This window comes from Streptomyces sp. cmx-18-6 (assembly GCF_046548915.1).
Taxonomy (GTDB): Bacteria; Actinomycetota; Actinomycetes; order Streptomycetales; family Streptomycetaceae; genus Streptomyces.
In genome coordinates this window covers 56439-112011 of record NZ_JAEBEP010000012.1, presented here as the reverse complement: position 1 = coordinate 112011, position 55573 = coordinate 56439, and the positions used below count along the sequence as shown (strand labels likewise).

The window sequence follows — 55573 nt, the reverse complement described above, 5'->3', positions numbered from 1 at the left end:
ACCTCGGCGATCGGGCTCACCGGCGTCACGCCGGAGGAGGGCAAGGTGCTGCTGGACCATCTGCTCCGGCACGCCTCGTCGCCGGACTACACCATCCGCTTCGGCTGGAGCCCCGGCGACTTCGTGCTGTGGGACAACCAGGCGACCTGGCACTACGCCGTGGACGACTACGGCGACGGCGCCCGCGTCTACCGCAAGGTGATCGGCGTGGAGCACCCCGAGGCCAGGGCGCGCGCCTTCTGACGCCCTGCTCATACGGTGAAGGGGTCGACGACCCCCTTCACCGCCTCCGGCTCCCGCCGCTCGCCGGGCGACGGGAGCCGGAGGCCGAGGCGCTCGTTCAGCCGGCGATTCCCCCCAGTTCCGCGTCGGGCGGCAGCACCCGGACGAGCTTGCGGTTGACGAACTCCCGCATCCCGAGCTTCGAGAGCTCCCGGCCGTAGCCGGAGCGCTTGATCCCGCCGAACGGCAGGTCGGCCCGGGTCGAGGTCGGGTGGTTCACCCAGACCATGCCGGTCTCCACCCGCTCGGCCACCCGGCGGCCCCGTTCCACGTCCGAGCAGAAGACGGATCCGCCCAGGCCGTACTGGCTGTCGTTGGCGAGCGCGACCGCCTCCTCCTCGTCCTCCACCCGGTAGATCACCGCGGCGGGGCCGAACAGCTCCTCCGCGTACGCCCGCATGCCGGGCTTCACTCCGGCGAGGATCGTCGGTTCGACGAAGGCCCCGGTCCGGTCGATCCGGTCGCCGCCGATCAGCAGCTCGGCCCCTTGGTCCACCGTCTCGCGGATCTGCTCGACCAGGTCCGAGGCCGCCTGCTCGGACGAGAGCGGCCCGAGCGTCGTCCCCTCGTCGGACGGATCGCCGGCCTCCAGCGCCGCGAAGCCCCGGCGCATCCCCTCGACGAAGTCGTCGTACACGTCCGCCAGCACGATGAACCGCTTGGACGCCACGCAGCTCTGCCCGGTGTTGGCCATCCGGCCGGCCACCGCCGCGCCGACCGTACGCTCCAGGCCCTCGCCGTCGAGCACGATGAACACGTCGCTGCCGCCCAGCTCCAGCAGGCTGGGCTTCATGTTGCGCCCGGCCCGTTCGGCGACCTGGGCCCCCGCCCGTTCGCTGCCCGTCAGCGACGCCCCCTTCACCACGGGGCTGTCGATGATGCGTGAGATCTCGTCATGGCTCACGAACAGATTCGTGTAGACGCCCTCGGGAGCACCCGCCTCCCGGAACAGCGCCTCCAGGGCGAGCGCGGACTGCGGACAGATGCCGGCGTGCTTGACCAGGACGGTGTTGCCCAGGACCAGGTTGGGGCCCGCGAAGCGCACCACCTGGTAGAGCGGGAAGTTCCACGGCATGACGCCGAGCAGGACGCCGAGCGGCTCGCTGACGAGATACGCCTCGCCCTCCTCGACGTCGAGCGGCTCGCGGGCCGCGAAACCGGGCCCGTGCTCCGCGTAGTACGCGAGGATCGACGCGGCGAGATCCACCTCTCCCCGCGCCTCGGAGATGAGCTTGCCCATCTCCAGGGTGATCAGCCGCGCCAGGGTCTCCTTGCGCTCCTTCATCAGCTCCGCGACGCGCCCGACCAGTGCGGCGCGGTCCTCGACGGCTCGCTTCCGCCACGCGCCGAAGGCGTCGTCCGCGGTCTCCAGAACCGCGTCCACCTCCGCGCCCTCGATGGTCGGGAACTCCGCGAGGGTCTCCCCGGTGTACGGATTGACGGTGGCGAACGAACTCTTGCGCTGCTCTGACATGGAATCTCCAGGACGACAGGTGCCACACGGGGCGGAACGTTGCGCTCCGCCTCCTGCGGGGTACCCGGCTCAGCCAGCAGAAAACAGGCCATATGCGTTTATATGATTAAGCACTGCCGGTGACCTGACGGATCACGGGAGGGGGAGGTTGACGAGCCGGAGATACCGCTCCCAGTCCCAGAGGGCTCCGGGATCGGTGTGGTCACTGCCCGGCACCTCGTGATGGCCGACGACGTGCGACCGGTCCTTGGGTATGCCGTGGCGTTCGCAGATGTCCGCGGTGAGCCGCGCCGAGCGCAGATACATCACGTCGGTGAAGTACTCCGGACGGTCCACCCACCCCTCGTGCTCGATGCCGATGCTGCGGGTGTTGAAGTCCCAGGCGCCCGCGTGCCACGCGATGTCCTGTTCCCGTACGCACTGGGCGACATGGCCGTCCCCGGAGCGCACCACGTAGTGGGCGGACACCCGCTTGGCCGGATTCTGGAAGATGCCGATCGTCGGGGTGAACATCTGCTGGGCGACATGGACGACGACGCGATCGATCCGGCGCTCGGAAGGGTGCGAGGGGACCGTGTAGTTCGCCGCGTCGGCCGGCGCCCAGAGCGCCGCCGGATAGTCCGCGACGGCGGCCGGATCCGCCACCGCCCGGGCCGGAGCGGGAACCACCGCGGCCGCCGCGGTGACGGCGGCGGCCTGGAGGAGCCTTCTGCGGTGCATCGTGCTCCTGCGGAGTCGGGGCCGGGGTGAGAGGCGGGCCGGGGCAGGGCCGCCCTACGGCGGTCGCGTACGGCCGAGGGCGGGCCGAGCCCGTCTCCCGCTGATGACGAGCGGAAGAAGGCTCCGGTTCCCGCCCGTTGCCGCCGGAACCCCGTGCGCCGGCCCCGCCGACGGGCCTCAGCTACCGGCCGAGGCCCCCGCGAGCACCCCCGCCAGCGCGCTCGCCGGATCGTCGTCCGCAGGCCCCGCGGGCGTCCAGCGGCCCCGCTCCTTGCGGTACGGCCACCACCGGCCGTCGCGGTCGTACCGGAGCTGTACGTCCGCGCCCGCCACGGTCCAGCGGGCCCGCCCCGCCCGCAACGGCGGCCGCTCGCCCTCCTCCCACGCCGACGCCAGCCGGGCGCGAGCCCGTGCCAGGGACTCCGGGTCCGGGTCCCACACCTCGTCCAGCACCGCCAGTGCGGCGACCCCTCCGTAGCGCCAGGCGCGCACCGCGGCCTCCAGCTCGGCGCGCGGCCGGCCGGAGCCCGTGGCCAGCCGCGCCGCGATCGACGGCTCGGGGCGGGCGTCGGCGGCCAGCCGCACCGCGTCCTGCTCCGCCGTCAGCCCCACCGCGACCGGCTGCCGTTCATGCCCCGGCGCCAGCGCCTCCACCAGCATCCGATGGGCCCGTACGGCGCTGTCGGCGGCCAGGACCTCCAACGCCGCCGGGTCGAGGCCGGGCGGCGGGCCCGCCTCCGTGTCGAGCGACGGCGGCAGTCCCGGTCCCTCGGGCGCCGCCGGGGGAGCGGGGAGCGGCGGCAGGATCGACCCACCGGCGAACGCCTCACCGGCCGGAACCCCGTACCCCTCCCGATCCCCGCCCTCCGGCGCGTCGCCGCCCTTCGCACCCCGCACCGCACGGGCGGCGCTGCGCACCTGGAGCTCGTCCAGCAGCCGCCGCTCGCCGCGCCCCCGCATCAGCAGCAGCACGAACGGGTCCTCGTCCAGCAGCCGCGCCACCTGATAGCACAGGGCCCCCGAGTGCGGGCAGTGGTCCCAGGTCCCGCACGTGCACTCCGGCTCCAGATCACCGATGCCGGGCAGCAGATCCACCCCGGCGCCCGCCGCGTCCTCCACCAGAAGCGGCGGCATCTCCCGGTCCAGCAGCGCCGCGATGTGCCCGGCCCGGTCCACCGCCATGCCGAGGAAGTGGTCCCACGCCTCGTCGCTCAACTCCTGGAGCAGCACATCGCTCCGGTGGTCCGTGCCGTCCCGGTCCCGTACGACGGCCGTGATCCGGCCGGGGCGCACGGAGACCGCCCCGACACCGCCCTCCCGGGCCAGCCGCCGCCCCTTCTTGAGCTGCTGACCGTCCAGGGCGGTGTCCTCCAGCGCCTTGAGCCACGCCCGGCCCCACCAGGACACGGCGAAACCCCGGCCCGGCGGGGGCGGCAGCGGCGCGAACGTACGCTCCGCCCCACTGCCGGCGTCCGTCCCGCACTCGTGATCGAAGTCGTCGTCGCTCATCGTGCGCCCCCTCGCAGCATGACCAGATCGGCCAGTTCCGCATCGGTCAGTTCGGTCAGTGCGGCCTCCCCGGAGCCGAGCACCGCGTCCGCGAGCCCCTGCTTGCGGGCGAGCATCTCCGCGATCCGGTCCTCGATCGTGCCCTCGGCGATCAGCCGGTGCACCTGCACGGGCTGGGTCTGCCCGATCCGGTACGCCCGGTCCGTCGCCTGCGCCTCGACCGCCGGGTTCCACCAGCGGTCGAAGTGCACGACATGACCGGCCCGGGTGAGGTTGAGCCCGGTGCCCGCCGCCTTCAGGGACAGCAGGAACACCGGGGCCTCGCCCGCCTGGAAGCGGTTCACCATCTCCTCGCGGCGCGCCACCGGCGTACCGCCGTGCAGGAACTGCGTACGCACCCCGCGCGCCGCCAGATGCTCCTCCAGCAGCCGGGCCATCCGCACGTACTGCGTGAACACCAGGACGGAGCCCTCCTCCGCCAGGATCGTGTCCAGGAGCTCGTCCAGCAGCTCGACCTTCCCCGAGCGGCCCGCGATCCTCGGCCGCTCCTCCTTCAGGTACTGCGCCGGGTGGTTGCAGATCTGCTTCAGCGCCGTCAGCAGCTTCATCACCAGCCCCCGCCGCTCGAACCCGTCCGCGCCGGCGATCTCGGCCAGCGTCTCGCGGACCACCGCCTCGTACAGCCCGGTCTGCTCGGTCGTCAGCGACACCGCCCGGTCGGTCTCCGTCTTCGGCGGCAGCTCCGGCGCGATCCCCGGATCGGACTTGCGGCGGCGCAGCAGGAACGGGCGCACCAGGGCCGCGAGCCGCTCGGCGGCCTCCGGGTCGTTGCCGCCCTCGACGGCCGCGGCGTACCGGCTGCGGAAGGTCCCGAGCCGGCCCAGCAGCCCGGGCGTCGTCCAGTCCAGGATCGCCCACAGCTCGGAGAGGTTGTTCTCCACCGGGGTGCCGGTCAGCGCGACGCGGGCCCGGGCGCCGATGGTGCGCAACTGCTTGGCCGTCGCCGCATGCGGGTTCTTGACGTGCTGCGCCTCGTCGGTGACGACCATGCCCCAGGACGCGGCGGCCAGTCGGGCGGCGTCCAGACGCATCGTGCCGTACGTCGTGAGGACGAACTCGCCGTCCACCAGGCCCTCCAGGGAACGCGCCGTGCCGTGGAAGCGGCGTACGGGAGTGCCCGGGGCGAACTTCTCGATCTCCCGCTGCCAGTTGCCCATCAAGGAGGTCGGGCAGATCACCAGCGTCGGGCCGGCCGCGTCCGGGTCGCTCTGCCGGTGCAGATGCAGGGCGATGAGCGTGATCGTCTTGCCCAGGCCCATGTCGTCGGCGAGGCAGGCGCCGAGGCCGAGCGAGGTCATGGTGTTCAGCCAGTTCAGACCGCGCAGCTGATAGTCCCGCAGCGTCGCGGTGAGCGCCTCCGGCTGCTCGATCGACTGCTGAGCCGCGGACTCCGGATCGGCCAGCCGCTTGCGCAACCGCTCCAGCCGGCCCGTCGCCGCCACCTCGATGCGGCGTCCGTCCACCTCGGTGGAGCCGGTCAGCGCCGCGCCCAGCGCGTCGATGGGCGTGACCTTGTGGTCCTGGGCCAGCCGCGCCCGGCGCGCCTCCTCCGGGTCGATGAGGACCCACTGGTCGCGCAGCCGCACGATCGGCCTGCTGGACTCCGCGAGCCGGTCCAGCTCCTCGCGGCTCAGCTTCCGGTCGCCGAGCGCGAACGACCAGTCGAACGCGAGCAGGGCGTCGGCGGAAAGGAACGAGGGTGCGCCGGCGGCGGCCCGCCCCCGACTGCCGTCACCGTCCGCGCCCTCTTCATCCCCACTGGCACCGTGCTCGTCTGCCGGGCCGATCACCGCGCGTGCGGTCAGCTTCCCGACCAGTTGCCGGGGCCAGTGCACCTGCACGCCTGTGGCGGCCAGGGCGCGCGAGGCGGGCCCCAGCAGCTCGGCGATCTCCTCGTCGGCCGGCTCCACCGCGTCCGGTACGGCGGCGGACAGCAGCGGCGCCAGCGGCGGCCAGGCACGGGCGGCGCGGCGCAGGGCGAGGAGGGCGTCCATCCGGGCCCCCGGCCCGAACGCCGTGGCGTTGCGCGTGCCGCCCGCCCAGACCTCGGCCGCGTCGGCGACCAGGGAGGGGTCGCTGACGCTGTGGATCTGGAGCACAGCGCGGAACGAGGGGCCCGCGGCGTCATAAGAAGTGTCCTGGCGAGGAGCGGTGCCGTAAGAAGTGTCCTCGCGAGGGGCGTTGCCGTAAGAAGTCCCCTGGTGAGGAAGGTCCTTGTAAGGAGGGCCTTCGTCGCCCGGCGAGGCCGCCCCGATGACCTCGATACGCAAGGAGAGCCGGACGCCCGCGTCGTGACCGGCCGCCACATCGGCGGCCCAGGCCCGCCCCTCGGGCAGCCGCTGCGGTTCCCGGGCGGCGAACGCCGGACCCGCGGCGGCGAACCCGGCGGCGGGCGTCCGGGGCAGCTCGTCGGCCACCGCGTCGAGGAACGCCCGCAGCAGCCGTTCCGGCTCGGGCAGCAGCAGCGGCCCGCCCGCCTCCGCACCGGTCTCCAGCGGTGTCGCGTGCGCGGCCGGCGGCATCGACGCGGCGAGCTCCCGGACCCGTTCCAGGTCCTCGGCGGCCAGCGGCCCGACCCGCCAGGCGTCATGGCCGGCGGGGCTCAGCCCGGGCAGCAGGAGCCCGCGGGCCACGAACTGAAGGGCCAGCAGCGCGGCGGCCCCCCAGAAGGCGGTCGCGGGAGAGGCCGGCCCGCCGGCCCGTGCCCGCGTCAGCACCGGCAGGGCGTCCCGTACGGGAAGGTGCAGCGCGGGTACGGCACGGTGCTGGAGGCCGGGGTCGACGACGATGAGCTCCGACGAGGCCCCGAGGCCCTCGGGAGGGGTGCTACCGTCCGGATTCCAGAAGGCGATCAGGCCGGTACGGGCCGGATCTGCGGGGATGAAGACTGCGGAGCAGCGGGACAGTTCGGAGATCTCGGAAGGCGTTGCCGCAGGGTGCCGTTGCACAGCGATGCAGATTCCTCAAACTTGACTAGTGGGTCAGGGTCGCCGAGGGTACCCCACTCCCTGCCGCGCCGTGCCGATGCACACCGTGATCCACCTCACTCATCGCCGCCCCCGGTGTCGAGGGTGCAGCCAGCACCACCATGGGGCGCTGGGGCCTTCCCCCGCAGGAGCGGGGTGGTGGCGTCATGGTCCCCGGGAGCCTCCGCTCCGTACGTTCTATGAGGTCAGCGCCGCTATGTTCCAGAGACCGGAGACTTCATGCCCCAGGCGACAGCCACCGTTGCGGATCCCGCCGGTGACAGCGGTTCGAAGCGTCCCGGCTCCCCGGCCCCCGGGAGTGATTTCGCCCCGCTGCTCCGTGCCGTCAGGGGGCAGGGCCTCCTGGAACACCGACCCGGACGGTACGCGATCAGCATCGCGGCCAACCTGGTGGCCCTGGGCGCGGTGATCGCCGCGTTCGTCCTGCTGGGAGACACCTGGTGGAGTTTGTTCCTGGCCCTTCCGCTGGCGGTCCTGTGGACCCGGACGGCCTTCGTCGCCCATGACGCGGGCCACTCCCAGATATCCGGCCACCGCACGGTCGGCAGGCTGATCGGCCTGGTGCACGCCAATCTGCTCCTCGGCATGAACGAAGCCTGGTGGAACGACAAGCACGTACGGCACCACGCCAACCCCAACCACGTCGACAAGGACCCCGACGTCGGCGTCGGCGCCCTGGTCTGGACGCAGAAGCAGGCGGCCCAGCGGGAGGGATTCGCCCGCTGGCTGACCCGCAACCAGGCCCGCCTGTTCTTCCCGATGCTGCTGCTCGAAGGCATCGCGCTGAAGATCTACGGATTCCAGTTCCTGCGCCGCCAGCCGGCCGGGGAGCGGGTCCTCTCGGCCCTGCTGATGACCGCGCATCTCGCCCTGTACGCGACTCTGCTGTCGGCCGTCCTCTCCCCGGGCAAGGCCGTCGTCTTCGCTCTGGTGCTGCACGCGCTGTTCGGACTCCACCTGGGACTGGCCTTCGCCCCGAACCACAAGGGCATGGAGATGCCCGACCCGGACGGGGACCGCTGGGGCCACCTCCAGCGCCAGGTCCTGACCTCGCGCAATGTGCGCGGCACGCTGCTCACCGACTGGTTTCTCGGCGGCCTGAACTACCAGATCGAGCACCACCTCTTCCCGAGCATGCCGCGCCCCCACCTGCGGCTGGCGCAGCCCCTGGTCAAGGCGCACTGCCGGAGCATCGGGATGCCGTACGCGGAAACCGGACTCGTCGAGTCCTACCGGCAGGCGCTGGCCCACATGCACGAGGTCGGCGAGCCGCTGCGAGGCGAGCCGCCGCGATGAGGGGCGACACGAGGAGCGGCGCGGGGAACATCACGGGGAACGTAAGGGCGCGCAGGCGCGTTGACGGAACAGGAGCGGCGCCGGCCGCGAAGGAGGCGTGGACCATGTCGAACGGTGCGAAGGTCGCTGTCGCGGGAGTGGTGGCGGCAGCCGTCCTATGGCCCCTGATCGGATTCTGGTGGGCGCTGCTGGTGGTGATCGGCGTCCCCGCCGCGGGCTACCTGCTGCTGGACCCGTCCCAGCGGCGCAGGCTCCGCAGGATCAACCGCAGGCAGATCGGCCGCTGAGCCGGACGCGGCGACCACCGGGCCCCGGCCTGCACCGGGACCCGGACGGCGCTCTGCGTTCTCCGCGCCGCGGTCCCGGTCTCCCCGTCACGCCGGACGCGCGGCGAGAGCGTCCAGCGCCTTCAGCAGGCCCGGCAGGTGCTGCCCGCGTCCCACGGGCAGCACCTCGCCCGGCTCCTCGTCCAGCAGGATGAACGCGATGTCGTCGGTCCTGGCGACCATCGACCACCCCGGTCCGTCGACACGCAGAGTGCGTGCGTCGGCGGACGCGAAGGCGGACCGGATCCGGCCGGGCGGCGGGGGAGCCGCCGTCGTATAGGCGAGAGCCTCCGACAGAGCCCGCCGTACGCCGGGGTGCCGGCCACCGTCCCCCGCCAGGTCGGCGGCGACTGCTCCACCGTCCCCCGGCTCGGCCGTCCCCTCCGTGTCCCCGGGGCCCTCCCCGCCCGGCCGGACGAACTCCGCGTCGTCGATCTGCTCCCGCCACAGCGCCCACTGCCCCGCGATCTCGTCGGCCCCCAGCCGCCGCTGCGCGGGACCCCAGACGCCGGTGTCCGGAGGCGTCAACGGGGCAGGGCCGACCCCGTCCGTCCGCGGGTCGTGCGGGGCGGGCACACCGGGCGCCGCGACCGCCACGGCGAGCGGCCAGCCGGGCAGCGCGCACAGCACGGTGCGGTCGTCGGGCGAGAGGTCGTGCTCCATGCCGCAGTCCCACGCGGCGATGGCCACCGCCACCAGGGAGACGTCCTCGACCACCACGGTCCACCGGGCCCCGTCGCCGTCCTGCCCGAGGACGAGGCCGTAGCCCTCCTCGTACGGTTCGAGGGACAGCGCAGCGCACGCGGCCGCGTAGTCGTCACCCAGCACGCTCGGGAACCGTCCGGGAGTCAGCAGCACCGCGGTCAGCACAAGCAGCGCGTCGTCGTCGGCGTCCGCACCGGCCACAGTGTCCTCCTCGCCCCGTATCCCTCTATCGCTCAGCCACCCGTCGCGTCGCCCGGGCCCGCCTCGCTTCTTCCGTCGGCGCACCTTAACTACTCGGTAACCCTGTCGTCGAGGCCCTGACAAGCACGCTCGAACGGGATTCGTACGGGTGTGGGGAAGGCGCACGGGCAGGTCCGGGGCGGCTCCTGGACTGCCCGGAAGGCCCGGGACCCAGGAGGCGATCCGCGTAAGGTTGGGCCTCCGCACGAGCAAGGGGAGAGCATGGTGACGCGGTACGACCGGCTGAAGGAGATTCAGCGACTCGACCCGGAGCGGGACTTCTTGGAGATCTACCGCCTCACCGTCACCTACGAGTTCCCCTGGGACATCACCCGCGCGCTCGAACTGGCCCTGTACCGCACGTATGCCGTGCCCAGCATCGGACGACTCCTCGACGAGACGGCACAGTTGACGGAGCGTTCGCAGAAGCGGTACGACGACACCGCGCTGCTCCTCGACACCGTGGTGGAGCACGGATTCGACACCGAGGAGGGGCGCACGGCCGTCCGCCGCATCAACCAGATGCACCGCAGTTACGACATCAGCGACGACGACATGCGCTACGTCCTGTGCACCTTTGTGGTCACCCCGAAGCGCTGGCTTGACGACTTCGGCTGGCGTCGGCTCTCCGACCACGAACTGCGGGCCTTCGCCGCCTACTACCGCACCCTGGGCGCGCGGATGGGGATCAAGGACGTCCCCCGGACCTACGAGGACTTCGAGCGCACCCTCGACACCTATGAGCGCGAGCACTTCGGCTGGGACGAGGGAGCCCGCCGGGTCTCCGACGCCACCCTGGCGCTCATGGGGTCCTGGTACCCGGCCCCGCTGGCCCCCGTGGTGCGCGGGGCGAGCCTCGCACTCCTGGACGACTCGCTGCTGAGGGCGTTCCGGTACGAGCGCCCGGGACCGGTGGCCCGTGGGCTGACCCGGGGCGCGCTCCGGCTGCGGGCCCGCGCCGTCCGGCTCCTGCCGCCCCGGCGCAAGCCGCACTACGCGCGCCAGAACCCGGAGATCAAGGGCTACCCGGACGGTTACGAGATCGCCGCACTCGGTACGTTCCCCACCCCGGGCGTCCGCGGCTGCCCGGTCCCCGGCCACGGGCGGCCTTCACGGACGCCCGCCGAGTGATTCCGGGGCGGTCTGCGGCCACCTGAGCCCGCCCCCCGCCTCCTCGGCCCCCGTTCGTCAGGGGCGGCGTACGGCGAGGGCGAGGAAGCGGTCGTCCTCGTCGGTGTAGGAGTCCAGCCGCCATCCGGAACCGGCCAACAGCGCCCGCAGCCTGGGTTCCGCCCGAAGATCGTCGTCGGTGATGACGCGCCCCTGCCGGGCGGCCAACGCGGCCCGGCCGATCGGGTGGAACAGGGCCAGCATCCCGCCCGGCCGCACCACCCGGGCGAGCTCCGCCAGATCGGCCCCGGGCCGGGCCAGATGCGAGATCAGCCCGGCCCCGAACACGGCGTCCAGCGCCCCCTCGCGCAACGGCAGCCGCGAGACGTCGGCGCGGAGGAGCAGCGTCCCGCCGGCGTCCCGCCCCGCCCGCACCGCTGCCTCCAGCATGGCCGGGGTGAGGTCGGCGCCCAGCACCGTACCGCGCGGACCGACGACCGCACGCAGGGCCGGGAGCGCGCGCCCGGTGCCGCAACCCGCGTCGAGGACGGCGTCCCCGGGCCGCAGCCCGAGCAGACCGGCCGCGGCGGCGTACGCCGGGCCGTCGTCGGGGAACCGGCTGTCCCAGTCGGCCGCGCGCGGGGTGAAGAAGTCCAGGACATGGGCGCGGTGATGAGCGTGTGCGGGGTCATCGGTCATGCGGACATGATCGCGCAGCCGACGTCGGAACGTCATGCTGGGGACCGGCGTCGAAGACGTGACGCCGGGGAGCCCGCTGTCGGAACGCAACGCCGGGGAGCCGCCGGTTCGGGCCCCGACGCCCCCTGCCTCCGGGGCGGGGTCGCCGGGCGCCCCGGAGGCGTCCTGATCAGACGTTGACGCCGTAGTCGGACGCGATGCCGGCGAGCCCGGAGGCGTACCCCTGACCGACAGCGCGGAACTTCCACTCCGCGCCGTGCCGGTACAGCTCGCCGAAGACCATCGCGGTCTCGGTGGAGGCGTCCTCGCTCAGGTCGTAGCGGGCCAGCTCCACCCCGTTCGCCCGGTTCACCACGCGGATGAACGCGTTGCGCACCTGGCCGAAGCTCTGGCCCCGGCTCTGGGCGTCATGGATCGAGACCGGGAACACGATCTTCGCGACCTCGACGGGGACCGACGCGAGGTCGACCTCGACCGACTCGTCGTCCCCCTCGCCCTCGCCCGTCAGGTTGTCACCGGTGTGACGGACGGAGCCATCGGGGCTGTTGAGATTGTTGTAGAAGACGAAGTGGGCGTCGGAGAGGACCTTGCCCGCCTCGGAGCACAGCAGCGCACTGGCATCCAGATCGTGATCGGCTCCGGTCGTGGTCCGGACGTCCCATCCGAGGCCGACCGTGACGGCGGTCAGGCCGGGGGCCTCCTTCGACAGGGAGACGTTGCCGCCCTTCGCCAGGCTCACACCCATGTACTTCCTCCAGTGTTCTGTCTGTGTTCCGTCGGTCCGCATGTGTGATCGATCGGACGATCCCTTGATCCTGCGATCCGTGCTGTGTCGCTGTCACTACATGTGGCCGCTACTGATACGAACGCTCCGCGCGGCCCGCGGGGTTCCCGGATTGCGCAAGCCGTGAAATGAACGCTCGCGCAAGCCCTGAAAATGAACCGCGGCCGAGTGCCGGTCCGGGGGGCCGGGCACAGGGGGAGACGTCAGCGGGTCTCGTCGTCCTTCATGGCCTTTGCCTCGCTCTTGAGGATGCGCATCGACTTCCCCAGGGCGCGGGCGGTGTCCGGCAGCTTCTTCGAACCGAAGAGCACGACCACCACGACGGCCAGGATCAACAGGTGCCAGGGCTCCAGGCCGTTGCGCAACATTCTGGTCCCGCCCTTCTCTCCGTCCACGCGACAACAGTTGCCGCTTTGCGCAACTGTACAACTGTCGCGAGCGGGCCGGACGGCCGCCCCCTCAGCGCCCGGCACCGGCCTTTCGCAAGCGCCCGGCGTCGGCCTCACGCATCCCCTGCTCGCTCTCGGCACCGGCCGGATGACGCCGTTCGTAACGCCTCCGGGCCGCGCTCAGTCCCACCGCGTACAGGCCCAGCACCGAGCCGAGCAGCAGGTAGTAGAGAGGCGGCAGGGCGCTCATTCCCAGCAACGGCCCCACCGGGGTCAGCGGGAGCAGGACGCCGACCGCCGCGAGCCCGGCCGCCGCCGCCCGCAACGGCCCCCCGGCCCGCCGCTCGGCGGCGCTGCGACCGGTCCGCAGCAGGACCATCACCAGGGCCTGGGTCAACAGGTTCTCGGTGAACCACCCGGCGTGGAACGCCGCTTCCCCGTCCGCCCCCGCGTTGTGGAGGGCCAGGGCGAGCACCCCGAAGGTGGCGAGGTCGGCGGCGGCGTTGAGCAGCCCGAAACCGGTGATGAAGCGCAGGAAGTCACGCGAGCGCAGCACGGTCGGCCGCCGCCGGGCCGAGGCCGCCGGCCGGTCGAACGCGAAGGCCAGCTGCGCCGCGTCGAAGCACAGATTCTGCACCAGCACCTGCGCCGGAAGCATGGGAAGGAAGGGCAGCATCAGCCCGGCCGTCAGCATGGCGATGACGTTGCCCAGGTTGGAGGAGAGGGTGATGCGCAGGTAGGTGGCGATGTTGCCGCCGCTGTGCCGCCCCGCCAGCACCGCCCGGTCGATCGCGGTCAGGTCCTTCTCCGCCAGGACCACATCGGCCGCCTCGCGGGCCACATCGACGGCGTTGCGCGGACAGATGCCCACGTCGGCGGCGTGCAGGGCGGGCAGATCGTTGACGCCGTCCCCGAGGAACCCCGTCGTGCGACCGCCGGCGCGCAGGGCCGAGACGATTCGCGCCTTGTGCTCCGGCGTACAGCGCGCGAACACGGTCGTACGGTCCGCGACCCGCGCCAGTTCCGCGTCCGACAGCGTGTCCACCACGTCGGCCGTCACCACACCGCCGAACCCGTCCGCCGCGTCGACGCGCAGCCCGAGGTCCTCGCAGGCGCGGGCCGCCGTGCCCGGATGGTCGCCGGTCAGCACCTTGACGGCCACTCCCCGCCGGGCCAGCACACCGAGGGCGTCGGCGGCACTCGGCGCGGGAACGTCCCGCAGGGCGACCAGGCCCAGAAAGGTGAGACCACGCTCGTCCGCCGGGGTGTACGCGCCGGCGCGGGCGGGCCGCTCCGCACGTGCCACGGCCAGCAGGCGCAGCCCCGACTCCGCCTTCCGGTCCGCGAGGGCGAGCAGCCGCTCCCGCTCGCCCTCCTCCAGCGCGCACCGGTCGAGCACCGCCTCGACGGCCCCCTTGGTCGCCAACGTGTGGACGCCGAGCCGGCCGGGCGACCGGACCACGGCGGTCGCCACCCGCCGCACCGGATCGAAGGGCAGCGCAGCCACACCCTCGTACACCCCGAAGGCCCCGCGGTGTTCCGCCTCATCGGCGGCGTCCAGCACCGCTTCGTCGAGGGCGTCGGGCGCGGGCAGCTCGGCCAGCTGGAGGCTCCACAGAGCGTTGAGAGCGGCCCAGTGCAGCACATCGGGGTCGGGCAGGTCCGATCCGTCGATCGCCTCCTCCACGACGGGCCGGTCCTCGGTCAGCGTGCCCGTCTTGTCCAGGCACAGCACGTCGACGGCCCCCAGGTCGTGCAGGGCCGGCAGCCGCTTGACGATGACTCCGCTGGTACGGGCGAGCCGCGCCGCACCCCGCGCGAGCGCCGTCGTGACGATGACGGGCAGCATCTCGGGGGTGAGCCCCACGGCGACGGCGACAGCGAACGGCAGCGTCTCCAGGCCCCGGCCGCGCAGCGCCGCGTTGGCCATCAGCACCAGCGGCGGGGTCAGCAGCATGAACCGGATCAGCGTCCACGAGATGCCCCGCACCGAACGGTCGAAGGCGCTGGCGCCCCGCTGCCGGTCCCAACCGTCCTGGGCGGTCGCGAACCGGGTCGACCCGCCGGTCGCGACGATCACCGCCGTACCGCTGCCGGACGCCACACTGCTGCCCTGGAAGCACAGCTGAGGCCGCGCGAACGGCCCGGCGTCGCGGAGCGCGGGGTCCGGGACGTCGAGAGGGTGCTTTCCCATCGGGGCCGACTCCCCGGTCAGGGCCGACTGATGCACCGTGAGCCCGGCGGCGCGCAGCACCTGCACATCGGCGGGTACGAGGTCGCCCGGACCCAGCCGGATCACATCGCCGGGCACCAGATCGGCCACCGGCACTTCCCGCTCCCGGGGCGGGGCGCCGGCCGAGGGGCGGCGCACCACGGTCGCCGTGGTCGCGACCAGTTCCCTGAGCGCCGCTGTCGAACGGTCGGCGCGGTGCTCCTCGGTCGATCGCAGCAGGCAGCTGACCGCGACGAGGGCCAGGATCACGCAGGCCGTGCCCCACGCGAAGACGACGGCGGAGACCAGCCCCAGACAGAGCAGTACGGAGGTGAAAGGGTCACGGAGACTGCGGACGAAGCGCCGGGGCCGCGCGACCGGCCGCCAGGCGGGCAGGACGTTCTCACCGAACCGGCCGAGCCGCTCCTCGGCCTCCGCCTCCACCAGCCCGCGCGGCCCGCTGTCCAGCGAACGCAGGACCTGAAGGGAGGTGGGCGGCGGCGGTGGAGCCGGTGTCTGCGGGGAGGCCGGTGCCTGTGGCGCCTGCGGGGTAAGAGGACCCGCGCCGGGGACGGACGTGCCGGTGGTGGGCGTACGGGGGGCGGTACGGCCGGATCCCGCGGCTGCGTTGCCCTCAGGCACCGAGTTCACGCAGGCGTACGGGCTCCCGGACCGGCAGCCCGGCCCGCTCGGCGAGCTGGCCCACCATGAGTCGGACGACCGTCACCACGTCGGGGTCGTCGACCAGATAGACCTGCCGCCGGCCCTCACGGCGCGACCGCACGAGACCGGCCAGCTTGAGTTTCGTCAGATGCTGGCTGACCGACGGGAGCGTCCCGCCCACCCGCTCGGCGAGGCCCGTCACATCGCTCTCTCCCTGTGCCAGCGCCCACACGATGTGCAGCCTCGCCGGTGTCGCCAGAAGTCCGAAAGCGGCCGCGGCCTCGGCCAGCACCTCGGCCGGCGGATCCTGGAAGCCGCCGCCGGTAGCTGTCGACACTCTTGTCTCTCCCGTCCATGGGCCGCCCGGGTGGGCCCGTCAGCACTGTGGTCACCCTGATCCGGAGGAAACCAGTGTAGGGGCCACGGCCAACCGGCCCGGGAGCCGAGACCCGCACGCGCCGAACACCGGGGGACCGGACGGAGGACGCAAAGGGAGGGTGACGAGAAGAAACAGAAGACGCGGACTACACGGACGGGGACGGATGGGAAGACCGCCTCCACCGCAGCGATGGATTTCGGCCGTATTACCGTCCACTTGCCGTCCGCTCCGGTCTGTCGCCCGATCCGTACGGGCGAGAAGTCCGGAGCGGACGCACACCGCCCGGCTCCCCGACCCCATGGGCCGATCCTCGGGCGGCTGTACGCGTGGCCGGTCAGTCGGCCATGTCGGCCAGAGCGATCACCTTGTCGATCCGCACCCGCACCACCAGTTCACCGGGTACGCCGTTACGCCGCCCGAATTCCTCGGCAGCCTCGGCTCCGACGTAGCGCTCGGCGATCGACGTCGCCCAACGCAGCAGCTCCCCGGGGTCCTCGCTCAGCTCCGCATGCCCCTGGACCACGGCGAACGCGTACGGCGGCCGATCGTCGTCGACGCACACGGAGACCCGTCCGTCGCGTTCCAGGTTCCGCCCCTTCACGCTCCTGCCGCCGGTGTTGAACACCAGTGAGTCGCCGTCGAGCAGGAACCAGACGGGAGCGATGTGCGGGCTGCCGTCCGCCCGCACGGTCGAGACTTTCGCGGTGCGGGTCCCCTCGGAGAGGAACGCCCGCCATTCTTCCTCGGTCATGTGGTGTGCCATGCGCCCATCCTGGGCCCGATGTCCGCATGGCGCGAAGCGGAGCCCCGGGCGTCGAGGGGCGCTTGCCCGGACGGAGAGGGTGCGCAAGGCTTACGCGCGTAGCGGGGTACGGGGAACGAAGGCACGGGGAGGACGAGCGGATGGCGCTTGACCGGGGACTTGACTGGCTCCTAGACGATCTCACCAGCAGGGTGCGAAACATACGGCACGCCTTGGTGCTGTCGAACGACGGCCTGGTCACCGGGGCCAGCACCGGGCTGGCCCGGGAGGACGCCGAGCACCTGGCCGCGGTCTCCTCCGGCCTGCACAGCCTGGCGCGGGGTTCGGGCCGGCACTTCCGGGCCGGCCGGGCCCGCCAGACGATGGTCGAGTTCGACGAGGCGTTGCTCTTCGTGACCGCCGCGGGCGACGGCAGCTGTCTGTCCGTGCTGACCGCCGCCGAAGCCGATGTGGGCCAGGTGGCCTACGAGATGACCCTGCTCGTCAACCGGGTCGGCGAGCACCTCGGCGTCTCCGCACGCCAAGGCGGCTTGGACGACCCGCAGGGGCTCGGACCCGCCTGACCTGCGCTTACGGCCGCCCGGAGAAAGTTATCCACAGGCCGCGCCGAGGGTGACCCTGTCGAGCTACCGTGATCACGGAGAGTATTCGTCGCTCACGGGGGATGACAGTCATGACGGTCAAGGAAGCAGTACGTACACACGCGGGCGGTGCGCGCACCCGGGCCGGGCGCGGGGCCCACAGCGAAGACGTGGAGCGCGGCGGTGCGCACGCCTCGCCCGACACTCCGGCGGCCACCACCGCCGGTCGCGCCGCACAGGAACTGGGGCTGCGGCGCGGAGAGTTCGAGCTCGCCGTGCATCTCGGGCTGATCGCCGTCACGGCCGGGCCCGGCGGCGGGCGGCCGCGGGTGCCCGAGCAGGAGATCACGCGCCTGCGGGAGCAGCCGGGATTCCCCGACGGCCTGGCGGAGCGCGTCCGCACGGTCGGCACGTCGGAGGGCGCGGCCCTGCTCGGCATCGTTCCCGCGCGGTTCACCCGGCTGGCCCGGGCGGGCTGTGTCTCGCCGGTCACGTTCTATCTCAATCGGTATCGCGCGGTGGTCTGGCTCTATCTCGCCGACGAGCTGGCCGCCTTCGCGACGGAGGAGCCCGGACTGCTCGCCGGCCCCATCCCCGCGGAGATGCGCACGATCTTGGAAGCGGGAGGCGACCGGCGGGCGCGCAACTGGCGGTCCCAGCGCATCCACCGACTGCTGAACCGCACAAGGGACCCCTGGGCCCGGGCGGCGGTGGAAGCGTCCGCACTGGACTCCGCGCACCTGGCGGAGGTGGTGGACGACCCCTATGAACGCGCCTATCTCGTACGGGTCAGGCCGGAGCCCGTCTTCGGCCGCCCCGGCTCCGTGGCCGCCAGAGAGACCATGGGGGAGCTGATGCTGGCGGACGACCCCGACGAGATCCTGTGGCGGCGGCTCAATCTGACCCTGGAGCTGGACCGCGCCCGGGAGGAACGGCCCGCCCCGCGACCCGGGGACGACCCCGGGGCCGGGGTGGGGCCCGAGGCTGAACGCCCCGCCCCGCGCCCGGCGGCGGCACAGCCTCCACCGGCCGCTTCGCCACCGGGCCCCAGGGAGGCGCGGTCCGGCGTACGGGAGACGAGCGGGAGAGGGCTGCTGGCCAGGCTGCGGTGGCGGCGGCGGTGCGAAGAGGCGTAGTCGTGCGCGGACGGGTATCCGGGCCCGGCATCATGGTCGCATGTTGATCAGGGAAGCAACCCGCGAGGACTGGCACGCCATCTGGCCGTTCTTCCACACGATCGTCGCCGCCGGCGAGACGCTCACCTACCCGCCCGACCTCGGAAAGGAGGACGCCCAGGAGTGGTGGTACGTCGCCGCGCCGAACCGTGTGGTCGTCGCCGTCGACGACCGGGGAACGATCCTCGGCACCGCGAAGATGAACCGGAACCACATGGGCAACGGCTCCCACATAGCCAGCGCCACGTACATGGTCGACCCCGCCCACTCCGGGAAGGGCGTGGGGCGTGCCCTGTGCGAGTACTCGGTCGACTGGGCCCGCGACGCCGGCTTCCGGGCGATGCAGTTCAACGCGGTGGTCGAGACGAACACCCACGCGGTCAGGTTGTACGAGTCCATCGGCTTCAAGGTGATCGGGACCCTGCCGGAGGGCTTCAACCACCCGGCCGAGGGCTATGTGGGCCTGCACATCATGCACAAGTCGCTCTGACCTTGTGTGAAGTGGCAAGGGCACGGCAGCAGTTGTCTCGCCTGCGGATGTACGGGGCGGCTGCGTCGCCCCGGAGCAATGGCAGTACTGTGCGCCCCATCGCCATTGGGGCGATGAGATTTAGCTGGAGGAAGTACCCATGACCATACCCAGGAGATCGTGGCGTGCCGCGGGAACACTTGTGGCCGCTGCGGTCGTCGGTCTGACCGGAGGCGTCATATCCGCCGGTCCGGCGGCGGCTCACACCCCCACCTGGGCCGTGACCTGCTCCGAGGTGACTGTTGACCTCAAGTACTACACGCCGGGCGTCCCCAACACGGTGACCGTCACGGTGGACGGCAAGGACCTGTTGCCGACCGAGACGTTCGACAAGGAGTTCAACAGGAAGCTGACGCTTCCCGAGCACTCCGAGCCGGTGACGGTCCGACTGGTCGTCAAGGACGGCAACAAGAACGACAAGTACTCGTACGAGGGCGAGAAGACGGCCGACGTGTGCAAGGGGAAGCCCACCCCCACGCCGACCGAGACGGAGCCGACTCCCACCCCGACCGAGACCGAGCCGACTCCCACGCCGACCGAGTCGACGCCGTCCGAGACGCCGGGCACGCAGACGCCCGAGCCGAGCGACACCCCCAGCGGGGAGCCTTCGGAGTCCGCGCCCGCCGTGCCGGCCCCGAGCCCCACCACGCCTCCCCTGGCCGAGACCGGTTCGTCGTCCGCCACGCCGGTCATAGGCGGCGCCGCTGTCGCGGTCCTGCTCGCCGGTGGCGGCATCCTGTGGGCCGTCCGTAAGAGGCGCGCCACCCAGAGCTGACGCCCGTGCACCCGGCGCCCTCCCCGTCACGCGGTGAGCGGCGCCGGGTCGCCGAAGGTGTCGGAGCCGCCGGTCGAGGGGCGTGCCGCTTCGCTCACGCGAGGCGGCACGCCCCTCATCGCTCCCCGGCGGACGGGCCCAGCTGCGCTGCGGGCGGGCCCTGCTCCCGGGCGGGCCTGCTCCGCTGCCGGCGGGGCCTACCTAACCCCCGGCGGGCGGGCCCAGCTTCGCTGCGGGCGAGGGGGATGGAGATGCGGTGGTGGGCGGGGGAGCGGGGCCGATCTCGCACCAGACGGCCTTGCCCTCGCCGCGCGGCTCGATGCCCCAACGGGCGGCGACCGCGTCGAGCAGGAGCAGTCCCCGGCCCGAGGTCGAGGTCTCGCCGGGCGTACGCCGCCGGGGCCAGGCACTCGACCGGTCCTGGACCGAGAGCCGGATCCGCCGCACCGGTTCCGGCAGCACCTCCAGGGTCAGCACCGCCCCGCCCTCGGTGTGCAGCAGCACGTTCACCAGCAGCTCACCCGTGACCAGTTCGGCGTCGTCGGCGAAGTCGGCCATGTCCCAGTCGGCGAGCGCCTGCCGTACGATCGCGCGGGCGTCCGAAAGGCCCTCCGGGTCCGCCTGGTGGATGTACTGATGCAGCCGGGGCGCGTGCGAGGACCCCACGTCCGGGCTGCGCCGCAGCACCAGGAGCGCCACGTCGTCCCCCGACCCCCACCGCTCCCACAGCCGGTCGGAGAGATGGTCCGCCAGCGCCTCGGCCCCCGCCGGCCCGGCGCTCACCTCGTTGCGCAGCGCCTCCACCCCCGTGTCGAGGTCGGCGCCCGGCTCCTCCACCAGGCCGTCCGTGTACAGGACGAACGTCTCACCGGGGACCAGATCCAGCCGGGTCTCCGGGTACTCCTCGTCCCCGAACTCCGTGGAGATGCCCAGCGGCAGGCCCCCGCGCACCTGCGGGCTCCCGACCCGCCCGTCGGCGTGGCGGATGAGCGGCCCGAGGTGTCCGGCGCGGACCACGCGCGCCGCGCCGGTCGCCAGGTCGACCTGGGCGTAGGTGCAGGTCGCGAAGCGGTCGGTGTCCAGTTCGGACAGAAAGCGCGAAGCCCGCGCCAGCACCGTCGCCGGAGGATGCCCCTCGGCGGCGTACGCGCGCAGGGCGATGCGCAACTGGCCCATGATCGCGGCGGCATGGGTGTCGTGCCCCTGGACGTCCCCCACGACCAGCCCGTAACGGTTCTTGGGCAGCGAGATCACGTCGTACCAGTCGCCGCCGACCTGCCGACCGGTCCACGCCGCGTGGTAGCGCACCGCGATCTCGCCGCCCTCGATGTCCTGTATGCGCGGCGGAAGCATCGCGGACTGGAGCTGGGTGGCGAACTCCCGCTCCTCGTCGAAGAGCATGGCCCGCTGGAGCGACTGGGCCACGATGGCCGCGAGCCCCAGGCACAGGATCCGCTCATCGGCGTTGAAGACCGTGCGCTCCCGGTAGAAGAGGGCGAGCCCGCCGAGCGACCGGGCCTGGGCCACCAGCGGCAGATAGGCCGCGGCCCGGAACCTGAGCCTGCCCAGGGACGGCTCCAGCACCGGGTACCGCCGGGCGAGTGCGGCGAGGGAGGTGATGAAGCGCGGCCGCCCGCTGCGGATGGCGTCGGCCAGGGGCAGATCGCGGTCCAGATCCCCGGACCCGAATCCGTCGAGCGCCTCCAGCGACTCGCCGCTCAGCGCCACGATGTTCAGCGAGGAACTCTCCACGAGCCCCAGCGCCAGCCCGTCCGCCCCCAGCCTCGCCAGCCCGCCCGGACCGGTGAGCGCGGCCGTCACATCGTCGACGGTCACCGCCCGCGACATCGCGCTCGTGGTGCGCTCGACGATGTTGGTCTGGCGCTGCCGGCGCTTTTCCAGATCGAGCACGAAGGCCGAATGGGTGACTTCCGCCGTCGCATCACGGACGACCCCCACGATCCGGTGGGCCTTTCCGTCCTTCGACCGGAGGATCCGGGCCTGGACGTGGGTCCACTGGGTCGTCCCGTCATCCAGCGGGATCCGGAAATGGACGCTGTAGGAGTTGCTGCCGCCGGTGATGGCCTCGTCGATGGTCACGTCCAGCCGAGCCCGCTCGGCCGGCTCCAGCCGCTCCATCAGCGCGCCCGGGCGTGCGTCGTACGTCGCCGGGTCCACGCCGAAGACCGCGAGCCCCGCGTCGTCGACGTCCAGGGTCCGGGCATCGAGGTCCCACTCGAAGCTGCCGGTCCGGTTCATCGCGAGCCGTTCCGTCGGCCCGATCTCACCGTTGCTCCTCCGGTCGATCCGGCGGAGCGGAGCGGCCTCGGCGTCCTGCCGCCGTTCGTGGTCGGTCATGCATGCTCCGGAGGTCGTCCGGCGAGGCGCGGCGACGCGCCCCCTGGGACTCAATTGTCGAGCCGCTTCCCCTGTAGTGCCACAGCGGCTGTAGTGCCACGGCGGCCAGGAACCGACACACTCGCGCGACCCGCGACCCGCGACCCGCGACCCGCGACCCGCGACCCGCGACCCGCGACCCGCGACCCGCGACCCGCGACCCGCGACCCGCGACCCGCGACCCGCGACCCGCGACCCGCCTCCGGCCCGCGTGCCATGCCCACCGCCTCGGCCCCGCGTCCCGCCGCCCCTCTGTCCGGCGCACGACCCGGGGGTCGCAGAATGGCGGGGACGGCCCGTCCGGCCACGGCGGACAGCCCGTACCAGGTCTCCACCGCGCCCGGTGAGCGGAGCGCACACACGAACGGAGCGCGCACATGAACGACGACGACCGGCCCGTCCTGCTGGAGGCCCGAGGGCGCTCCCTTCACATCACCCTGAACCGCCCCCGCGCCATCAACGCCCTCACCCACACCATGGTGCGGCTCCTGGACGAGGCGCTCGCCGGTGCGGAGCGGGACGAGGCGGTCACCTCGGTGGTGCTGTCCGGCGCGGGCGAACGCGGCCTGTGCGCGGGCGGCGACATCCGCGCGCTCCACGACGACACCCGCGCCGGGGGCCGGGACTCGCTGGAGTTCTGGCGCGACGAATACCGCCTCAACGCCCGTATCGCCCGGTTCCCCAAGCCGTACGTGGCCCTCATGGACGGCATCGTGATGGGCGGGGGAGTCGGTGTGTCGGCCCACGGCTCCGTCCGGGTCGTCACGGAACGCTCACGCGTGGCCATGCCCGAGACCGGGATCGGCTTCGTGCCCGATGTCGGCGGCACCCGCCTGCTGGCCCGTGCTCCGGGCGAACTGGGCACCCATCTGGCGCTCACCGGTCGCGCAGTCGGGGCGGCCGACGCCCTCCTGTGCGGTCTCGCCGACCATCACGTACCCGCGCGCCGCCTGCCGGAGCTCACCGCCGCCCTGGCCGCCTCGGAGACCGCCGAGGACGCGAGGCGGTCGGTACGCGGCTTCGCCGAGGAGCCGCCCGCCGGTGAGCTGGCCGCGCAGCGCGACTGGATCGACGCCTGCTACGCCGTGGACACCGTCGAGGAGATCGTCCGACGACTCCGGGACAGCGCCGCCCCCGCAGCGGCCCGGGCGGCGTCCGAACTCTCCGCCCGGTCGCCCGTGGCGCTCAAGGTCACGCTCGCGGCCGTCCGCCGGGCCGCCCGGCTCGGCAGCCTGGAGGCCGTCCTCGACCAGGAGTATCGCGTCTCCAGCCGTGTACGCGAGGAACCCGACTTCGTGGAGGGCGTACGCGCCCGGATCATCGACAAGGACGGCAGTCCGCAGTGGAAACCGGCCACCCTCGCCGAGGTGGACGACCGCACGGTCGCCCGCTTCTTCGCCCCCCTCGGACCGGGCGAGCGGGAACTCGGCCTCGCCCCCGACCCCGACGCGGCGACCTGACGCGGTGACCTGAGGCCGGCGATCTCCGGCCGGCGACGTGAAGCCGGTCGGCTCGCAGCTGGTCGACCGGTGATCGTCGACCGGTGGTCGGCGGCCTGTGGTCACCGGCGGGACGACCTGGGACCGAGCGCCCGCAACCGACTCCTCCCGTCTACCTGTCGTCGCCGGACAGGCTCGGCTGCAACTCCCGTACGAGAGTGAAGAGCCTGTCCTCGTTCCCCGTCAGCCCCGCGCCGCGCAGGGCCCGGTCGGCCTCCCGCATCGGTGAGGCCAGCAGCGGCAGATACAGGGGTGCGTCCTCCGGGTCCGAGAGCACGGCCCGGGTGGCCTCCAGCAGGCGGACGTACGCCTGCGCCGCAGCGAGCTCGTCTTTGTCCATCTCAGCGTCTCCTGGTCAGATGTGTCGGACCGTCAAGCATCTCCCACGGGTCTGACAACGCCGCCCTGAGCCCGCTACCGCACGCCGGGAACTCCCGCCGGTGGCTCAACCTCCAGATACCGCCGCCTGCGGGGACCCCGGTAGAGCAACACCGTCCACCCGAGCCGCCGCAACGCGTCGGCGCAACCGGCCAGCGCCTCCTCCTCGTGGTGAGCGGCGCCGCTGCCGGGCGGCCCGGTCCATTCGATCCGGACCGACCCCGCCGACTCGCCGTCCCGCACGCGGTAACCGGCCGACACCCGGCGCCCCGCAGCGTCGACGGCGGACGGAACCGCGCCCGAGCTCTCCAGGGCCAACGAGACGGCCCGTACCGGCCGGTGCAGCTCCCACGGGGCCGGCACGGCCTCCGGATCGTCGCGCCCGACGTTGGTCAGGCGGCGGATCTGCAGCAGCCCCTCGAAGGCGGTCCGCACCGAAGCGGCACGCGCCTCGGCGCTCCCGGTGAGCGGCGGCCCGTCCCCGGTCGCGGGCTCGAACCCGGCGCTGTCCACGGTGCCCATGCATCCCCCCGCGCTCGGATCCTGCGTACGCGCCCAGTCTGCACCGACGCGGTGACACTCCCCGGCGATGAGATCTGCTCTCCGGAGCCCGGCACCGCCCGAGAGCGGTCCGGCAGCCGTCCGAGAGCCGTCCGGCAGCCCAGGGGCCTCCCTACACTGCTCCCCGGAGGTCCTCCTCCACGGCAGCCTTGAGGCGCTTGAGGGTGGTCCGGATGTTGCCGCGCTGGAACTGCGCGAAGGTCTTGCCGCGCGTCGCGACCCGGTCGAAGCCATGGGCCAGGAAGTCCGGCCAGGAGCGCCGGTCGTCCGTCCAGGTCTCGGTCACCAGGGTCCCGCCGTCCACCGCTTCGAAGCGGTACTCCCAGGTGGCGATCGGCCCGGGAAGCCGCGGCTTGCGGACGCCGATCGCATGGACCCGGAAGGCGAAGCGCTCACCCGGGTCGGCGGCCGTCACCGTGCACCGGGTCGTCCAGCTCACCGCGCCGCGCTTGTTCCGGCCCTCGAAGACCATGCCGACGTACGCGCCGCGCCGCTCGCCCCGCACGGTCGCCCCCCGGTTCTCGGGGCTCCACCGGCCCATGGCGGTGGGGTCGCTGAGCCGGTCGTACACCTGCGCCGGAGGCGCGTCGATCACGATGCTGTCCGCTACGGACATGGTGCGGGCCATGGTGCAACTCCTCGTCCACGGTCGTCGTCGGACCACGTCCGGGGCCGGACGGACCGTGACGGCGACATCCCGGGCCCACACCTTACTCACGAGTAGCCCACGGGTGGGGGCGGGAAGCGTCCCGGTGTTTGAGCAATACGCCAGGCCCCGGCGATCGCTGACCACGGCCAGGCCCCCGTGCGGCAGCACCCCGGCCAGGCCCGACGCCGCTCACCACAGCCGCGCCCCGGAGCGGCGGCCCCACGCCGAGCGCCCCCGCGCCGAGCGCCCCCGCGCCGCTCACCGCGTCCGGCGCTCCCGCCGGCTCGCCGCCCGTACCCGGACCTCGGCCGGCAGGCCGCGTACGCCCGCGCAGTCACGCGCGTCCGCGACCACCCCCACGCCGACCCGGCGCACCACCTCAGAGGGTCGGGCCTCGGGCTCGACGACCAGCGTCACCGACGCCCGCAACGGCCGTCCCGCCAGGCGCACCCGGGCGCGCGCCACACCCTCGACCGACGCAGCCTGCGAGGCCATCGCCCGCTCCCACGTCCGCCGCCGCAGCACGAGGCCGGGACCCCGCAGACCGACCCACCGGGGCCCGGACGTCGACACCTGGGCGGCGAACCACCGGACGAGCAGCGCCAGTACGAGGGTGAGCGCCACGATCACGACAGGCGTCCACCAGGCGTTCTCCCGCAGCCGGGCCAACCCGCCGCGGTCCAGCAGCACCCCATCGGCCGCGCGCCCGGACCACCAGCCGGGCACCGCACGCCCCACCCGGCCCAGCCCCGAACCGTCGCCCACGGCCAGCAGACCTCCGCCGACCAGCAGGACGAGGCCGACCGTCCCGAGCAGCGCCCGGTTCACCGCACCACGCCCGATCACCGCCACGCTCCGCACACCCTCTCGCCGCCCTCCGCCACACCGCTCACACCTCTCCGCCGTCCCGAGGCCCGCTCCGAGGCTCGGGGGCGGACGCGTCCGGTCGTCCCTCCGCCGGCAGCTCGTCCGGCTCCGGGGGCTGCCCGCCAGGTTCGCGCCCCACCCGGACCCGCAGTGCGGGCGTACGGGCCAGCCCCAGCTCCAGCAGACTCGCGCCCAGCACCCGGACCAACTCGGCGTGCACCCGCTCCGGGTCGCCGTATCCCATACCGGCCCGCACCTCCGCCCGCCGGACACGCACCCGCACCCGCGCCCGGAGGATGCCGGGAACGCCGAGGGCGCGCTCCCGGAGGATCCGGGCCGCCGCCGTACGGTCCACGGTCGCGCGCACCGCGCTGGCCGGCGCCGCCATGGGCAACCGCCGCCGAAGTCCCGGCAGCAGCGCGCTCCCCAGCAGCCAGAGGCCCGCGAGGGCGGCGACCGCCCCGCCGAGCCGCACCACGGGGTCCGCCGGTCCGTGGGTCGCCGCCCGGTCGAGCACCGCCATACGCCAGCCGGCGGGGGCGTCGCCGAAGCGGACCGCGACCACATCGACCAGCAGCAGCCCGCACGCCACGGCCCCCGCAGCGGCCAGGACCGCTGCCGGGACACGCCGTTGGGCCCTGATCCGGGGGGCGGGGCAGCCCTTGGCGGCGTCGTCCGAGACCCGGGGGCCGGGGCAGTCTTTGGCGGCAGCGTCCGATCCGGGCACCGCCTCCCCGACTTCCGGGGGCGGCGGAGACGCACCGACCGTCAGCGCGTCGACCCGCACCTCGGCCCGCGGCACGGCCAGACCCGTCAGGGCCGCGGTCCGGGCCGTGGCCCGCTCCCGGATCCGCCGCGCGGTCTCGTCGGCCCGCACCGGATAGGGCAGCCGCACACCCACCGTGATCGTCGCGGAGGCCCCGCGCACGGCGGCCGAACCCCGCAGCACCGCCCCGCCGTCCGGCAACGCCTCGGCGGCGGCCCGCTCGGCGATCCGCCGGACCGCCCGGGGGGCCACGGTCGTCGTGCCACGCCCGGCGGCGGGAACCGTCACGACCGCCTCCCCGCCAGCGAGTCAAGGAGCTCCCGCAGACCGGTGCCCCGGTCCACCAGATGCCCGGCCAGCCAGCCCAGCGCGCCGAGCGCGGCGACCACGAGGAACGCCCCGAACCCGCCGAACCAGCCCGCGAACCCCAGCGCCATGCCCGCCGCCGCGCCCACCGTGCCCCGGCCCGGCACACCGTCCACCGGGCCGGGACCGTCCACCCCGCGTGTCACGCCGTCACGCCACGCGGGTCTCGGCCGGAGCGGCCTCGGCGTCGTCCTCGGGCAGGTGCACGTCGTTCACCGTCACGTTGACCTCGACGACCTCCAGGCCCGTCGTCCGCTCCACCGCCGCGATGACGTTCTCGCGGACGTCGTGCGCCACATCGGTGATCGCGACGCCGTACTCGACGACGAGATCCAGGTCGATGGCCGTCTGCCGCTCGCCCACCTCGACCTTGACGCCCCGTCCGACGTTCGGCCGGCCGCCCGGAACCCGGTCGCGCACCGCGCCGATGGTGCGGGAGAGGCCGCCGCCCATGTCGTAGACGCCCGGGATCTCCCGGGCCGCCATCCCCGCGATCTTCACGACGACGGTGTCGGCGATCGAGGTCCGGCCCCGCGTCGCCGCGGGCTCGGACGCGCCGGTGGCCCCGCTGCCCACGGTCGTCGTACCGCCGACGCCACCGGACCGCTGCTGCCCGCCCGCGCCGGAACCCGTCGCCGCGCCCGACTTGGCGGTGGGAATGACACCGGCTGTCTGAGTGGTGGTCATGGAAACTCCTCGCATCTCGCTCGGCTCGTATCGCCTGACATCTCGTTGGACACGCTGTCCGCCGATTCGTCACGCGGGTTCCCGAAAACTTTTCGCCGATCCCCGATCCCCGATCCGAGATCCCGATCCCCGATCCGAGATCCCCGGGCGGAGATCGGGGCACACCAGTGCGTGACGTTCCGCGGTCCGAGGTGTCCAACCGAGAAGTCCGAGAAGTCCGAGAGGACCGAGAGGGTGTCGTGGAACCGACTGAGGGAGGGGCTGGTCCGTGCCCGGCGACGGGAATCAGATGACGGAACGGGCGCCGGAGGGCGTCAGGGCCGACGAAGCGCTGCTGGTCGTACGGGCCGGGGAGGGCGACGAGGAGGCGTTCGAGGTGCTGGTGCGGCGGCACAGCCCCGCCATGCTGCAACTCGCGACGCGGTTCCTGGGGGAACGGGCGGATGCGGAGGACGCCGTTCAGGACGCCTTCGTCAGCGCCTGGCGCAAACTCCCGGAGTTCCGCCGGGACGCCTCCTTCCACACATGGCTCTACCGCATCGTCACCAACCGCTGTCTGAACCGGCTCAGATCCCGCCGACCGGCGGCGGACCTCGACTCGATCCCCGAGCAGGCGGCCCCCGAACACCAGGCGTCGCCCGTCCGCGCCGTCGAGTCGCGGGCAGCGGCCGACGCGCTGTCCGGGGCGATGGCGGGCCTCTCGCCCGAACAACGTGTCTGCTGGGTGCTCCGCGAGATGCAGGGGCTGTCGTACGAGAGCATCGCGGACACGGTCGGAATCAGTCTGCAGGCGGTCCGCGGCCGGGTCTTCCGCGCCCGCCGCCACCTGACGGAGGCGATGAGCGCATGGCGATGAGCGCCAACCCCGACCGGCCGGACGAAAGCCGGTACGAAGAGGAGGAACGGCTCGCCTGCGGGCGTCTGCTGACGGACGTCTGGGACGCGTGGGACGCCGGGGGCAGCGGCGGAACGGACCGGGACCCGCATCTGGGAGCCTGCCCGCACTGCGCGTCGGCCCTGGCCGACCTGGCCGGTCTGAGCGATGCCGTACGCCGTACCTGCGCCGAGGAGCCCGGGGTGCCGGAGGCGACCTCGGCCGCGGTCACGGCCCGCGTGATGGACCTCGTCCGGCTCGAACTGCGCCCCGGGCGTCCGATTCCCCTCGGGGAGCCCGATGAGGACCACTGGATCGTCGAGGCGGCGGCCGCGCGGCTGCTGCGGGCCGCGGTCGACGCGCTGCCCGGGGTACGGGCCGGGAGCTGCCGGATCGCGCCGCTCGACCCGGCGGACCCGGCGGGCCCCGTGCACGTACGCGTCGAGGTCGTGGCGAACCTGACCCGGCCCCTGCCGGACCTGGCGGACGCCGTGCGCGCCCGGATCGCCGAGGCCGCCGACCAGGACATCGGCATCCGCCTCGGCGCGGCCGACGTGCTGGTCGTGGACATCCTGGACGACGACGACAACGACGACCATGACAACAACAACGACGACGATCACGACAACAACAACCACGACAACTACGGCGACGGCTCGGAAGGAGCAGCCCGATGACTCCGGACACTCTCCGCGACCGGCTGGCGGTCGCGGCGGCCGAGGCCGCTCAGGGCGTACCGGGCGTGGCCTTCCTGCGCCCCGGCGTCGTGGACCTCCTGCGGACGCGGATCGCCGACCGGGCCCCGCGACTCGCTCAGGGGCCCGGCGCGCGGGCGCAGGGGGTGCGGGTGCGTTGGGACGAGGCCGCCGACTCCTGGCACATCGACATCCGCCTCGTCCTCCACCGTGGGCGCCGCGCCCTCGACGTCACCCGGGCCGTGCGCGCCGCGACGCTGCTCGCGGTCCGCACCGAGCCGCCGGCCTCCGTCTCGGTGCGGGTGACGGTGACGGGGACGGTCTGAACGCCCGGCTTCACCGCGGGCCGGCCGACGGGGCCGAAGGCCACCCCGGCCGGGCCGTCCGGGACCGCGTCCCGGACGACCCGACCGGGGCCGTCGCGCGGGTCAGGCGCGCCACTCCGCCGTACGCTCGGGGGACGCGTCCGCCAGCGCCTTCACGATGGCGTCCGCGTCGCCCCGGTTGCCGTACACCGGAGTCCCGGGCTGCTGACGCCACGACTCGTCCAGGCCGCCGGTGTCGACCGTGTCAAAGCCCAGTTCGTCGATCAGATCGCGCACGGCCTGCTTGGCCGCCGGGTCGTCCCCGGCGACCGGCAGCGCCTGCCGGCCGGGGCTGCCGTGCGGACGGCCCCGGTCCAGGATGTCCTGCGCGTACGTCCCGTTGAACGCCTTGACCACGGGGTGGCCGATCTGCTGCTCGGTCCACCGGCTCTCCAGTAGACCGTCCTCGATGGCGGCGATCCGGCCGTCGCGCTGCTGCGGGTAGTAGTTCCCGGTGTCGATGACCACGGCGCCCTCCGCCGCCCCGTCCAGGAACCCCTTGGGCAGGTCGGGCACGGCCTTGAGCGGGACGGTCACGACGACGATCCGGGCCTCCCGAGCCGCCTCGGACGCCGCGACCGGAGTGGCTCCGGTCTCCTCGGCCAGTTCGGTCAGGGTCTGGGGACCACGGGAGTTGGCGACCGACACCTCATGTCCGAGCGCGGTCAGACGCCGAGTCAGATTGCCGCCGATGTTGCCCGCGCCGATAATGCCGATCTTCATGGATCCGACCTTCCGATGCCTGCTGGGTGGGGAAGAAGTGGTTCTGCCGCTTCACCAACTCCGCTCCCCGGTGAGCTATTCCGCACCGGCGGACGGAATGACGGTTCACCGGGCCGGGCTTTGCCGGAGCAGTCCCGCACCACCGGTCCGGTGTAGGCCATCTGAGTGTCCTTGCCGGGCGCTCGCGCGGGACGGGGAAGGATGTCCCACCGGACCGATCGTCGCGGGTCCATCCTGGTCGCCGAGTCCACACGGGCCGTTGACCGAAGGAGCGTCGCAGTGACGACGAGGGGCATCTCGCAACCGGTGGAGACCGATGCAGCCGAAGAGGACGAACTGCCGGTACGACTCAGGGAGCCGGGCAACGTCGTCATCAAGTGGCTGACCACCACGGACCACAAGACGATCGGCACGCTCTACCTCGTCACCTCCTTCGCGTTCTTCTGCGTGGGAGGACTGCTGGCCCTGGTGATGCGCGCCGAACTGGCTCGCCCCGGTATCCAGTTGATTTCGAACGAACAATTTAATCAAGCGTTCACGATGCACGGCACGATCATGCTGCTGATGTTCGCGACGCCGCTGTTCGTCGGATTCGCGAACTGGATCATGCCGCTCCAGATCGGCGCGCCGGATGTGGCGTTCCCGCGGCTGAACATGTTCTCGTACTGGCTGTACCTCTTCGGCTCGCTGATCGCGGTGGCCGGCTTCCTCACCCCGCAGGGAGCCGCCGACTTCGGCTGGTTCGCCTACGCGCCGCTGAACGACGCCGTCCGCTCGCCGGGCATCGGCGCCGACATGTGGATCATGGGTCTGGCCTTCTCCGGCTTCGGCACGATCCTCGGCTCGGTCAACTTCATCACCACGATCATCTGCATGCGTGCCCCCGGCATGACGATGTTCCGCATGCCGATTTTCACCTGGAACGTCCTGCTGACCGGTGTCCTGGTCCTGCTGGCCTTCCCGGTTCTGGCCGCCGCTCTGCTGGCCCTGGAGGCGGACCGGAAGTTCGGCGCCCATATCTTCGACGCGGCCAACGGGGGAGCGCTGCTGTGGCAGCACCTCTTCTGGTTCTTCGGCCATCCCGAGGTGTACATCATCGCCCTGCCGTTCTTCGGCATCGTCACCGAGATCTTCCCGGTCTTCAGCCGCAAACCGGTCTTCGGCTATATCGGCCTGGTCGCCGCCACCATCGCCATCGCGGGACTCTCCGCGACCGTATGGGCCCACCACATGTTCGTCACCGGCGCTGTACTGCTGCCGTTCTTCTCCTTCATGACGTTCCTCATCGCGGTGCCGACCGGGGTGAAGTTCTTCAACTGGATCGGCACGATGTGGAAGGGATCCATTTCCCTCGAAACGCCGATGCTCTGGTCGGTCGGATTCCTGGTCACCTTCCTCTTCGGCGGTCTGACCGGCATCATCCTCGCCTCGCCGCCGCTGGACTTCCACGTCTCGGACTCGTATTTCGTCGTCGCGCACTTCCATTACGTGGTGTTCGGCACCGTGGTCTTCGCGATGTTCGCCGGATTCCACTTCTGGTGGCCGAAGTTCACCGGAAAGATGCTGGACGAGCGGCTCGGAAAGGTCACCTTCTGGACGCTGTTCGTGGGCTTCCACGGGACGTTCCTGGTGCAGCACTGGCTCGGCGCCGAGGGAATGCCCCGTCGTTACGCGGACTATCTCGCGGCGGACGGATTCACCGCGCTGAACACGATCTCGACGATTTCCTCCTTCCTGCTCGGCCTCTCCCTCCTGCCGTTCTTCTACAACATCTGGAAGACCGCCAGGTACGGCAGGAAGATCTACGAGGACGACCCGTGGGGCTACGGCCGTTCGCTGGAATGGGCGACCTCCTGCCCGCCGCCCCGGCACAACTTCGTCACCCTGCCGCGAATCCGCTCCGAATCCCCGGCGTTCGACCTGCACCACCCGTCGCTGCGGGCCCTCGACGACGTCGCCAACCGGCCCTCCACCTCCGTCACGGTGGCGCCCGGGGACACCCAGGAGTGAGATCCGCCCGACCCGGCCCGGACGGCCCGACGAGAGGAGGAGGCGTGAAACCGGACAAGGAGAGCGCCCGCGGTCTGGCCCAACTGGAGGGCTATCTGCTGTGGAACGCCGAGGTGGAGAGGGCGCGGGCGCAGGCGCGGCGCTTCACCGACGAACTGCCCTGGCTCACCACCGCCCAGCGCGAGGATGTGGAGCGCGCCTACCTCGCCGACCGGGTCTCCGTCACCCGCGAATCGCTCATCCGCGTCCGCGACCGGGCGGTCGAACTGCGCGGCGAGTACACCGAGCGCTACGAGCGCCTCCGGGCCCGCTGCGTAGCCCTCGCGGTGGTGGCGGTGGGCGCGGTCACCGGCATCGGCACGTCGCTGACACTGCTGCTGCGCTGAACGGGACGCCGCGCTGCCGCGCCGAGCCGGGCGAGACCCGGCGCGGCGCAGCAATGCCGTACAGGACAGGACGGAACAGGGTCGGACGGCACAGAACGGGACGGCACAGGGCAGGACTGAGCGAGACAGGGCGGAGAAACCGCCCGGAAGTCACCCCTGACACCCCGGGGATCACCCCCAAACGCTCAGCGGGCGCCGAACTTCTGCGTCCACACCGGCCCGCCGCCTGAGTCCTGCTTGCCGATGCCCATCTCCTTGAAGGAGCAGTTCAGGATGTTCGCGCGGTGCCCGGGACTGTTCATCCACGCCTGCATCACATCGGCCGGGGTCCGCTGCCCCTTGGCGATGTTCTCGCCGTACGTGCTCCACCGGTAGCCGGCCGCGGTGATCCGGTCGCCCGGGTCGGTGCCGTCCGGCGAGGTGTGCGCGAAGTAGTCCCGCGCCGCCATGTCGGCGGAGTGCCGCTGTGCCGCCGTCGCCAGCAGGTCGTTGGAGGTCACCGGGCCGCAGCCCTCCTTCGCCCGTTCGGCGTTGACGATCTGGAGGACCTCGCCGCTCGTCGAGGCCGGGGGAGCGGGCGCGGGCGGCGGCTTCGGGGCCGGGGCCGCCGAGCTCGGTGCGGGGGGCCGGGTGCTCTTCGTCGGTGTGGCCCTGGCCGTACGCGAAGGACTCGGCGACGGCGACGCCGATGCGCTGGGTGAGGGGGAAGCGGAGGCGGACGAGGCCGAGGCGGATGGCGACAGTGTCGCCGGTTTGCGCGAGGGGGTGGCCGCCGTGGGCAGGGCCGAGCTCTCGGTCGGGACCGCCGCGGTCACCGTCGTCGCGTCGCGGTCCTCGTCGTCGGTGTAGAGGTGCACCGCCGCGCCGCCGGTACCGAGTGCGGCGATGGCGATCACGGCGGCCACGGCCGAGTTGCGACGGCGTCGCCGTGCCTGACCGCGCCTGCGCTCGGCCCGCCCGGCCCCGGCGAGCTCCCCGGTCCCGGACGACCCCGCGAGGTGCGCGGCGGTCGGCAGCAGCTCGGTGGCCGCCCCGCCCGCGGTCGCGGCCACCGGGACCAGTGCGAGCCCCACCAGCAGGCCCTCCGCCGGCACCAGCGCCGACCCGTGCCCCGAGCAGACCGTGCACTCGCGGGCATGACGGGCCAGCCGCTTCCGCCACAGGGCGGACGGCACCCCGTCCCAGCCGGCGACGATGTCCTCCAGCAGCACGCACGGCGGATCCGCCGCGAGCGCGCCCACCACGACCCGGGCCGCCTCCAACTGCGCCTTCATCCGCTGGACGCGTACGGCGGTGTGCTGGGGGGAGAGCTCGAGAGCCGCGGAGACCTCGGCCCGCGACAGCTGACCCGCGGTCTCCAGCCACCACAGCGACAGCAGCGCACGGTCGTCCTCGTCCAGCCAGCGCGTCGCCTCCGCCACCTGCCGCCGCTGGCCGGTCAGCCCGAGCCGCAGGATCGTCAGCTCGACGAAGTCGGCGCGCGGATCGGGCAGGTCGTAGGCGTCGTCCAGCCGGTCGGCTGACACGGCCCCCGACTGGCCCTCGCGCCAGTGGCGGCGGATCTCGTTCATGGCTATCGCCACCAGCCAGGAACGGAATCTCTCCGGATCGCGGAGCTCGGGCAGGCTGCGCAGCATGCGCAGCACCGTCTCCTGCACCACGTCGTCGACGTCCGCGTGCCCGTTCAACGCCCGGCCGACGACGTTGTACAGCAACGGCAGATACGACGCGACCAGCCGGTCCTTGGCCTCCTGGTCGCCGCTCCGCGCCGCCGCGATCAAGGCCGTCCCGTGATCCTTGCCCATGCTGTACTCACTCTTCCGGGGTCCGGTGCTGTCACTTCCCACACTCGGGAGATGCGGGGCGGCGGGGACGATAACAATAATCCGATGAGCATCCCGGATTTCTTCCGGTGTCTTCCGCCACCCGGCCCCCGGCCGGCGCGCACGGTCATGCCGCGCGACGCACCCCCGACGCGCACGGCCGCGCCCGCGGGTGGACCCGCGACGCGCTCGGTCCGTGCCACGAGATGCCTCTCGTGGCACGGACCGAACGCGTGCGAACAGCGGGGCGGCCGGTCACCGGCGGCCTCGTTCAGGAGTGCGGCCGCCCGTCCTGGTCCCGCTCCGAGCCGAACTGCTGCCTGAGCTTGTCCTGGGCGGTGTCGACCTGACCGCTGTACTTGCCCTTGGTCCGGTCGTCGACCATGTCTCCGGCCTTGTCGATGCCCTTGCCTGCCTGGTCCTCGTGACCCTTGAGCATCTTCTTGATCTTGTCCAGTGCGGACATGCCTGATCCTCCTCGCCTCTGCGCCCCCACCCATCAAGGGTCACCGGACCCGGCCCGGCCCGCATCCCGGACCCACCGGCCGTGCCGGGCCGGGAGGCTTCCGCCCCGGCGTCCGGACCACGGCCAGGACCCCCGCAGGACCCCGGCAGGAGTCCGCCAGGTGGACCGGAAGTGTGAAGCGGCGTCGGCTGGGCAGATACCGGTCACCTGGAGGAGGTGGTGGCCATGGGCCGCATCCGCATCGTCGTCCGTCGTCCCCCGCCCCCGTCCGGGCCGCCCCCGCTCGACCTGCGCACCCCCTCCGGGCGGCCGCTGCCCTACTGACCGCCCGGCGGCCCGTCGTCGTAGCGCGCAGACGCCGGCCCCGACAGCGGGGCGAGCTGTTCCACCAGCCCCTCCAGCTCCTCGACCGCGTGCTCCGTCTCCCGGCGGATGTTCTGGTGCTCGGCGACGATCGCCCCGAGCAGCAGCGCCGTGAGCGCCACGCACCCGTTGAGCATGGTGAGGTTGGCCATGATCTCCATCAGCGTGTGGCCCGCGAACGGCCCCAGGGCGTCCGTCCCGGCGATGATCGCCAGCACGGACACCACCAGGGCGCACGGCGCGCTGCCGGGCAGCTGGAACCGGAGCGCAGCCCAGATGATCACCGGAAAGACCAGGTAGATCATGGACAGCGAGCTCCGCGTGGAGACGAGCCCCGCCACGACCACGGTGACCGCGAGGAGCGACGCCTCCGGCCACCGTCCGGTCAGCCGGAACGACCGCACCCGGCCCAGCACCAGCAGTACGGGCGTGACCACGAGCACCCCCATGGCGTCCCCCGCCCACCACGACGACCAGACCAGCCAGAACCGCCCCGGGGGCACCTTGCCGTCGAGCAGCAGCGTCACGCTGCCCGCCGTGGCGCTGATGAGCATCCCGGCGAACGCCCCCAGGAAGACCAGACAGACACCGTCCCGCAACCGGGCCAGTTCACTGCGGAAGCCCACCTTGCGCAGCAGCGCGTAGGCGGCGAGCGGCGCGAGGGTGTTGCCGAGGACGATGCCCAGACGCGACACCGTGAACGCGTCGCCGATGGAGGAGACGGTGAACAGCGCGCCCAGGGCGATGCCCGGCCAGATCCGGCTGCCGCAGCACAGCAGGGCGGCGAGCGCGATCCCGGTGGGCGGCCAGAGCGGTGTGACCACGGCCCCGTCCAACACCACCTGGCGCGTCAGCCCGAGCCGCCCCGACAGGTAGTAGGCGCCGGTCACGCCCAGGATCTGCGCCACGTACACGGCCCGACGTCTGGCTTCCTTGCTGCGGATCACAGCTCTCATCAGACACCGGCCCCGCGAACGAGGCTGCCGATGACACGCGCGCCACGCCCCCGGCGTCACGGGTCCGGGACTTCAGGAGTTCACGGGTGACTCCGCGCGCCACCCGCCCGGCGTCACGGGTAGCCCGCGCACCCAGGCATCTCCGCGCACCACCGCGCCTCCGAGCGCCGCGGAGCCAGCGCCACCCCGTCGCCACGGGTCAGCGCCACCGCGTCACGGCGTTCCACGGCGAGCCGCCGCGTGCCGCAGGACGAGTACGGCGGCGTCGTCCTCGTGCCCCGTCAGCTCCGCCGCCCCGAGGACGCCGTCCGCCAGATCGTCCGCGTTCGCCCCGGCCTGCGCGGCGACCAGCCGGCGGACCCGGTCCAGACCGTCCTCGATCAGCAGCGACGGGCCCTCGACCACCCCGTCGGTGAGCAGCACGAGCACCCCGTCCGTGTCCAGGGTCCGGCGGGTGACGGGATACCTCTCCCCGGTCTCGATGCCCAGCGGCATGCCCCCCGGATCCTCCGTGATGCCCGACCGGCCGTCCACGGTCGCCCACACGCACGCCACATGACCGGCCCGCGCGCTGTGCAGCTCCCAGGTCTGCGGATCGAGCCGCAGGAACGTGCACGTCGCGAAGAGGCCGGAATCCACCGACAGCAGGAGATCGTTCGTCCGGCCCATGACCTCGCCCGGGTCGGAGACCGTACCGGCGATGGCCCGCATCGCGATGCGCACCTGCCCCATGAAGGCCGCCGCTTCCACGTCGTGCCCCTGGACATCGCCGATGGCGAACCCCAGAGCGCCGTCCGCGAGCGCGAAACCGTCGTACCAGTCACCGCCGATGTCCAGCCCGTCCCGGGCCGGCGCGTACCGGGCGGCCGACTGGAGGCCGGGGACGGTGGGCAGGGCAGCCGGAAGCATGTCGCGCTGAAGGGCCTGCGCGAGTTCCACTCTGGCCTGGTGGAATTCCACCTCTCGCCGCGCACGGGCAGTGAGGCTCTGCAACGTGGTGAGCAGATCCTCGGCGCTGACCGAGCGGGGAGTCCGACGCCGGTTCATGGGCTGCTCCGCGGTGCGTGAGTCCCTGAAGCATATGGCGCGCACGCGGGTGCGGCGACTTCGCGGCCGGCGGGGGACGCGGAACGTGCCGGTGGCCGGATGGCCCCGCACACCGGGCCGTTGTCAGTGGCCGGTGGGATGCTGCCTGCATGGACGAGCTGATGAGGCAGCGACGGGTGTACGGCGCCGACCACGACGACCCCCACCCCGGTCCGAGGCCGGGTCATGACTACCGGGAGCTGGTCGGCGGCCCGCTCGACGGGCTGCTCCTGGACGTCACCGGCTGGAGCGACGAGACCCTGCGCGAGGGCGTCGGACTGGTCACGGAGATAGGCGCGTACGGACCGGGCGGCCGCGCCGAATACGGGCCCCGCTCGATCGACGGCCACCAGTGGGACTGGCGCGGCGACGTGCGCTAGGTGCACTGGCTCGCAGCATTGTTCACGCGACGGTCGGCGGGTGAACGGCGGGTGTCCGGCCCTGATCCGCCGGCCCCCCGGACAACGCGGAGGCGACGCGGCGGCGGCAACAGGGTTACGAGGGCGAGGCGGCCGGCACCGTGCGGCGGAAGGCCCCGCCCCCGGGGCTGTGCCGGCGAGCGCCGGGAATGGGACAACGGGCGGGGGAGGGGGAGAGCCGCGCCGAGCCGTCCGATAGGTTTCCGCTCATGTGGGCTATGAGCGCTGTCGGATACCGTCGGCTGGGTGCGGCAGGCGCCTTGGCGACCGCTGCGGGCGGCTGGATCTCCGGAAAGCTGCCGGCCCACGACCCCTGGGGCCTGTGGGTCGACCACGGGTTCAGCGCGAGGACCGCCGCTGCCGTCCTCGCCTACGTCGGACTGACCCTGCTCGTCGTCGCCTGGTGGCAGTACGGCAAGGCCGCGTCCTCCGTGCGCGACACGCTCGTCACCCTCGCCTGGTGGACGGCGCCGTTCCTCCTGACGCCCCCGCTCTTCAGCGCCGACGTCTACAGCTACATCGCCCAGGGCGCGATGGTCGTCGAAGGGCACGACGTCTACAGCGTCGGCCCCTCCAGCCTGGATCCGGCCGGAATCGGCGGCGACGCCTCGGCGAGCGTCGGCAACCACTGGCGCGACACCCCGGCCCCGTACGGCCCCCTCTTCCTCCTGCTCTCCGCCGCCGTGGCCAAGGCGACCGGCGGGACGATCGTCCCCGCCGTCCTGGCGATGCGGGCCATCGCGCTCGTCTCGCTGGTCCTCATCGTCTGGGGCCTGTGCCGACTGGCCCGGGAGCACGGCCGCAGCGAGAACCGCGCCCTGTGGCTGGGGGCGCTCAACCCGCTCCTGCTGATGCACGTGGTCGCCGGCATGCACAACGACGGCCTGATGATCGGCCTCATGCTGGCCGGTCTGGTGCTCGCGCTGCGCGGCAGATGGGTGGCCGGCAGCGCGTTCGTCGGGCTCGCGATGATGGTCAAGTCCCCGGCGGCCGTGGCCCTGCTGTTCATCGGCGTACTCGTGCACGCCTCGGCCACCGGACCGGAGATACGGAGATGGGCCAAGGGGCTCCTCGCGCCCGGCCTCGTCGCCTGCGCCGTCGCCGGATCGGCCACGCTGGTCAGCGGCACCGGCTTCGGCTGGCTGAGGACCCAGGGCGTCGCGGGGAACATCCACACGGCCCTCTCCGTCGTCAGCGACCTCGGCCTGGGCCTGGGGGAACTGGGCCGCGTGGTCCTGGGCACCGACCCCGAACCGGTCAAGTCCGCCGTGCAGCGCCTCGGCCTGGCGATGGCGCTCGCCGTGATCGTCCTGCTGGCCCGAAGGGCGATGAACGGCCGCCTGGCACCGGTCCAAGCCCTGGGCCTGGCCCTGCTGGCCCTGGTGGCCCTCTCGCCCATGGTGCAGCCCTGGTACCTCCTGTGGGGTCTTGTGGTCGTGGCCGCCACCCAGCAGCACGGCCGGATCGTCACGGTCCTCATCGTGCTGTCGGCGGCGCTCGTCTACGAGACCCACCCCACCGGGGGCACCCCGCCCTTCGGGTTCGCCATGGCGGGACTCGCGGCCGCCGTCGCCATCCTCGTCATCCGCCGCAACCCGGTCGTCGCCGAAACGGCGAGGATGCCCGGACCACGCACTCCGGTGCCGTCCACCGGCCCGGTGCGGTCCCACGGCCCGGGGCCGTCCGACGACCTGGACGCCACCGGCCCCACCCCCCAGACCACCGCGTCATAACCTCTCGACGCCCGGCGCGGGCCTCCGGTACGCTGATCACGTCCTGTCGTCTCCGATAGAGGTGGACGTTGCGCATCTGAGGTCCGCGATCACCACGCGGTACGGCCCCGCCCGTACACGATCATGACGCTGTCGGCATGTCTGCCGCCCGTGATCCCGCGTGAATGCGACCTCGGTGCTGAGCACGTCCCCGCTCTCCGCAGGACAGCTCACTCCTCCCTTTCCCGGTCTCTCCGGCCCGGTCGCCGCGTGCTGCTCGCATACGAAGCCCCCTTCCCCGCGTCTGCGACAGCGAGAGACACCATGAGCCATCCCACCGCGCCCAGCGCCTCCGCCGCCTGTTCCGGCCTCACTTTCCAGTGGCCGGACGGAACCACCGCCTTCGACGGGCTCTCCGTCACCTTCCCCCGGGGCCGCACCGGCCTGGTCGGCGCCAACGGCACCGGCAAGTCCACCCTGCTGCGCCTCCTCGCCGGAGGGCTGCGCCCCTCCCAGGGGTCCGTCACCGTGGGCGGCAGCCTCGCGTACCTCCCCCAGGACATCACCCTCGACACGGACCTGCGGGTCGATGCCGCCCTCGGCATCGACGTGCAGCGCGCCGCCCTGCGCGCCATCGAGTCCGGAGACGTACGCCAGGAGCACTTCGAGACGGTCGGCGACGACTGGGACGTGGAGGAACGCGCCCTCGCCACCCTCGGCGCCCTCGGCCTCGGCTCCATCGAACTGGACCGCACGGTCGGGCGGCTGTCCGGCGGCGAGACCGTTCTGCTGCGCCTGGCGGCCCTGCTGCTGGAACGCCCGGACGTCCTCCTCCTGGACGAACCGACCAACAACCTGGACCTGTTCGCCCGCCGCCGGCTCTACGAGGCCGTCGACTCCTGGCGTACGGGCATCCTCATCGTCGTCAGCCACGACCAGGACCTCCTGGAGAGGGTCGACCGCATCGCCGAACTGCGCTCGGGCTCGGTGAGCTGGTACGGCGGCAGCTGGTCCGACTACCAAGAGGCCCTGGCCACCCAGCAGGAAGCGGCCGGACGGACGCTGCGCTCCGCCGAGGCCGACGTACGACGCCAGCAGCGCGAACTGGAGGAGACCCGCGTCAAGGTGGCCCGCCGCCGGCGCCACGACAAGAAGCTGGACGCCCAGCGGCGGGCCCCGCGCATCGTCGCGGGTGAACGCAAGCGTTCCGCGCAGGAATCCGGCGACCGGCTGCGGGGACTGCACGAGGACCGTCTCGAAGAGGCCCGCGAACGGCGGGAGGAGGCGGCGGAGGCCATCCGCCAGGACGCCGAGATCCGGGTGAGCCTGCCCCATACCGCCGTGCCCGCCGGCCGCACGGTACTGACCCTGCGGGATCTGAGCCTGCCGTTCGGCAGACTGCGCGAAGGCAGCCTCCACGTGCACGGGCCGGAGCGCATCGCCCTGGTCGGCCGCAACGGGGCGGGCAAGACGACCCTGCTCCGCACGCTCACCGGGCAACTGGCCCCGCTCTCGGGCGAGGCCGCCGTCTCCGTACCGCTGCGCTTCCTGCCGCAGCGCCTGGACATGCTCGACGACGCGCTGAGCGTCGCCGCGAACGTCGCCCGCACGGCTCCCGGCACCACCGACAACCAGATCCGCTCCCAGCTCGCACGGTTCCTCTTCAAGGGGGCCCGCGCGGAGCAGCCGGCGGGCACCCTCTCCGGCGGGGAACGATTCCGTGCCGCCCTCGCGGCGACCATGCTCGCGGCCCCCGCCCCGCAACTGCTGATGCTCGACGAGCCGACGAACAACCTGGACATGGCCGGCGTGCGGCAGCTGACGAGCGCACTGGAGTCCTACGAGGGGGCGCTCCTCATCGCCGGCCACGACCTGGCGTTCCTCGACTCGGTCGGCATCACCCGCTGGATCCTGCTGTCCGACCACCTCCACGAGACGAGCGCCGACGAGGTCCGCGAACTGCTCGCGGCCCCGGAGACCGCCTGACCGGGGCCGGTTCGCGGGAAGCCGTGGGAGGGGAACGGAAGGAGTACACGTAGCGGAGGGGTCGCCCGGGAGGGACGACCCGTGGCGCCCGGGCGGTCAGGGTGCCGCCCGGGGCGTCCTCAGGCCGCCTCGTAGCGGTGGGCCCGGCCGCCCCGCCATTCCACCCAGACGGGGTTGTCGAGTATGCGATCGGGGTCCTCGAGGCCCGCCTCGCTCAGGAAGACGATGACGTCGTGATCGCTGTGGGCCAGCCCGAGTATCTCGTCCCGGCCTTCGTAGTGCACGGTCACCCGGCGGCCGCCCGAGGGGGTCGGCCGGTGGATGACGATCGGGGGAGTAGCCATGGCTCTACCCTGCGACGGGCCTGTCGGGCTCGCATCCCCGGCTGTACGGTCCTGCCGCGCCGCCGCCCCCGGGAGGCGGGTCCCGGGGGCTCATCGTGCCGTCGTCGTGAGTTCCACCGTTGTTGTGACGCGGACCAGCGACGGCCTTCGCGGGGCGGAGCCGAAGCCGAAGTCCACCGGGGGATGGAGCGGCGCGAGCAGCCCGAGGCTCGTCCCGTCCAGTACGGCGCGCATGTCCCGTACGGGTCTGAGGTCCCGGGCCCCGTACCACTCGCGCCGCCCCGAGCCCGCGCTGCCCAGGGTCCGCACCCCCGGCATCAGCCGCGCCGGGACGTCGCACAGCGCTGCCCAGGTGCGGCTCCGGGCGAGCGGAGCGGGCACGGCGGACAGGAGCAGACCCAGGGCGGACCTGCGCCCCACCCGCATCCACAGGTCCAGCGGCCCCGCCTCGACCCGCCACCCGGTGCGGGAGACGGCCACGGCGACGGGGACCACGTCGACCCGCTCGAAGCGGTACGTCGCGGAGACGAACTCCGCGACCTGCCGCGACGGGGCCAGCAGGACCCGCTCACCGTCGGGATGCTGGACCATCACGTCGCTGAACGCCCCGAACGGCGAACGGGGCCAGTGCCCCACCACCAGCCGCGTCCCCGAGGACGTCCCCACACCGGCGATCCAGCCCTCGAACCGCAGTCGCTCGCCCTTCACGGCCGCCTACTCGAAGCGCGACGGGTCGCCGGCGCCCCGGCGCACGATCTCCGGCTCGTCACCGGAGAAGTCGATGACCGTGGTGGGCGCGGTGCCGCAGTCGCCCGAGTCGATCACCGCGTCCACCTCGTGGTCGAGGCGCTCCTTGATCTCCCAGCCCTGCGTCAGCGGCTCCTCCTCGTCCGGCAGGAGAAGCGTGCTGGAGAGCAGCGGCTCGCCCAGCTCGGTCACCAGCGCCTGGGTGACGACATGGTCGGGGATACGGACCCCGACCGTCTTCTTCTTCGGGTGCATCAGCTGCCGGGGCACCTCCTTCGTCGCCGGGAGGATGAAGGTGTAGCTGCCGGGCGTGGCCGCCTTGACCGCCCGGAACACGTCGTTGTCGACGCGGACGAACTGGGCCAGCTGAGCGAAGTCGCGGCAGACCAGCGTGAAGTGGTGGCGGTCGTCGAGGTCGCGGATCGACCGGATCCGGGCGATGCCGTCGCGGTTGCCCAGCTGACAGCCCAGCGCGTAACAGGAATCGGTCGGATACGCGACGAGCGCACCGGAACGGATGCTGTCGACCACCGTGCTGATGGTGCGCGGCTGGGGATTCTCGGGGTGCACGTCGAAGTACTTGGCCATCCGCCGAGCTTACGTGCTCGGGGACGGGCCGTCCGGACAGCGGCCGCGACGACGGGAAGGCGGCCCGGCACACTCCGGACCGCCTCCCTTCGAGCCCCGTAAGGCTCTTCCCGCCCCACGAGACCTTCTTCCAGCGCCGTACGGCCTTTCGGCTCCGTGCGGCCTCCTCGGTCCCGTGCGGATCAGACCGTGGCGGGCCCCACCAGTTCCTCCAGGACGTCCTCCATCGTCACGAAGCCGATGACCGTGCCCTTGTCCCCGGCGACGGCGGCCAGGTGTGTGCCCGCGGCGCGCATCGCGGTGAGGGTGTCGTCGAGCGGGGTGTCGATCTCGACCCGGATGACGGGGTGGATCGCGCTCCTGGGCAGCGGCTTGGTGCGCTCCGCGACCCCGAGGGCGTCCTTGATGTGCAGATAGCCCAGCACCCCGTTGTCCGGGGCCGTCACCGGCAGCCGGGAGAACCCCGAGGCGACCGCCGCCCGCTCCAACTGCTGCGGGGTGATGCCGAGGTCGACGGTGACGGTCCGGTTCAGCGGCACCATCACCTCGCCGACCGGCCGGGTGCCCAGCTCCAGGGCGTCCCTGAGCCGCTCGCCGTCAGCCGGGGCGAGCAGACCCGCGTCGCTGGAGTCCTTCACCAGACGGACCAGTTCGTCGTCGGTGAAGACGGAGGCGACCTCGTCCTTGGGGTCGACCTTCATCAGGCGCAGCAGCATGTTGGCGAACGCGTTGATGCCGAAGATGACCGGCCGCAGCGCCCGGGTCAGGGCCACCAGGGACGGACCCAGGGCCAGGGCGGTCGCGGCGGGCGCGGCGAGCGCGATGTTCTTCGGGATCATCTCCCCGATGAGCATGTGGAGGTACGTCGCCAGGGTCAGCGCGATCACGAAGGCGATCGGGTGGACCAGGGCGTCGGGCACGCCGACCGCGTCGAACGGCGGCTCCAGCAGGTGCGCGATCGCCGGTTCGGCGACGGCCCCCAGCACCAGGGAGGAGATGGTGATGCCGAGCTGGGCCGTGGCCATCGCGGCCGACAGGTGCTCGATGCCCCACAGGGTGCTCTTGGCCCGTCGGCTGCCGCGCAGGGCCTCGGGCTCGATCTGGCTGCGGCGCACGGAGATCAGGGCGAACTCCGCGCCGACGAAGAACGCGTTCGTGAGGAGCGTGAGCGCGCCGATGAGAAGCTGAACGGTGGTCATCGGGCGTCCTCCTCCGCGAGGGCCAGGGCCGGCACGGGCGCGGTGATCCGCACCCGGTCGGCGCGGTGGTGCTCGATGTCGAGCACGTCGAACTGCCAGCCGTCGATGTCGACCCGGTCGGTGCGGACCGGGATGCGGGCCAGCCGGGTCGCGAGCAGGCCGGCGAGCGTCTCGTACGGACCTTCCGGCGCCCGGAAACCTATCCGGTCGAGCTGGTCCAGCCGGATGCTGCCCTCGGCCTCCCAGACCGGGCGGCCGTCGCCGAGCGGTTCGGCGGGCGCCAGATCGGGGCGCTCGTGCGGGTCGTGCTCGTCGCGGACCTCCCCGACGACCTCCTCGACGATGTCCTCGACGGTGGCGACCCCGGCCGTCCCGCCGTACTCGTCGATGACGACCGCCATGGTGCGGTGCCGGCGCATCTGCGCCAGCAGCCGGTCCACGGGCAGCGAATCCGGTACGAGAAGGGGCTCGGTGGCCAGAACCGTGACCGGCGTCCGGGCCCGCTCGGACTCGTCCAGGGCCAGGACGTCACGGATGTGGACCGTGCCGATGACCTCGTCCAGGCTGTCGCGGTACACCGGGAAGCGGGACAGGCCGGTGGCCAGCGTGAGGTTGGCGGCGTCGGCGGCGGTGGCGTGGGCCTCCAGGGCCCGTACGTCCACACGCGGCGTCATCACGTTCTCGGCGGACAGCTCGGCCAGGTTCAGGGTGCGGATGAAGAGCTCCGCGGAGTCCTGCTCGATGGCGCCCGCACGGGCCGAGTGCTGGGCGAGGGCGATCAGCTCCTGCGGGGTGCGGGCCGAGGCCAGCTCCTCGGCCGGCTCCAGGCCGAACCTGCGCACGGCACGGTTCGCGGTGTTGTTGAGGTGGCGGATCAGCGGGGCGAAGCACGCCGTGAACGCCCGCTGGGGGCCCGACACGACCTTGGCGACCGCGAGCGGGCTGGAGATCGCCCAGTTCTTCGGGACGAGCTCGCCCACGACCATGAGGACGACGGTCGACAGCGCCACGCCGAGCAGGGTGGCGACCGTGGGCACCGCACCCGAGGGGAGACCGGCGGACTCCAGCGGGGGGCGGAGGAGCATGGCGAGGGACGGCTCGGCCAGCATGCCGATGACCAGGGAGGTCACGGTGATGCCGAGCTGGGCGCCCGAGAGCTGGAACGTGAGCCGCTTGGCCGCCTTGAGCGCGCTCGCGGCCCCACGCTCACCGGCCTGTGCCGCGCGCTCCAGCTCGCTGCGCTCGATGGTGGTCAGCGAGAACTCGGCTGCGACGAATACCGCGCATGCCAGGGTCAGCCCGAGGGCGAGGAGGAGCAGGAGTACTTCGCTCACCGTGTCACCTCCGTCCCCTGGTGCGCCGGGGCAGGGATGACACGGTTCGTACTGGGAGGCTCACCCATTGCGGTACCGCAGCTCCTTCTCTGTTCGGGTCGTCGGGTTCGACGTGGTGGGCGGACGGGAATCCGCCCCATTGATAGTAAAGGGAGCGCAAAGCAACGGGGAGTGGCGCGCATCACGCCGCGCGTCAGTCGCGCGAACGCCTCGAGCGGGCGAAGCCCGCACCGAACGCCTCACCCGAATGGCTGGAACCGTACGCATACGGACCGGCTCGGGAACCGCTTCGCGTCCCCGGACAGTTTGCCGGACGAGATGGGGCACGAACAACGGGAGGCGTCGGTGGAGAGACCCGGACCGGGGCGTGTGCGCGGCATGAGGGTCCCCGCGTGTCGCGGCCGGGCGATACCCGGCGGTCGCGGTCCACGGCGTGGCCCGCACCGAAAAGGCGAAGGATTCCGGTCAAGGTGAACCGGCCTGCGCATACCCCCTCGATCCCACCAGCCAATGAAGGAGTGGACGCCTGACATGGTGTTCAAGAAGTTGCTCGGAGCCCTCGGAGTCGGCGGCCCCTCGGTCGACACCGTCCTGCAGCCCGGCCCCGCCCTCCCGGGAGGCCCGCTCTCCGGTGAGGTCCGCCTGCGCGGCGGCGGGAGCGACGTGACGGTCGAACGGATCTCCCTCCTCCTGGTCGCACGGGTCGAGGCGGACGGCCATGACGAGGAGCGCGAGGGCACGGTCGTCCTCGAACAGTTCACCGTGGGCGGCGGATTCCGGCTCACGGAAGGCGCGGAACTCGCGGTGCCGTTCACCGTCACCCTGCCCTGGGAGACCCCGGTCACGGAGCTCCACGGCCAGCCACTCGGCCCCGTTCTCGGGATCCGGACGGAGTTGGAGGTGGCCGGAGCGCGGGACAAGGGCGACCTCGACCCGCTCGCGGTGGCTCCCCTGCCGGCCCAGGAAGCGATCCTGGAGGCGTTCGGGCAGCTCGGATACGGCTTCACGTCGGCCGATCTGGAGCTCGGCCACATCCGGGGGACCGGTCAGCGGCTGCCCTGCTACCAGGAGATCGAGATCGTGCCGCCCGCCGGCCAGGGCCACGCCGTGAACGAGATCGAGGTGACCTTCCTGGCTGCGCCGGGCGGTATGGAGGTCGTGATCGAGGCGGACAAGCGAGCCGGGCTCTTCTCCGAGGGGCACGACACGGTGCACCGCTTCACGACCTCGCACCACGCCGTGGCTCAGGCCGACCGCAATGCCGAGGTCGACGCCTGGCTTCAGCAGGTGATCGGCGCCCGAGCGGCCCACGCCGCGCCGTACCCGTACGCACCGAGCGGCCACCACGACGAGCACCACCGCTCGGGCCCCGGCGCCGGGGCGGTGGTGGCGGGAGTCGCCGCAGGAGCCGCGGTCGGTGTCGTCGGGGGGATGGTCGCCGCGGAAGTGGTCGACGAGATCGGCGACGCCTTCGAGGACGACGAGGGCGATGAGGGTGGGGAGGGCGACGAGGAGGGGTGATTCCCTGGGCCGGTGCGGGGCGTTCCTTCCTCCGAGTGGAGCCCAGGGCAGGTGTGGCGCGCGCCTGGGGAGGAAGGTGAGGAAGTGAACCGCCCCTCCGGATGCCGACGAGGAGATCCATGAACGCCGAAGCCCGGCCGCCCGACGCGTCGCACCAGCGTCCCGAAGGCGTCACCGACACCACGGTCGAGGCGCTCGGCGCACTCTCGAAGGCGCTGGAGACCGCCGAGCGGGCTCGCGGCGCGCTCTACACGTTCCACCAGCTCACCGGCAGCGCCGACCTCGCACTCGACGACGCCGTGCGGCTGCTCCGCAAGGCCGGGCACGAGGCCCAGGCCGACCGGGTCGAGCACGAGATCCTCAGCCGCAACGTCATCCCCGGCCACTGGACCTTCCAGATCGTCGAGGAGTACAACTCCACGTACTACGACGTGTTCCGGACGGTCGAGCAGCAGATCCGGGGCGAACTCGCCGAAGGCCGCGACCACCTGTACGAGGCCGAGATGAAGGAAGCCCGACGCACGCGGGGCCACCCGGATCACACCGCGAACTAGCCGGTTTCCCCTGGCACACCGGCGCGTCGCGCGCATCCGTCCGGCCCCTCGGTGCGGAAGGATCGGTAGCCGCCCGCCCGAAAGACCGGCGACCGTCCGACCGGAAGCCCCCGCCCGTCCAGCCGAGAGGGAAGCCGTGCCTGACCCCGACGTCGTCATCGTGGGCGCGGGAGCGGCCGGGCTGAGCCTGGCGTACCACCTGTGCGCGCCCGGCGGCGTACCGCTGTCGGTCGTCCTCGTCGACGCCCCGCCGGGACCCCTGAGGACGCCCCCGCGGACATGGTGCTTCTGGGAGCCGCCGGGCGGCGCGTACGACGCGGCGCTGGCCGCCTCCTGGCCCCTCCTGCGGGTGCGGGCGGCGGACGGCGCGCCCACGGTGACCCGCCCCTCGCCCTTCCGCTACAAGATGCTGCGGTCGGACGCCTTCGAAGCCCTGGTCGACCGCCGGCTGACCGGAGCACCGGCGTTCCGCCGCGTCGAGGCGACCGTGACCGACGTACGCGACGCACCGGACGGCGGCGGCGAAGTCCTCGCCCATGACACGCGGGGCGAGCGCGTCCTCGTACGCGGCCGCCGGGTTTTCGACTCGCGCCCGCCCCACCGCCTGCCGCCCGCCCGCACCACCCTGCTCCAGCACTTCACGGGCTGGTTCGTCCACACCGAGCGACCCGCCTTCGCCCCGACCACTGCGGACCTGATGGACTTCCGTACGCCGCAGCCCCCGCGAGGACTCTCCTTCGGCTACGTCCTCCCCCTCGACCCGCACACCGCCCTGGTCGAGTACACCGAGTTCTCACCCACCCCCCTGGACACCGAGGGCTACCGGCGCGCCCTGCACCACTACACCCAAGAGGTCCTGAAACTGGGGGAGTTCCGGATCACGGCACAGGAACACGGCGTCATCCCCATGACGGACGGCCGCTTCCCGCGCCGCGTCGGGCGGTCGGTGTACCGCATCGGCACCGCCGGAGGCGCGACCCGCCCCTCCACCGGATACACCTTCGCCGCCGTGCAACGCCAGAGCCGGGCCGTCGCCGGCCGGCTCCGCGCCGGGCGCGGATTGCGCATGCCCACGCCGTACGGGGCACGGCCCCGCGCGATGGACGCGGTCATGCTGCGGGCGCTGGACAGCGGCAGGGTCGACGGCGCCGACTTCTTCACCCGCCTCTTCCGCGGCGTCCCCGGCGACCGGCTGCTCCGCTTCCTCGACGGCGGCTCGCGGATCCACGAGGACCTGCTGATCGGTCTGCGGACCCCGGTCGTCCCGATGCTGCGGACCGTCGCCGAACTGCCCTTCAGACCACGGCGCGAACCGCCGCCCCCCTCCCCGCCCCCACCGACCGGCCACGAAGAGAGCACCCCATGACCCTGTTGCGCGACGACGCCCTGTCCGCGGCCTTCGACCAGGGCTCCGCCGCCTACGACCGCCTGGTCGCGGCCAGCCCCGGCTACCACGCCGACCTCCGCCGCTCCGCCCGCCGCCTCGGACTGCCGGACGGCGGACGCGGGTCGCGCGTGCTCGACCTGGGATGCGGTACGGGCGCCTCCACCGCGGCCCTCCTCGCCGCCGCCCCGCACGCCCGGATCACCGGAGTCGACGCCTCCGCCGGCATGCTGGACCGCGCGGCGGCCAAGGAGTGGCCCGGCCGCGTCGACTTCGTGCACGCCCCGGCCGAGGACCTGGCCGGGCGGCTGGAGCCCGGCTCCTTCGACGCCGTGTTCGCCGGCTACCTCTTCCGCAACCTCACCGACCCCGACAAGGCGCTCGACCTGGTACGCGGACTGCTCGCCCCGGGCGGCCGCCTCGCGGTGCACGAGTACACGCTCAGCGGATCCCCCCTCCACCGCGCCGCGTGGAACGCGGTCTGCGCCGCGATCATCCAGCCCGCCGGACGCCTCGCCGGGGACGCGGAGCTCTACCGCCATCTCCGGCGCAGCGTCATCGAGTTCGACACGGCCCCCGCGTTCGCCGCCCGTCTGCGCCGGGCCGGATTCTCCCGCGTACGCGTCCTCCCGCTGCCCGGCTGGCAGACCGGGATCACCCATACGTTCGTCGGCGCGGGGGAGCGGTCCTGATGTTCCCCCGCGACACCGGAACAGGCCACCGGCGCGGTCGCGACCGGCGGGCCGCCGTGGTGAAGGCCCCGGACGGCCGCGCCCGGTTCACCGGGCAGGCCCCCACCACGGCGGTCGTCGGCGGCGGCATCGCCGGGCTCGCGGCGGCCACCCTCCTGGCGGAGCGCGGTGTGCGCGTCACCCTCTACGAACGCGAAACGGGTCTGGGCGGACGGCTGTCGGGCTGGCCCACCGAGCTCGCGGACGGAACGACCGTCACCATGAGCCGAGGCTTTCACGCCTTCTTCCGGCAGTACTACAACCTGCGCGGCCTGCTGCGCCGGGTCGACCCGGGCCTCGACTCGCTGACCCGGCTGCCCGACTACCCCCTGCGGCACAGCTCCGGCCTCCACGACAGCTTCGCCCGGGTGCCGCGCACCCCGCCCCTCAGCGCCATGGGGTTCGTCGCCCTCAGCCCCACCTTCGGCCTGCGCGACCTGGCCCGGATGAACCCCCGAGGCGCGCTGCCGCTGCTGGACGTACGGGTTCCCGAGGTCTACGACCGGCTCGACGGCGTCAGCGCCCATGACTTCCTCACCCGTATCCGCTTCCCCGAGGCCGCCCACCACCTGGCGTTCGAGGTGTTCTCCCGCAGCTTCTTCGCCGACCCGCGTGAACTGTCGGCGGCGGAACTGGTGCTGATGTTCCACATCTACTTCCTCGGCTCCAGCGAGGGCCTGCTCTTCGACGTCCCCGACGAGCCGTTCCCCACCGCCCTGTGGGACCCGCTTCGCCACTACCTGGAGGGCCACGGCGTCGACGTACGGACGCAGGCCCCGGTACGGCAGGTGCGCCCCCTGCCGGACGGCGGGCTCGACGTCACCACCGACGAGCGAACCACGCGGTACGACGCACTCGTCCTCGCGCTGGACGGCGGCGGCCTGCGCCGGGTCGTCGGAGCCTCCCCGGAGCTGGGCGACGCCGACTGGCGGTCCAGGATCGACCGCCTCCGCACCGCGCCGCCGTTCCTGGTCTCGCGGCTCTGGCTCGACCGGCCGGTGGCGTACGACCGGCCGGGCTTCCTGGGCACCAGCGGCTACGGGCCGCTGGACAACGTGAGCGTCCTGGACCGCTGGGAGGGCGAAGCCGCCCGTTGGGCCCGGCGCACCAAGGGCTCGGTCGTCGAACTGCACGCGTACGCGGTCGCGCCCGACGCCGACCGGGCCGCCGTCCAGGCCGAGGCCCTGCGGCAGTTGCACCGCGTCTACCCCGAGACGCGAAGTGCCCGCATCGTCGACGAGCGCCACGAATGGCGGGCGGACTGCCCGATGTTCCCGGTGGGCGGCTACCGGGACCGGCCCGGCGTACGCGGTCCTGATCCCGCCGTCATGGTGGCCGGGGACATGGTGCGCACCGGACTGCCGGTGGCGCTGATGGAACGCGCGGCCACCAGCGGATTCCTCGCCGCGAACGCCCTGTTGGAGCGGTGGGGCGTACGCGGGCAGACGCTCTGGACCGTGCCGCGCACGGGCCGCTCGGCGGCGCTGCGCCGGCTCGCGGCCCTGGGGGCCGACTGACGGAGGGGCTGCCGGGACCAGCCCCCGGCCTGCCGGGACCGGCCCCGGGCCACCGGGGTCAGCCCGGGAACCGCCCGCTGTCCCGCAGCTCCCAGCGCCTCTCCGCGTACGCCAGGTCGTCCCGCCACAACCGGCCCGCCGAGGCGCGCATCAGGGGGCGCAGCAGCGGCGCGGCCGCCCGGGCCACCGCGAATCCCCGCCGGCCCGACGCCGCGACCAGCGCTTCCGTCACGGCGGTGCGCGGCCTGCCCCGCTCGTCCGGGGCCAGGGGAGTGGCGTGCGTCTCCACCACGGACCCCGCGCCCTCGCCCTCGACGATGTGCATGACGACCGTACGGGGTTCGGGGGCCGTGAACCGGGCCCGGACCGGCACCACCAGACGGCCCGCCACCTTGAAGGACACGTCGACCACGAACCCGTCGTCGTCCGCCGGGCCGTCCCCCGACGCATCGGCGGGCGTTCCGGTCACCGTCAGGTCCACGAAGGAGTACGGGTGGAACCACGCCCCGTGCCACGGGTCGAGGCGGTTGGCCACCACGTCCTCCGGCTCGCAGCGCCCCACCCCCGCGTAGACCGCCTCCACCGCGTCCCGCACCCTCGGCCGGACCGGAACGTACGGCCGCTCCGAAGGGGTCTCACCGCCCACCCGGTCGAGACGCACCCAGAGAAGGACCCCGTCGTCGAAGGCCGGATACGGCTCCCAGCCGGCGAACGGCCCCCCGTCCAGGGCCAGTCCGTGCCAGTGGCAGACCAGCGTGCCGCACCGGACGGGGCTGTCGCGCAGCGGCGCGCCCAGGTGCGGGCACGCGCCCGGGCCGGTGCGGAGCCTGCCCTCGCCGTCCCGCCAGGCGACCACTTCGGTGGAGCCGACCGTGATCCCGAGGGTCCGCCCGGGCGGCAGGTCGCGGGAGGCGCCGATGACGTACCAGTTGCCGGACGGCCGGCTCTGCGCCCGCTTGAGGGCGTCCGCGATCAGCCCGGGCTTCGCCTCGCGCCAGGTGGGCTCCTGCCGCTCCCACGGGACGGGCGCGCGCCGCAGCCGCAACGGAACACGGCCGGGCCGGGGACGTCCTGCCGCGGAACTCATACCGTTTCCTGCCGCGGGGTTCATACCGCCTCCTCCCGTACGGCCGGGGTCGTCCCGGCCACGCGCGGCCGGGACGACGGGGAGGCGCAGGAGGGCCCCGTGACCGGCGCCTCCTCGCCACGCCGGCCCACCGTGCGTACAGCGACCGCCCGTACCAGCCCGTCCAGCGCCACCACCGCCCGCCGCCGGCGCGGGACGACCGACCGGCGGTGCAGGACCGCGTACCCGTCCGCCTCGATCGCGTCGAGGATGCCGCTGTACAGCACGAACGCCGTACGGATGCAGGGCCGCGACACCGGGGCGAGCATCGCGACCCCGGGCAGGGCGTCCCGGTAGACCGCCCGGTTGTGGGCCGCGGCCGCCCGCAGGACGTCGGTGATCCGGGCGTCCCGCGCGCCCGTGCTCCGGCTCCACTCGAAACGCTCCCGGTCCACCCCGTACGCGGCCAGCAGCTCGGCCGGCAGATAGAGCCGGCCCCGGTCCAGGTCCTCGCCCACGTCCCGCAGGAAGTTGGTCAGCTGGAAGGCCACCCCGAGCGCCGCCGCGTGCGGTGCGGCCTCCTCGCGCGGCCGCACGGTCCCGAGCACCGGCAGCATCTGGAGGCCGATGACGGCCGCCGACCCGTGCATGTACCGGCCGAGTTCCTCGTACGACGCGTACCCGCCGACCGTCAGATCGCTGCGCATGGAGGCCAGGAAGTCGGTGAAGTGCCGGTGCTCGATGCCGTACCGCCGCGCGGTGTCGACGAGCGCGCGGATCACCGGCTCGGCGGCCCGGCCCCGCCGCAGCCCCGCCTCCAACTGCGCCTCCAGGTCCAGCAGGGCGCGGGCGCGCTCCCCGGCGGTGGCCGAGCTGTCCAGGTCGTCCACGATGTCGTCGGCGAAGCGGGCGAAGCCGTACAGGGCGTGGACGGCCGGCCGCCGGTCGACGGGCAGCAGCCGGGTCGCGAGGAAGTACGTCTTGCCGTGCCGCGCGTTGAGCGTGCGGCAACGGGTGTACGCGGCCCGGAGGGCGGGATCGTGGATGCCTGCGGCGTCGAGTTCACGGACGGTCATACGGAGGCGCCTCTCCAGACGGGACGGGGGACGGTGCGGGGGCCGGTGATCCTCTGAGCCGCCAGCTTTCCGGAGATCAGGACGGTCGGCACGCCGACGCCGGGCGTGGTGCCGCAACCCGCGAGCACGGCGTTGACCGTGCCGCGCACCAGGTTGCGCGGCCGGAACGGCCCGGTCTGCGGGAAGGTGTGGGCCGCCGAGAACGGTGTGCCCGCCGCATGCCCCTGCGCGGTCCAGTCGACCGGCGTGACCAGCCCCTCCTCCTCGATCGCCGCGCCGAGGCCGGGCATCTCGCGGCGCTCCAGCTCGGCCAGGAGCTCGTCCCGGTAACGGGGCCCCAGCTCCCGCCACTCCCGTACGCCGGGCCCGACCTCGGTGTTGGGGCAGGGCGCCAGCACGTAGTGGAGGTGCTTGCCCGGCGGGGCCAGGGAGGGGTCGGTCGCGGTGGGGCGGGTGATGAGGAGCGAGGGGTCCGACATCAGGTCCCCGGTGCGGGTCAGTTCGCGGAACGTGCTCTTCCAGGCCGCGCCGAACGAGATGGTGTGGTGCGCCAGATCCGGCCAGGTGCGGTTCGTGCCCGCGTGCAGGATCACCGCGGACGGCGAGTGCCGCAGGGGCAGGGGCCGGTGGGGGCTGCGGCCGAGCAGCCGGTAGGCGACGGGCAGATCGGGGGTGAGGACCACCGCGTCGCAGGGGATGCGCTCCTGGTCGGTGACGACGGCGGTGACGCGTTCACCCGAACGCTCCAGCCGGGTCACGGTCTGCCCGTACCGGAAGCCGGCCCCGGCCTCCGCCGCCGCGTCCGCCATCGCGCGGGGCAGCGCGTGCATGCCGCCCTTGGGGAAGTACACCCCGGCCACCGTGTCCATGTAGGCGATGACGGCGTACGCGGCGAGCGCCCGGGCCGGCGGGACGCCCGCGTAGAGCGCCTGGAACGAGAAGACCCGGCGCAGCCGCTCGTCCGACACGAAGCGCCCGATCCGCGCGTCGAGCCGGCCGAAACCGCCGAGCGCGGCGAGCCGTACGAGGTCGGGGTGGGCGAGCTGGAGCGGCGAGTCGAAGTTGGCGTCGATGAACCGGCGCATCTGCACCCGGTAGAGCCGCTCCAGCCAGATCCGCAGCCGCCGGTAGCCGACCGCCTGCCGGGCCCCCGCGAACTGCTCGACCGCGGCCTCCATCGCGGCCCCGTCCGTGTGCACGTCGAGCTGGGTCCCATCGGCGAACCGGGCCCGGTACGCCGGGTCCAGCGGGATCAGCTCCAGCCGGTCGGCCAGCCGGTCCCCGACCGCGGCGAACGCCTCCTCCACCAGGTCCGGCATGGTCAGCACGGTCGGGCCCGTGTCGATGCGGTAGCCGCCCGACTCCAGCAGCCCGGCGCGCCCCCCGGGCGCCGAGTCCCGCTCCACCACCGTGACCCGGCGGCCCGCGCCGAGGAGATGGAGCGTCGCGGCCAGCCCCGCCAGACCCGCGCCGACCACCACCACATGGTCGACGGGTCCCTTGACCGTGATCACCGGCTGTTTCCTCCTTCGGTCGCGGCCAGGACCCGGGCCGCGACCGCCCGCCTGCCGTGTTCGAGCGTTTCGACGGTGGCGGCCTGGGCGCCGCCGGACCGGTCCTCGGCCACCGCGCGCAGCAGGCCGAGCAACTGGCGGCCGCCGTGCGCGTCGACGTCGACGGCCTCGCCCAGCCGCCGCACGGCGTGGTCGCCCAGGCGCTCCGCCTCGCGCTCCACCAGCGCACGCGCGCCGGTGAACTCGAAGACGTCGCGTACGTCCGCGAGGTCCCGCTCGGTCAGCCGGGCGTTCCCCACGGCGCGG

General features: G+C 73.0%; 54 protein-coding genes and 1 pseudogene (2 of these 55 only partly in view). 22 read left to right on the top strand and 33 right to left on the bottom strand.

Annotated features, from left to right (window positions below; genetic code table 11):
• A protein-coding gene (locus ACLJPL_RS26080) for a TauD/TfdA dioxygenase family protein (protein ID WP_411083375.1) crosses the window boundary here: on the top strand, positions 1-243 show its 3' end. The gene continues 576 nt to the left of window position 1, outside the view; the window shows 243 of its 819 coding nt (coding positions 577-819); the start codon falls outside the window, past its left edge; it ends in the stop codon at positions 241-243.
• A 97-nt stretch (positions 244-340) separates the two neighbouring features.
• On the opposite strand, the gene ACLJPL_RS26075 is transcribed toward ACLJPL_RS26080, so the two are convergent.
• The 4 genes from ACLJPL_RS26075 to ACLJPL_RS26060 all read right to left on the bottom strand — a co-directional run bounded on the left by ACLJPL_RS26075 (position 341) and on the right by ACLJPL_RS26060 (position 6993).
• On the bottom strand, positions 341-1756 hold the full coding sequence (locus ACLJPL_RS26075; RefSeq protein WP_411083374.1) for an NAD-dependent succinate-semialdehyde dehydrogenase: 1416 nt from the start codon (positions 1754-1756) through the stop codon (positions 341-343).
• A 132-nt stretch (positions 1757-1888) separates the two neighbouring features.
• Positions 1889-2476, bottom strand: coding sequence for an N-acetylmuramoyl-L-alanine amidase (locus ACLJPL_RS26070; protein ID WP_411083373.1), 588 nt, complete (start codon positions 2474-2476; stop codon positions 1889-1891).
• A gap of 177 nt (positions 2477-2653) precedes the next feature.
• Entirely contained in the window at positions 2654-3985 is a 1332-nt protein-coding gene (locus tag ACLJPL_RS26065; protein WP_411083372.1) for an SWF or SNF family helicase, read from the bottom strand.
• Positions 3982-6993, bottom strand: a complete 3012-nt coding sequence (locus tag ACLJPL_RS26060) for a DEAD/DEAH box helicase (RefSeq protein WP_411083371.1) — start codon at positions 6991-6993, stop codon at positions 3982-3984. The genes ACLJPL_RS26065 and ACLJPL_RS26060 overlap by 4 nt, the downstream gene beginning before the upstream one ends.
• A 258-nt stretch (positions 6994-7251) precedes the next feature.
• Here ACLJPL_RS26060 and ACLJPL_RS26055 point away from each other — a divergent pair, with 258 nt between their 5' ends.
• Together ACLJPL_RS26055 and ACLJPL_RS26050 are read left to right on the top strand one after the other, a co-directional pair.
• A complete protein-coding gene (locus tag ACLJPL_RS26055) occupies positions 7252-8328 on the top strand; it encodes a fatty acid desaturase family protein (protein ID WP_411083370.1) in 1077 nt (358 codons plus the stop codon).
• Between the two features lie 104 nt (positions 8329-8432).
• The gene (locus tag ACLJPL_RS26050; protein ID WP_411083369.1) at positions 8433-8615 is read left to right on the top strand and encodes a hypothetical protein; all 183 of its coding nucleotides are present in this window, start codon (positions 8433-8435) and stop codon (positions 8613-8615) included.
• Positions 8616-8702: 87 nt separating this feature from the next.
• Here the strand turns inward: ACLJPL_RS26050 and ACLJPL_RS26045 are convergent, their stop codons facing one another.
• Complete coding sequence (locus ACLJPL_RS26045; RefSeq protein ID WP_411083368.1) at positions 8703-9560, bottom strand: hypothetical protein; 858 nt, start codon at positions 9558-9560, stop codon at positions 8703-8705.
• Between the two features lie 261 nt (positions 9561-9821).
• Here ACLJPL_RS26045 and ACLJPL_RS26040 point away from each other — a divergent pair, with 261 nt between their 5' ends.
• Positions 9822-10730: an oxygenase MpaB family protein gene (locus tag ACLJPL_RS26040; RefSeq protein ID WP_411083367.1), complete on the top strand. Its 909-nt coding sequence runs from the start codon at positions 9822-9824 to the stop codon at positions 10728-10730.
• A 57-nt stretch (positions 10731-10787) separates the two neighbouring features.
• Here ACLJPL_RS26040 and ACLJPL_RS26035 read toward each other — a convergent pair whose 3' ends face one another.
• From ACLJPL_RS26035 to ACLJPL_RS26010, 6 genes are all read right to left on the bottom strand, one after another.
• Positions 10788-11408: a class I SAM-dependent methyltransferase gene (locus tag ACLJPL_RS26035; protein ID WP_411083366.1), complete on the bottom strand. Its 621-nt coding sequence runs from the start codon at positions 11406-11408 to the stop codon at positions 10788-10790.
• A 169-nt stretch (positions 11409-11577) separates the two neighbouring features.
• Positions 11578-12153, bottom strand: coding sequence for a TerD family protein (locus tag ACLJPL_RS26030; protein ID WP_411083365.1), 576 nt, complete (start codon positions 12151-12153; stop codon positions 11578-11580).
• A gap of 242 nt (positions 12154-12395) precedes the next feature.
• Positions 12396-12560 carry a Sec-independent protein translocase subunit TatA gene (tatA, locus tag ACLJPL_RS26025; protein ID WP_411083468.1) on the bottom strand — a complete coding sequence of 55 codons (165 nt, stop codon included), beginning with the start codon at positions 12558-12560 and terminating at the stop codon, positions 12396-12398.
• A 91-nt stretch (positions 12561-12651) separates the two neighbouring features.
• The gene (mgtA, locus tag ACLJPL_RS26020) at positions 12652-15444 is read right to left on the bottom strand and encodes a magnesium-translocating P-type ATPase (protein WP_411083364.1); all 2793 of its coding nucleotides are present in this window, start codon (positions 15442-15444) and stop codon (positions 12652-12654) included.
• Entirely contained in the window at positions 15428-15793 is a 366-nt protein-coding gene (locus ACLJPL_RS26015) for an ArsR/SmtB family transcription factor (RefSeq protein ID WP_411083363.1), read from the bottom strand. The genes mgtA and ACLJPL_RS26015 overlap by 17 nt, the downstream gene beginning before the upstream one ends.
• Positions 15794-16169: 376 nt before the next feature.
• A complete protein-coding gene (locus ACLJPL_RS26010) occupies positions 16170-16598 on the bottom strand; it encodes a PPOX class F420-dependent oxidoreductase (protein WP_411083362.1) in 429 nt (142 codons plus the stop codon).
• Between the two features lie 140 nt (positions 16599-16738).
• On the opposite strand from ACLJPL_RS26010, the gene ACLJPL_RS26005 reads away from it, so the two are divergent.
• The 4 genes from ACLJPL_RS26005 (at position 16739) to ACLJPL_RS25990 (ending at position 19658) form a co-directional block, all read left to right on the top strand.
• Positions 16739-17161, top strand: coding sequence for a roadblock/LC7 domain-containing protein (locus ACLJPL_RS26005; RefSeq protein WP_411083361.1), 423 nt, complete (start codon positions 16739-16741; stop codon positions 17159-17161).
• 110 nt (positions 17162-17271) lie between these two features.
• Complete coding sequence (locus tag ACLJPL_RS26000; RefSeq protein ID WP_411083360.1) at positions 17272-18315, top strand: DUF6397 family protein; 1044 nt, start codon at positions 17272-17274, stop codon at positions 18313-18315.
• A gap of 40 nt (positions 18316-18355) precedes the next feature.
• A complete protein-coding gene (locus ACLJPL_RS25995) occupies positions 18356-18844 on the top strand; it encodes a GNAT family N-acetyltransferase (RefSeq protein WP_411083359.1) in 489 nt (162 codons plus the stop codon).
• Between the two features lie 139 nt (positions 18845-18983).
• Positions 18984-19658, top strand: a complete 675-nt coding sequence (locus ACLJPL_RS25990; RefSeq protein WP_411083358.1) for an LAETG motif-containing sortase-dependent surface protein — start codon at positions 18984-18986, stop codon at positions 19656-19658.
• A 201-nt stretch (positions 19659-19859) separates the two neighbouring features.
• On the opposite strand, the gene ACLJPL_RS25985 is transcribed toward ACLJPL_RS25990, so the two are convergent.
• Positions 19860-22016 carry a SpoIIE family protein phosphatase gene (locus ACLJPL_RS25985; protein ID WP_411083357.1) on the bottom strand — a complete coding sequence of 719 codons (2157 nt, stop codon included), beginning with the start codon at positions 22014-22016 and terminating at the stop codon, positions 19860-19862.
• A 416-nt stretch (positions 22017-22432) separates the two neighbouring features.
• Between ACLJPL_RS25985 and ACLJPL_RS25980 the strand changes: the two genes are divergently transcribed.
• On the top strand, positions 22433-23515 hold the full coding sequence (locus tag ACLJPL_RS25980) for an enoyl-CoA hydratase/isomerase family protein (RefSeq protein ID WP_411083356.1): 1083 nt from the start codon (positions 22433-22435) through the stop codon (positions 23513-23515).
• A gap of 151 nt (positions 23516-23666) precedes the next feature.
• On the opposite strand, the gene ACLJPL_RS25975 is transcribed toward ACLJPL_RS25980, so the two are convergent.
• From ACLJPL_RS25975 to ACLJPL_RS25945, 7 genes are all read right to left on the bottom strand, one after another.
• A complete protein-coding gene (locus tag ACLJPL_RS25975; RefSeq protein WP_411083355.1) occupies positions 23667-23894 on the bottom strand; it encodes a hypothetical protein in 228 nt (75 codons plus the stop codon).
• 74 nt (positions 23895-23968) lie between these two features.
• Entirely contained in the window at positions 23969-24454 is a 486-nt protein-coding gene (locus ACLJPL_RS25970) for a hypothetical protein (RefSeq protein ID WP_411083354.1), read from the bottom strand.
• Positions 24455-24605: 151 nt separating this feature from the next.
• On the bottom strand, positions 24606-25121 hold the full coding sequence (locus ACLJPL_RS25965; RefSeq protein WP_411083353.1) for an SRPBCC family protein: 516 nt from the start codon (positions 25119-25121) through the stop codon (positions 24606-24608).
• A gap of 279 nt (positions 25122-25400) precedes the next feature.
• On the bottom strand, positions 25401-25994 hold the full coding sequence (locus tag ACLJPL_RS25960) for a hypothetical protein (protein ID WP_411083352.1): 594 nt from the start codon (positions 25992-25994) through the stop codon (positions 25401-25403).
• Between the two features lie 37 nt (positions 25995-26031).
• Positions 26032-27063, bottom strand: coding sequence for a DUF6286 domain-containing protein (locus tag ACLJPL_RS25955; RefSeq protein WP_411083351.1), 1032 nt, complete (start codon positions 27061-27063; stop codon positions 26032-26034).
• Positions 27060-27287: a hypothetical protein gene (locus tag ACLJPL_RS25950; protein ID WP_411083350.1), complete on the bottom strand. Its 228-nt coding sequence runs from the start codon at positions 27285-27287 to the stop codon at positions 27060-27062. Before ACLJPL_RS25950 ends, ACLJPL_RS25955 begins: the two co-directional genes overlap by 4 nt.
• A 4-nt stretch (positions 27288-27291) precedes the next feature.
• Positions 27292-27828, bottom strand: coding sequence for an Asp23/Gls24 family envelope stress response protein (locus ACLJPL_RS25945; RefSeq protein WP_411083349.1), 537 nt, complete (start codon positions 27826-27828; stop codon positions 27292-27294).
• A gap of 289 nt (positions 27829-28117) precedes the next feature.
• On the opposite strand from ACLJPL_RS25945, the gene ACLJPL_RS25940 reads away from it, so the two are divergent.
• Genes ACLJPL_RS25940 through ACLJPL_RS25930 form a run of 3 tightly spaced genes read left to right on the top strand, consistent with a single transcriptional unit; the run spans position 28118 to position 29723 of the window.
• Positions 28118-28684: an RNA polymerase sigma factor gene (locus ACLJPL_RS25940; RefSeq protein WP_411083348.1), complete on the top strand. Its 567-nt coding sequence runs from the start codon at positions 28118-28120 to the stop codon at positions 28682-28684.
• Positions 28675-29379: a hypothetical protein gene (locus tag ACLJPL_RS25935; RefSeq protein ID WP_411083347.1), complete on the top strand. Its 705-nt coding sequence runs from the start codon at positions 28675-28677 to the stop codon at positions 29377-29379. The genes ACLJPL_RS25940 and ACLJPL_RS25935 overlap by 10 nt, the downstream gene beginning before the upstream one ends.
• Positions 29376-29723: an Asp23/Gls24 family envelope stress response protein gene (locus ACLJPL_RS25930; protein ID WP_411083346.1), complete on the top strand. Its 348-nt coding sequence runs from the start codon at positions 29376-29378 to the stop codon at positions 29721-29723. The genes ACLJPL_RS25935 and ACLJPL_RS25930 overlap by 4 nt, the downstream gene beginning before the upstream one ends.
• A 102-nt stretch (positions 29724-29825) precedes the next feature.
• Here ACLJPL_RS25930 and ACLJPL_RS25925 read toward each other — a convergent pair.
• Positions 29826-30500 (bottom strand): annotated as a pseudogene (locus ACLJPL_RS25925) (NADPH-dependent F420 reductase); the annotation flags it as partial.
• A gap of 264 nt (positions 30501-30764) precedes the next feature.
• Here ACLJPL_RS25925 and ctaD point away from each other — a divergent pair.
• A complete protein-coding gene (ctaD, locus tag ACLJPL_RS25920) occupies positions 30765-32495 on the top strand; it encodes a cytochrome c oxidase subunit I (protein ID WP_411083345.1) in 1731 nt (576 codons plus the stop codon).
• Between the two features lie 44 nt (positions 32496-32539).
• Complete coding sequence (locus tag ACLJPL_RS25915) at positions 32540-32881, top strand: hypothetical protein (RefSeq protein ID WP_411083344.1); 342 nt, start codon at positions 32540-32542, stop codon at positions 32879-32881.
• 185 nt (positions 32882-33066) lie between these two features.
• Here the strand turns inward: ACLJPL_RS25915 and ACLJPL_RS25910 are convergent, their stop codons facing one another.
• The 4 genes from ACLJPL_RS25910 to ACLJPL_RS25895 form a co-directional block, all read right to left on the bottom strand.
• Entirely contained in the window at positions 33067-34686 is a 1620-nt protein-coding gene (locus ACLJPL_RS25910) for a sigma-70 family RNA polymerase sigma factor (RefSeq protein ID WP_411083343.1), read from the bottom strand.
• Between the two features lie 289 nt (positions 34687-34975).
• Positions 34976-35170: an antitoxin gene (locus ACLJPL_RS25905; RefSeq protein WP_411083342.1), complete on the bottom strand. Its 195-nt coding sequence runs from the start codon at positions 35168-35170 to the stop codon at positions 34976-34978.
• A gap of 317 nt (positions 35171-35487) precedes the next feature.
• On the bottom strand, positions 35488-36480 hold the full coding sequence (locus ACLJPL_RS25900) for an MASE1 domain-containing protein (RefSeq protein ID WP_411083341.1): 993 nt from the start codon (positions 36478-36480) through the stop codon (positions 35488-35490).
• Between the two features lie 222 nt (positions 36481-36702).
• On the bottom strand, positions 36703-37536 hold the full coding sequence (locus ACLJPL_RS25895; RefSeq protein WP_411083340.1) for a PP2C family protein-serine/threonine phosphatase: 834 nt from the start codon (positions 37534-37536) through the stop codon (positions 36703-36705).
• A gap of 149 nt (positions 37537-37685) precedes the next feature.
• On the opposite strand from ACLJPL_RS25895, the gene ACLJPL_RS25890 reads away from it, so the two are divergent.
• The 3 genes from ACLJPL_RS25890 to ACLJPL_RS25880 all read left to right on the top strand — a co-directional run bounded on the left by ACLJPL_RS25890 (position 37686) and on the right by ACLJPL_RS25880 (position 41692).
• The gene (locus ACLJPL_RS25890; RefSeq protein WP_411083339.1) at positions 37686-37955 is read left to right on the top strand and encodes a hypothetical protein; all 270 of its coding nucleotides are present in this window, start codon (positions 37686-37688) and stop codon (positions 37953-37955) included.
• A 248-nt stretch (positions 37956-38203) separates the two neighbouring features.
• Positions 38204-39727, top strand: coding sequence for a polyprenol phosphomannose-dependent alpha 1,6 mannosyltransferase MptB (gene mptB, locus ACLJPL_RS25885; protein ID WP_411083338.1), 1524 nt, complete (start codon positions 38204-38206; stop codon positions 39725-39727).
• Positions 39728-40030: 303 nt separating this feature from the next.
• Entirely contained in the window at positions 40031-41692 is a 1662-nt protein-coding gene (locus ACLJPL_RS25880; protein WP_411083337.1) for an ATP-binding cassette domain-containing protein, read from the top strand.
• A 119-nt stretch (positions 41693-41811) separates the two neighbouring features.
• On the opposite strand, the gene ACLJPL_RS25875 is transcribed toward ACLJPL_RS25880, so the two are convergent.
• The 5 genes from ACLJPL_RS25875 to ACLJPL_RS25855 all read right to left on the bottom strand — a co-directional run bounded on the left by ACLJPL_RS25875 (position 41812) and on the right by ACLJPL_RS25855 (position 45904).
• Positions 41812-42036, bottom strand: a complete 225-nt coding sequence (locus ACLJPL_RS25875; RefSeq protein ID WP_411083336.1) for a hypothetical protein — start codon at positions 42034-42036, stop codon at positions 41812-41814.
• Between the two features lie 90 nt (positions 42037-42126).
• Positions 42127-42744, bottom strand: a complete 618-nt coding sequence (locus tag ACLJPL_RS25870) for a hypothetical protein (protein ID WP_411083335.1) — start codon at positions 42742-42744, stop codon at positions 42127-42129.
• Positions 42745-42750: 6 nt separating this feature from the next.
• Complete coding sequence (locus ACLJPL_RS25865) at positions 42751-43371, bottom strand: L-threonylcarbamoyladenylate synthase (protein ID WP_411083334.1); 621 nt, start codon at positions 43369-43371, stop codon at positions 42751-42753.
• A 182-nt stretch (positions 43372-43553) separates the two neighbouring features.
• The gene (locus tag ACLJPL_RS25860; RefSeq protein WP_411083333.1) at positions 43554-44570 is read right to left on the bottom strand and encodes a hemolysin family protein; all 1017 of its coding nucleotides are present in this window, start codon (positions 44568-44570) and stop codon (positions 43554-43556) included.
• Positions 44567-45904, bottom strand: coding sequence for a hemolysin family protein (locus ACLJPL_RS25855; RefSeq protein WP_411083332.1), 1338 nt, complete (start codon positions 45902-45904; stop codon positions 44567-44569). Before ACLJPL_RS25855 ends, ACLJPL_RS25860 begins: the two co-directional genes overlap by 4 nt.
• A gap of 531 nt (positions 45905-46435) precedes the next feature.
• On the opposite strand from ACLJPL_RS25855, the gene ACLJPL_RS25850 reads away from it, so the two are divergent.
• The 5 genes from ACLJPL_RS25850 to ACLJPL_RS25830 all read left to right on the top strand — a co-directional run bounded on the left by ACLJPL_RS25850 (position 46436) and on the right by ACLJPL_RS25830 (position 51611).
• Positions 46436-47425, top strand: a complete 990-nt coding sequence (locus ACLJPL_RS25850) for a sporulation protein (protein ID WP_411083331.1) — start codon at positions 46436-46438, stop codon at positions 47423-47425.
• 119 nt (positions 47426-47544) lie between these two features.
• Positions 47545-47979: a hypothetical protein gene (locus ACLJPL_RS25845; RefSeq protein WP_411083330.1), complete on the top strand. Its 435-nt coding sequence runs from the start codon at positions 47545-47547 to the stop codon at positions 47977-47979.
• A gap of 136 nt (positions 47980-48115) precedes the next feature.
• A complete protein-coding gene (locus ACLJPL_RS25840) occupies positions 48116-49345 on the top strand; it encodes an FAD-dependent oxidoreductase (RefSeq protein ID WP_411083329.1) in 1230 nt (409 codons plus the stop codon).
• Complete coding sequence (locus tag ACLJPL_RS25835; protein ID WP_411083328.1) at positions 49342-50055, top strand: class I SAM-dependent methyltransferase; 714 nt, start codon at positions 49342-49344, stop codon at positions 50053-50055. Before ACLJPL_RS25840 ends, ACLJPL_RS25835 begins: the two co-directional genes overlap by 4 nt.
• Positions 50055-51611, top strand: coding sequence for an FAD-dependent oxidoreductase (locus ACLJPL_RS25830; RefSeq protein ID WP_411083327.1), 1557 nt, complete (start codon positions 50055-50057; stop codon positions 51609-51611). The genes ACLJPL_RS25835 and ACLJPL_RS25830 overlap by 1 nt, the downstream gene beginning before the upstream one ends.
• Positions 51612-51669: 58 nt before the next feature.
• Here the strand turns inward: ACLJPL_RS25830 and ACLJPL_RS25825 are convergent, their stop codons facing one another.
• The 4 genes in view from ACLJPL_RS25825 to ACLJPL_RS25810 are tightly spaced (at most 20 nt apart) and all read right to left on the bottom strand, a layout consistent with a single transcriptional unit that may run on beyond the window.
• Complete coding sequence (locus ACLJPL_RS25825) at positions 51670-52698, bottom strand: DUF5914 domain-containing protein (RefSeq protein WP_411083326.1); 1029 nt, start codon at positions 52696-52698, stop codon at positions 51670-51672.
• A gap of 20 nt (positions 52699-52718) precedes the next feature.
• Positions 52719-53753: a phytoene/squalene synthase family protein gene (locus tag ACLJPL_RS25820; RefSeq protein WP_411083325.1), complete on the bottom strand. Its 1035-nt coding sequence runs from the start codon at positions 53751-53753 to the stop codon at positions 52719-52721.
• On the bottom strand, positions 53750-55267 hold the full coding sequence (locus ACLJPL_RS25815; protein ID WP_411083324.1) for a phytoene desaturase: 1518 nt from the start codon (positions 55265-55267) through the stop codon (positions 53750-53752). Before ACLJPL_RS25815 ends, ACLJPL_RS25820 begins: the two co-directional genes overlap by 4 nt.
• Positions 55264-55573: the final stretch of a polyprenyl synthetase family protein gene (locus ACLJPL_RS25810; protein ID WP_411083323.1), read on the bottom strand. 1067 nt of this gene lie beyond the right edge of the window; the window shows 310 of its 1377 coding nt (coding positions 1068-1377); its start codon lies beyond the right edge, outside the window; its stop codon occupies positions 55264-55266. Before ACLJPL_RS25810 ends, ACLJPL_RS25815 begins: the two co-directional genes overlap by 4 nt.

Coding starts and splice junctions, on each gene's coding strand:
- ACLJPL_RS25945 (WP_411083349.1), bottom strand. CDS start 27,828: ATGACCACCACTCAGACAGCCGGTGTCATTCCCACCGCCAAGTCGGGC.
- ACLJPL_RS25890 (WP_411083339.1), top strand. CDS start 37,686: ATGGACGAGCTGATGAGGCAGCGACGGGTGTACGGCGCCGACCACGAC.
- ACLJPL_RS25845 (WP_411083330.1), top strand. CDS start 47,545: ATGAACGCCGAAGCCCGGCCGCCCGACGCGTCGCACCAGCGTCCCGAA.
- ACLJPL_RS25895 (WP_411083340.1), bottom strand. CDS start 37,536: ATGAACCGGCGTCGGACTCCCCGCTCGGTCAGCGCCGAGGATCTGCTC.
- ACLJPL_RS25930 (WP_411083346.1), top strand. CDS start 29,376: ATGACTCCGGACACTCTCCGCGACCGGCTGGCGGTCGCGGCGGCCGAG.
- ACLJPL_RS25975 (WP_411083355.1), bottom strand. CDS start 23,894: ATGGACAAAGACGAGCTCGCTGCGGCGCAGGCGTACGTCCGCCTGCTG.
- ACLJPL_RS26040 (WP_411083367.1), top strand. CDS start 9,822: ATGGTGACGCGGTACGACCGGCTGAAGGAGATTCAGCGACTCGACCCG.
- ACLJPL_RS26050 (WP_411083369.1), top strand. CDS start 8,433: ATGTCGAACGGTGCGAAGGTCGCTGTCGCGGGAGTGGTGGCGGCAGCC.
- ACLJPL_RS25835 (WP_411083328.1), top strand. CDS start 49,342: ATGACCCTGTTGCGCGACGACGCCCTGTCCGCGGCCTTCGACCAGGGC.
- ACLJPL_RS26070 (WP_411083373.1), bottom strand. CDS start 2,476: ATGCACCGCAGAAGGCTCCTCCAGGCCGCCGCCGTCACCGCGGCGGCC.
- ACLJPL_RS26030 (WP_411083365.1), bottom strand. CDS start 12,153: ATGGGTGTGAGCCTGGCGAAGGGCGGCAACGTCTCCCTGTCGAAGGAG.
- ACLJPL_RS25860 (WP_411083333.1), bottom strand. CDS start 44,570: ATGACCACCGTTCAGCTTCTCATCGGCGCGCTCACGCTCCTCACGAAC.
- ACLJPL_RS25850 (WP_411083331.1), top strand. CDS start 46,436: ATGGTGTTCAAGAAGTTGCTCGGAGCCCTCGGAGTCGGCGGCCCCTCG.
- ACLJPL_RS25980 (WP_411083356.1), top strand. CDS start 22,433: ATGAACGACGACGACCGGCCCGTCCTGCTGGAGGCCCGAGGGCGCTCC.
- ACLJPL_RS26000 (WP_411083360.1), top strand. CDS start 17,272: ATGACGGTCAAGGAAGCAGTACGTACACACGCGGGCGGTGCGCGCACC.
- ACLJPL_RS25970 (WP_411083354.1), bottom strand. CDS start 24,454: ATGGGCACCGTGGACAGCGCCGGGTTCGAGCCCGCGACCGGGGACGGG.
- ACLJPL_RS25880 (WP_411083337.1), top strand. CDS start 40,031: ATGAGCCATCCCACCGCGCCCAGCGCCTCCGCCGCCTGTTCCGGCCTC.
- ACLJPL_RS25935 (WP_411083347.1), top strand. CDS start 28,675: ATGGCGATGAGCGCCAACCCCGACCGGCCGGACGAAAGCCGGTACGAA.
- ACLJPL_RS25990 (WP_411083358.1), top strand. CDS start 18,984: ATGACCATACCCAGGAGATCGTGGCGTGCCGCGGGAACACTTGTGGCC.
- tatA (WP_411083468.1), bottom strand. CDS start 12,560: ATGTTGCGCAACGGCCTGGAGCCCTGGCACCTGTTGATCCTGGCCGTC.
- ACLJPL_RS26065 (WP_411083372.1), bottom strand. CDS start 3,985: ATGAGCGACGACGACTTCGATCACGAGTGCGGGACGGACGCCGGCAGT.
- ACLJPL_RS25995 (WP_411083359.1), top strand. CDS start 18,356: ATGTTGATCAGGGAAGCAACCCGCGAGGACTGGCACGCCATCTGGCCG.
- ACLJPL_RS25875 (WP_411083336.1), bottom strand. CDS start 42,036: ATGGCTACTCCCCCGATCGTCATCCACCGGCCGACCCCCTCGGGCGGC.
- ACLJPL_RS26035 (WP_411083366.1), bottom strand. CDS start 11,408: ATGACCGATGACCCCGCACACGCTCATCACCGCGCCCATGTCCTGGAC.
- ACLJPL_RS25825 (WP_411083326.1), bottom strand. CDS start 52,698: ATGAGTTCCGCGGCAGGACGTCCCCGGCCCGGCCGTGTTCCGTTGCGG.
- ACLJPL_RS26010 (WP_411083362.1), bottom strand. CDS start 16,598: ATGGCACACCACATGACCGAGGAAGAATGGCGGGCGTTCCTCTCCGAG.
- ACLJPL_RS25910 (WP_411083343.1), bottom strand. CDS start 34,686: ATGGGCAAGGATCACGGGACGGCCTTGATCGCGGCGGCGCGGAGCGGC.
- ACLJPL_RS26075 (WP_411083374.1), bottom strand. CDS start 1,756: ATGTCAGAGCAGCGCAAGAGTTCGTTCGCCACCGTCAATCCGTACACC.
- ACLJPL_RS25985 (WP_411083357.1), bottom strand. CDS start 22,016: ATGACCGACCACGAACGGCGGCAGGACGCCGAGGCCGCTCCGCTCCGC.
- mptB (WP_411083338.1), top strand. CDS start 38,204: ATGTGGGCTATGAGCGCTGTCGGATACCGTCGGCTGGGTGCGGCAGGC.
- ACLJPL_RS25905 (WP_411083342.1), bottom strand. CDS start 35,170: ATGTCCGCACTGGACAAGATCAAGAAGATGCTCAAGGGTCACGAGGAC.
- ACLJPL_RS26055 (WP_411083370.1), top strand. CDS start 7,252: ATGCCCCAGGCGACAGCCACCGTTGCGGATCCCGCCGGTGACAGCGGT.
- ACLJPL_RS26005 (WP_411083361.1), top strand. CDS start 16,739: ATGGCGCTTGACCGGGGACTTGACTGGCTCCTAGACGATCTCACCAGC.
- ACLJPL_RS25940 (WP_411083348.1), top strand. CDS start 28,118: ATGACGGAACGGGCGCCGGAGGGCGTCAGGGCCGACGAAGCGCTGCTG.
- ACLJPL_RS25820 (WP_411083325.1), bottom strand. CDS start 53,753: ATGACCGTCCGTGAACTCGACGCCGCAGGCATCCACGATCCCGCCCTC.
- ACLJPL_RS25865 (WP_411083334.1), bottom strand. CDS start 43,371: ATGGCCAAGTACTTCGACGTGCACCCCGAGAATCCCCAGCCGCGCACC.
- ACLJPL_RS25965 (WP_411083353.1), bottom strand. CDS start 25,121: ATGGCCCGCACCATGTCCGTAGCGGACAGCATCGTGATCGACGCGCCT.
- ACLJPL_RS25830 (WP_411083327.1), top strand. CDS start 50,055: ATGTTCCCCCGCGACACCGGAACAGGCCACCGGCGCGGTCGCGACCGG.